The organism is Pseudomonas sp. efr-133-TYG-23, from assembly GCF_030209215.1.
Taxonomy (GTDB): Bacteria; Pseudomonadota; Gammaproteobacteria; order Pseudomonadales; family Pseudomonadaceae; genus Aquipseudomonas; species Aquipseudomonas rhodesiae.
In genome coordinates this window covers 171,957-229,627 of the sequence record NZ_JARVSL010000018.1, presented here as the reverse complement: position 1 = coordinate 229,627, position 57,671 = coordinate 171,957, and the positions used below count along the sequence as shown (strand labels likewise).

Genomic DNA, 57,671 nt, shown 5'->3' with positions numbered 1-57,671 from the left:
GGGGCGTGGGCTGGTTTGCGGTGCGTCGTTTTTCAGGCTGGTGGCGTAGAGCGCGTCAAACACCATGGCTTCGGTGGGGCACAGTTCTTCGGCGCCGCCGGCGAGCATCAACGGCAGGCGCCCGAACTTGATGGCCTCGTACGCGTAGCCGATGCCCTGGCTGCCGCTGGTGCAGGCGCTCGAAGTGGGAATCAAGCGCCCGGTCAGGCCAAAAAAGATGCTGATATTGGCCGCGGTGGTGTGCGGCATCATGCGCACGTAGGAGTTGGCGTTCAGCCCCTCGGCCACCGAGTTGAGCAGCATATTGCCAAAGGCTTTGATCTCATCGGTGCTGCCGGTGGACGAACCACAGGCCACGCCCATGCGCCCGTCCTTGATCGACTCATCCCCCAGTAAACCGGCGTCTTGCAACGCCTGCTCCGCCGCCCACACCGCCAGGCGCGAGACGCGGCCCATGCTGCGCAGTTGCTTGCGCGTCCAGTGGGAGGGCACCACGAAATCGTCGATGGGCCCGGCCAGACGCGTGTTCAGTTCGGTGAAACGGTCCCATTCGTCCATGCGCCGGATACCGCTACGGTTGGCGCGGAAGTTGGCCGAGATGGTCGGCCAGTCGCTGCCCAGGGAGGTCACGCCGGCCATGCCGGTGACGACGACGCGCTTCATTAGCACAGGCCCCCATTCACCGCCAGCACCTGGCGGGTGATGTAACCGGCCTCGGCGGACATGAGGAAGTTCACCGCCCCGGCGACTTCTTCCGGGGTGCCCATGCGCTGTGCCGGGATCATCTTCATCAGTTCCTCGACGGGTACGTTTTCGTCCAGCATGGCCGTGTCGATCAACCCCGGCGCGACGCAGTTGACCGTGATCTTGCGCTTGCCCAGCTCGATGGCCAGGGCCTTGGCCGCGCCGATCAGGCCGGCTTTCGAAGCGCTGTAGTTGACCTGCCCGCGGTTGCCGATCAGCCCCGATACCGAGGTAATGCACACGATGCGCCCGGCCGCGCGACGACGGATCATCGGCATCATCACCGGGTGCAGCACGTTGTAGAAACCGTCCAGATTGGTGCGCATCACCACATCCCAATCGTCCTCCGACAAGGCCGGGAACGCGCCGTCGCGGGTCAGGCCGGCGTTGAGCACCACGCCGTAATAGGCGCCGTGTTGCTCCACATCGGCTTCAAGGATGTGCTTGCAGCTGGCGCGATCCGCCACGTCGAATTGCAGCACCCGCGCCTGCCGGCCCAAGGCCTGGATTTCCACCTGCACCGCATCCGCCTCGGCGCGGCCGCTGCGGCAGTGCAGCACAATGTCGTGGCCCGCCTGGGCCAGGCGCAGGGCAATGGCGCGGCCGATGCCACGGCTGGAGCCGGTGACCAGTACGGATTCAGTCATGGCGTTTCGTCCTTCGATTCATCTAAATAGGCGGCCGCCTGGGGCGGTCGAAATACGTTCAAGCGCGCGCTGGCGTGGAACCCTTCGCCGCGCAGGTGGCATTCGAACACACCCATGCCATTGTCGTCTTCCAGGGAACGCAGGCCGTGGATGCTCAGCTCGGCACCGGCCGGAAAGTGTTCGACGTTGCACTCGAACTTACGCGTGCCCAGCAGGAAGCCCAACGCCACTGGCTCGCCTTTGCGGCGGGCATGGCAGCCGGCATAGGCGGCCACGCTCTGCGCCATCAGCTCGATACCGACCCAGGCCGGCAGGCTGCCGTCAGGGCGGTTGAACAGGCCGCCGGGCTTGACGGTGGCGCGGGTGTGAATCTGTTCTTCGTCGAACGACAGCACCTGGTCGATCAGGATCATGTCGCCCGCGTGGGGGATCAGTTCGGCGAGTGGCCAATCGATCATGGGGCCTCTCCGATAATCAGGCTGACGTTGTTACCGCCGAAGGCAAACGAGTTGCTCATCAGGCGCGTGTTTTTCAAGGGTTCGCCGGCGTGTGCCCACTGCAAGGCGGGGAGCGCAGGGTCGGCCTCGCCGTCCCACACATGGGGCGGCACCTGGCCGTGGCGCAGGCTCAGCCAGCAGAACGCCGCTTCCAGCGCGCCAGCGGCGCCCAGGGTATGGCCGCTCATGGGTTTGGTCGATGAGCAGCTCACGCCGCCGGGGAACAGGCTGGCGACCGCCAGGCTTTCCATGGCGTCGTTATGTTGGGTAGCCGTGCCGTGCAGGTTCAGATAGCCGATCTGCTCCGGCGCCAGTTTCGCGCAGGCCAGTGCCTTGCGCATCGCCTGGAGCGCGCCTTTGCCGCTCGGCTCCGGCGCGGAGATATGGTGCGCATCGCAACTGGCGCCGCTGCCCAACAGGGCGATGGGCGCCGGTTGCCTGCTCATCAGAAACAACACGGCGGCTTCGCCGATATTGATGCCGTCGCGGTTGCGCGAAAACGGGTTGCAGCGCGTGTCGGATACCGCCTCCAGCGCGCTGAAACCGTTGAGGGTCAGCTTGCACAGGCTGTCCACGCCGCCGCAGATCACCGCATCGCACAGGCCCAGGTCCAACAGGCGCCGGGCACTCATCAGCGCACGGGCGCTGGACGTACAAGCGGTGGAAATCACATAGGCCGGGCCGCTCAGTTGCAACCAGTCGGCAAGGAAATTGGCCGGGGCGCTGAGTTCCTGTTGCTGATAGTCATAGGTGCCGGGGAAGCGATTGTCGCGCAGGTACTCGGCAATGCCGCGACTGGCTTCGTCGATGCCCGAAGTGCTGGTGCCGAGCACCACGCCCACCCGCGATGCGCCGTAGGTGTGGATCGCCTGGCGAATCTCTTCTTCGATTTGCAGCGCCGCTTCCAGCAACAGTTGATTGTTGCGACTGCTTTGCTGGCCCAGCTCAGGCGGGATACTCGCCAGCTCGCCCTGCACGCCGCCCACTGGCAACACGCGTTCGGGCACCCAGCCGCTTTCGGCGCGCATGCCCGAGCAGTCACCGGCGAACAGACGGCGGCTGACCTCAGCCTGGCCACGGCCAAGGGCGCAGATCACGCCGAGGGCGTTCAAGTAGGCGCTCATCGTGCGGCACCCAGCGGCGTAATGCGGTAGCTCAAGGGCTGTCCGGCGATGTTCACGCTGAACACCTCTGAAGACTGGTAGATGATTTGCCAATGACCCGGCAGGGTGCGGGTCAGGTCGCGTGCCTGGGCGCTGGGGTACAGCGCGCGCACTTCATCGGCCGACGTCAGGGCAAACAACAGCGCGGCGAACAACTCGCGGGCCTGGGGGTTGGGCGGCAGCAAGCCATCGGCCTGCCACTGGCCATCGACCAGTTTCTGCCGGGCTTGGGGGATGCCCAGCGGATCCATCATCGACCAGCGAATCGCGCCGCCTTCGCGTTGCACCACCAGTAGCCAATCCTGGCTCTGGCCATCCGCCAAGCGCTGCACATGCAGTTGCAGCGGCAGCGGCAAGCTCGGGGTGGTGGCGGGCAGCGGTGGCTGGCTGGCGCAGGCGCTGAGCAGCAACAGGCAGCCGATCAACAGTGCGCGGATCATGGTACGACGCTCGCCAAGGGTTTGCGTGCCACGCAGTTGACCAGGGTTTCTTCGCGCTGCCCCACCGGTTTCGGTCGGCGCAGGCGCAGGCGTTCGAGCAGGCCGAAATCCTTCGAACGGCTCCACCACAGGTACGGGTACGAGACATTCTGCGGGCCGAACTCAAAGCCTTGCTCGCGCAGCATCGCCAGATACCCTTCGGCGCTTTTCTGCACGTGCATGGGGTGGCGGAACAGCCAGCGGATCACCCAGGTGTCGATATAGGCTTCGGTGGATTCGGCAAACAGCAGGTAGCCGCCGGGTTTGAGCACGCGATAGAACTCTTGCAGCGCACGGTGTTGTTCCACCAGATGGTGGAAGGTCTGGTGGCAGAACAGTAGGTCGACGCTGTTGTCCGCCACATCGAGGGTGGCGCAATCGCTGCCGATCAGCTCGACGCTCAAACCCTGGCGCTCGGCCTCGGCCTGGCTCATCTGCAAACTGTGAGGGTCGGCATCCAGGCCGATCAGGCGTGCCGGCGCGAATGCTTGTTGTAGCAGGGTGAACGACTTGCCCTGGCCGCAACCGGCGTCCAGCAGTACCGGCGCCTGGGGCAGCGGCTCGCTGAACAGGCCGCGCAGGTCGTTAATCGCCACGCGCAGCACGTGGTGCTGCCAGGTGTGGCTGCGCAGGAACCACAGGCCGAAGCGGGTTTCCTCGACGTAGTTTTTGCTCAGGTATTGCGTGCTCATACCGGCTCACTCGCACAGATTTCCGACAACATCCGCAAACGTCGCTTGGGCTCGCTGACGAACGGGTTGCGCTCGTCCCACGCATAGCCGGCGAGGATCGAGCTGATCATACGGCGAATCTCCGGGGCACTGCCCGGATGGAAAATAACGTCCTGGAACGTCCCGGCGTACCAGCCTTCGACGTAGCAGCGGAAGGTGTCGACACCGCGTTTGAGGGGCGCGGCGAATTCGGTCTGCCAATCCACCGCCTCGCCGCTCAACTGGCGGTGCAGCACGCCTGCGGCCATGCTGGCCGAGCGCATGGCGATGGTCACGCCGGAGGAGAACACCGGGTCGAGGAATTCCGCCGCATTGCCCAAGAGCGCGAAGCCTGGGCCGTGCAAGGTCGTGACGTTCGCCGAATAGCCGCCGATGGTGCGCGCCGGCGTGTCCCACACGGCGTTTTGCAGCACGCCGGCCAGGCTTGGGGTTTCGGCGATAAAACCGCGCAGGCAGGCGTCGAGGTCATTACCACGGCCGTCGAAGTGTTCCTTGGCCGCGACCACGCCCACCGAGCAACGGCCGTTGCTGAAGGGAATGGTCCAGAACCAGATATCGCGCTGGGTGGGATGGGTGGTGACGAGGATTTTGGTGCGGTCGAAGCCTGGGTGTTCGATGCGATCCTCGATGTGGGTAAACACCGCTTGGCGCACCGGGAAATTCGACGGCGCTTCCAGGTCCAGCAGGCGTGGCAGCACGCGGCCGTAGCCGCTGGCATCGAGCACGAACTTGGCCTTGAGGTGATACTCGCTGCCGTTCTCGCGGCGCACATGCAGGTAGCGGCATTCGCCTTTGAAATCCACGCCGACGATGGTTTCGCCGTAGCGGATGTCCACGCCTTGCAGCGCGGCCTGGTCGGCCAGCAATTTGTCGAACTCGCCGCGTTGCACCTGGAAGGTGGTGGGCTTGCCGTCGCTGAAGGTGTCACTGAAATCGAACGCGCTGTAGCGCTCGCCCCAGGCAAAGGCGGCGCCGGTTTTCAGTTGGAAACCGGCGGCCTGCACGGCGTCCAGCATGCCGGCTTCTTCGATGAAATCGATGCAGTGGGACAGCAGGCTTTCGCCGATCGAGAACCGTGGAAAATGCTGGCGCTCGATGATCAATACATCATGCCCTTTGCGCTTGAGCAGCGCGGCGGCGATGGCACCTGATGGGCCGGCACCGATCACCACGACCTGGCGGCGTTCCATTTCAACTGTGGGCACGAGGGCTCCTTGCCGCATTGGCGATAATCACATTCATAAGGCATGTTTCTGTTGGCCGGCCCAGGGCGCCAGCATAAAGCTGAACGCCAGGCCCAGGCTGACCGATAGACCGAAATTACTGACTGCGGGCGTACTCGACACCGCCAGCAGGCCGAACGACAACCATGTCGTCAGCGCCGCCAGCAGTGTTCCTAGCAGGCTGACCGCAGCGCCGCCGATCTGTTCGCGCATCAGGATCGCGTAGTCGACACTGATCGCCGTCACCAGCAGCAGGCCGAACAGGCTGAACAGCGTCAACGGCTGGCCCAGCCAACCGAGGCTGGCCAGGCTGCACAGCGCGGCGAGCAATGGCAGCGCGACGATACGCAACGCACCGCCGAGGCCAAACGGCACGATCAGCAGGATGACGATCAACCCGCACGACAGCAGTTTCAATTCAGCGGCGCTGATCTGCGTGGCGGCGAACACCCGATTCAAGTCGCCCAGGCGATCCACCAGTTGCACGCCTGGCAGGTCCGCCGCCTGCGCGTGCAGCAACGCTGGGTTGTTCAAGCCTTGCAGGCTGACCATCGTCGCCACACCGCCGTCCACCGGGCCCAGCCACAGGGTGCGCCAGGGTTCGGCCAGCGGGCCCGCTAAGGCGGCATCGATATCTTCGGTGGGCAGGGCCTGCAATTGCGCGATTTCGGCGTGCAGGGCACTGGCGGGAACGCCGAGGTCCAGCAGCGGCTGCCAATGCTGCGGCAGGCGGTTCAACGCGTCACGCACTTGCTGTTGCTCGGCGGGGCGACTGACCAATTGGTTGAGGGCCAGGTAGCCTTGCAGTTTGTTCATGTTCACCAGTTGATCCAGGCGCTGGCCCAGCGTGTCCAGGCGCTCCAGCAACTGGGGTTGATCCGGCGCGCGCACCAGAAAGAACTGGCTGGTGGGCTGGAACCCGGTGATGCGCGCCACGGCCTGGGCCTCCTGGAGCAACTGCGGCGGCGCGCCGATCCATTGGCGAATGTCGTTCTTGGTGTTCAGCTGCCACAGGCCGCCTGCGCAAAACAGCAGCACCAGTGCCAGCAATACGGCACTCGGGACGCGCTTGAGCAAGGCAACGCGCAGTTGCCACAGGCGTTCGGCGATGCGCAGCGGCCATTGCGCTGGGCGCAGTTCGACGCCGTTGAGCAGCGCCGGCAACAGGCACACCGCCGACAGGTAGGCACCCACCAGCCCGGCGGCGGAGAACACGGCGATCTGGGTCAGTGCCGGGAACGGTGTCCAGGCCAGCGCCAGGTAGCCGATGCAACTGGTCGCCAGGCTCAGGCTCAGCCCCGGCAGCGTCAGGCGCAGCGCCGGCCAACTGCGCCACGGTTGCAGGCTCCAGCTTTTGGACAGGTAGTGCAGCGGGTAATCCACGGCCACGCCGATCAGGCTGGAACCCAGCACCAACGTCATCACATGCATATGGTCGAACAGCGCCACACACGCCACCGCGCCGAACAACATCCCCACCAGTACCGGCACGAACGCCAGCAGCACGCGCCAGCGCCGGAACGCCAGCAACAGCAGCAACAGGATGCCCACGGTCGCACCGCCGCCGACCCAGGTGATTTCGCGAGTGGCCTGTTGCTGACCGTTGGCGGCGTACAACAGGCCGCTGGCGGCCAGCAATTGCGCGCCATGCTCGCCGGCCTCGGCGCGGCTGGCTTGGAGCAGGTCCGCCACGCGCAGTGGCAGGTGCATGTCGAAGGCGTTGCCGGTGGTGCGCGCGCGCAGCAGCACCCAGCTCTTGCCGTCGGCATCGGCAATCAGCGCGCCGCTGCCGATGTCCAGTTGCACCGAGCCACGTTGCGGCTGGCTGTTCTGGATGCGCCCGGTCAGGCCCAGCCAATCCTCCTGGCTGGGCACCAGGCTGAACCCGGTGAAGGGGTCGAACAGCGCCTGCACCCGCTGCTGAATGAAGGCGTCGGGGTGTTCGATCAACTGTTCGCGGTCTTTGCCCGACAGTATCGCCAGGCGCCCGCGCAGCAGTTGCTCGCGCAGCGCCGGCAGGTCGGCTTGCAGGTTCCACTGCACTGTTTCAAACAGGCCGCTGGCCTGCCAACGCTCACCCAACTGTTGGGCAACGGCCACTGCCTGCTGGCGATCGGTGTGGCCCACCAGCACCAGCATCTCGCGGTTCAGCGGCTCCTGCATGCGCTGCTCGGCTTGCAGTTCCAGGGCATCCGGCGTGCTGCCGGGCACCAGCTCCATCAGGTTGGCCGACAGCGGCGCGCCATGACGCCACTGCCAGCCGGCCAGGGCCAGTACGGCCACCAGCAGGATCAGGAACAGGCGCGGCAACTGGCGCTCACTGAGCAAAGTCATGCTGCTGCGCATCGCTGAGGGGAAGGTCGGCGCGGCAGTCCTGCATGCGCAGTACGGTGCTGTCGCCCTGGGTTTCCAGCAATTCGATGGTCTGCACCAGCGCGCCGCCATTGATGTTGATCTGGTTGAACACCTGCTTGAGCAGCAGCGAGCGTGGGATCAAGGTCAGCGTCCATTGCGTGGCCTCGCCTTGAAGGTGCAGCTCGAAGTCCCGTTGCAGGCCACTGCTGTCGCCTTGCAGCACGGCGAGGAACAAGCGATTCTGCTCGGCGCCGGCGCTCTTGTTCGGCAGCAGCTGCCAGCCATTGGCATCACGGCGGGCGATGCCTTGGGCGCTGATGCGGTAATCCTGTTGCAGCGGCGTCTTGAGCAGCCACAGCAGGCCGTGGTCCTTGGCCAGGACGAAGGTGCCTTTGCTGACCAATGGCTGCGGCAGGGCGCGCAGGTGTTTTTCCTGGATAAAGCTGCCGTGGATCACCGAGGGTTTGGCCAACTGATCGCTGAGTTGTTGCAGGTCGAAGGCGTGGGCTTGAAGCGACAGCAGCAACGCACCGAGGAAGGTGATCAGTTTCATGACAAGGCCCTGTCGACGGCGTCGATGAAGACTTTGGGGGACGCCAGCTGCATCTCGCGAGTGGCGATGTCTACCGCCACCTGCACGGTGCTGGCGCGGGTCAGGCGCTCGCCGCTGGCCCGGTCGGTAATCAGGTAATTGACCTTCAAGCGGTTCTCCCACTCCACCAGGCTGGCGCGCACGTTGAGGGTCTGGCCGAACACCGCCCCGCGCACATAGCGCAGCTGCATGTCGATGACCGGCCAGGCATAGCCCGAGTCGAGCATGTGCGTGTAGTTGTGGCCGATCTTGTCCAGCAACGCGCAGCGTGCCACTTCCAGGTATTTCACGTAGTGCCCGTGCCACACCACGTGCATGGTGTCGACATCGAAAAACGGCACGAGGATCTCGGTGTCGCAGTGCAACACGCCCTGACTACGCATGCAGCCTCCAGTGTTGTTCGGCGATGCGTTGCAGACACAGGCGCAGCTCGCCTTCCAGGGCGCGGTCTTCGATCACCGGCGGGAAGTCCTTGGCCAGTTCCGCGTGCATGGCCGCCAGGGCCGGTGGCAGCGGGCGGGCATCGTCAGCCTGGGCACGCAGCCACACGCCTTGATTGGCGGCCAGCAGGGTGGCGGCGGCAACCTGCTCGGTCAGCTCCAGCACGCGGATCGCATCGCGAGCGGCGATGGTGCCCATGCTGACTTTGTCTTGGTTGTGGCATTCGGTGGAACGTGAAAACACGCTGGCCGGCATGGTGTTTTTCAGCGCTTCGGCGGTCCAGGCGCTGGTGCCGATCTGCACCGCCTTGAAGCCGTGGTTGATCATGGCGCGATCCGCCGGCGCGCCGGACAGGTTGCTCGGTAGGCCGTGGTTGTAGCGCACGTCCACCAGCAGGGCCAGTTGTCGGTCGAGCAGGTCGGCGACGTTGGCCACCAGGGTCTTGAGGCTGTCCATGGCAAAAGCGATATGCCCGCCGTAGAAATGCCCGCCGTGCAGCACGCGTTCTTCTTCGGCGTCGATGATCGGGTTGTCGTTGGCGCTATTGAGCTCGGTCTCGATAAACCCGCGCAACCAGCCCAGGCTGTCGGCCAGCACCCCGAGCACGTGGGGCGCGCAGCGCAGCGAGTAGCGGTCCTGCAGGCGATGCAGCGGCGCGGTCGGTGCGTCGATGGCCAAGTCCTGGCGCAACCACGCGGCGACTTGCATCTGACCCGGGTGCGGCTTGGCGGCGAACAGTCGTTCGTCAAAGTGCTCGGGGTTACCTTGCAGCGCCACCACGTTCAGCGCGGTAATGCGCGTGGCCAGTTGCAGCAGATAGTCGGCGCGGGCAAACGCCAGGCACGCCAGGCCGGTCATCACGGCGGTGCCGTTCATCAAGGCCAGGGCTTCCTTGGGGCGCAGCACCAGCGGCTGCCAACCCAGTTCGCGATGCACATCGGCGGCCGCGCGGCGCTCGCCACGGAACAGCACTTCACGTTCGCCGGACAGGGTCGCGGCCACGTAGGACAGCGGCGTCAGGTCGCCGCTGGCGCCCACCGAGCCTTCTTCCGGGATCAGCGGCAGTACGTCGTGTTCAACAAACGCTTGCAGGCGCTCCAGCAGTTCAACGCGCACCCCGGACACGCCGTGGCACAGCGACTGCAAGCGCGCGGCCAGCACCGCACGGGTGGCCTGGGCGTCGAGCAATTTGCCCAAGCCGCAGCCGTGGAAGGTGTACAGGTGACGGGGCAGGGCTTCGACATGCTGCAACGGTACCGCCACCACGCAAGAGTCGCCGTAGCCGGTGGTCACGCCGTAGATCACGCCTTCCTTGTCCAGCAGCGAGTCGAGGAACTGCGCGCCCTTGGCGATGCGCTGGCGATAGGCCGCGTCGCCTTGCAACTGGGTAGGCACCTGACGGTTGGCCAGGGCCAGCACGTCTTCGATGCGCAGGGGGCGTTCGCCAAAGGTTACCGGCTCAAGATGCGTCGTCATCGGTCTTCCAGAAAGGGTAAAAGTTGAACCATTGTTGGGGCGCTTCCAGGCAGAAATCAGCCAGGCGCGCGGCGTAGCGTGAGGTCCACTGGGCGATGACCTGCTCGCGGGTGCTGCGTTTCCATTCGATCGATGGCGCGAACGGCTCGATGGTCAGGCGATAACGGCCATTGTGCTTGAGGCACATCAGCAGGTTCACCGGGCAGTTGAGCAGGCCGGCCAAGAGCCAAGGGCCCTGGGGAAATGCGGCGGCATGCCCGAGGAAATCCACGCGCACCGTGCGCCCGCCGTGCAGCGGCACGCGGTCGCCGGCAATCGCCAGCCATTCGCCTTCGTCCAGGCGCTGGCTGAGCAACAGCATGGTGGCCGGGTCCAGCTCGCTGACCTGGATCAGGCGCAAATGGGTCGCGCCGGCTTCGCCCAGCAAACGGTTGAAACGTTCGGCGTGCTTGGTGTGTACCAGCACGTTCATGGTCACTTGTTCGCCGATTTCCGCCAGGGCGCGGCACACTTCCAGATTGCCCAGGTGCGCCCCCACCAGCATCTGCCCGCGCTCGCCGCGCAATTGCGCGCGTAGTTTGGCCGGGTCGTTGATATCGATTTGTTCGATGCGCAGCTTGCCGTTCCACACATCGAGCTTGTCGAGCAGGGCGTCGGCGAAGGCCATGAACTGGCCGAAGACTTTTCTATGGGAGGGGCGCAGTTCATCGCGCCCGCTCCACTCGGCCAGGCGTTGCTGGTACTGCCAGGCGCTCTGGCGCGCGGTGCGGCCGAACACGAAGAAGTACAAAACGATGCCGTACAGCACCGGGCTCAGCAGGCGCCGGCCCAGCACTTTGGCGGCGAACGCGGTGAGTTTCATCAGCCAGTAGCTGCCGCGTTCTTCGCGGTCGGCCCAGTGCTTGGTGCTGTCGCTCATGCCTGCCACCGCCGCCACAGGATCATCGGCGCGCGCACCAGCATGCCGAAGAACAAACGCGTGTGCATGGCGCTGATGCGCACGTTGTCGTGGAACAGCCGGAAGTGCGACAGGCCATCGGCCGGGTAGTGGACTTGGGTGGGCAGCCAGCGCATTGGTTGGTTGCGCCAGGCCAGGCGCACCAGGATGTCCGAGTCGAAGTCCATGCGCGTGCCGATGTAGGCCGAGTTCATCAGTGCCAACACCGGGGCCAGCGGGTACACGCGAAAGCCGCACATAGAGTCGCGGATTTGCAGCGACAGGGTGTTGATCCACACCCACACATGGGTCAGGTAGCGAGCGTACAGGCGGCCTTTGGGCACGCTGTCGTCGTATTCGGGGTAGCCGCAGATCAGCGCGTCGGGCTGGCGGCGGGAGGCGTCGATAAAAGTCTCGACTTCGCGCAGGTCGTGTTGGCCGTCGGCATCGACCTGCAAGGCATGGGTAAAGCCCTGGCGTGCGGCCTCACGAAAACCGGCCATCACCGCGCCGCCCTTGCCCTGGTTGGTCGGCAGGGTCAGCAGGGTGACATTCTCCAGCCGCGCCAATTGCGCCAGCACCGCTGCGCAGGCCGGGCTGCTGCCATCGTCCACCAACAGGCACGGCAGGCCGCTTTTCAATAGGCTATGGACCACGGCGGGCACGGCGGCTTCGTGGTTATAGACCGGGATCAGGGCGCAGGGCTTATGCATGGGCGGCTTCCAATTGGATGCGGCCGCTGGAACAGGCCGCGATGCCGTTGCGGTAGGCGAAATACAGCTTGCCGCGCTCTGCGTCGAAGCGCAGGTGCAGTTCGATCCGGTCGCCCGGGCGTATCAGTTGCTGGAACTTGAGCACTTCCATACCGGCAAAGGTCGACGGCAAATCCAGCAGTTGTTGGCCGAGGTTGAATGCCCACTCCACCTGCACCACTCCCGGCAATACCGGAGTGACCGGGAAATGCCCGCTGAAATAGGCCAGGTCCGGCGGCACGCTCAGTTGCAGTGTCCACTCGCCGTTAGCTTCAACCTGTTCCAACACCTGCGGCGCCTTGGGCCGTGGCGCCATGAGCAGCGCCGCCACGTCGGCCTGGGGCAGTTTGCCTTGGGCGTTGAGTGGCAGTTGGCTCAGCAGGCGCCAGCGGCGTGGCAGGGCCAGGGCTTCGCAATGTTGGCTCAAGTGCCGGCGCAGGGTCTGGGTAACGCTGCGCCGGCCCTGATTGCGCAGTGCATGCAGGCCGGCGGCGCTCAGCACCACCAGCGCGCCGAGGGACGCGCGGCTTTCCTGAACCACGCCCAATCGCGTTTCGGCGACCCATGGATGGGTCATCAAGGCCTGTTCGAGCATGGGCAGGGAGATACGTTTTTCTTCCAGCTTGACGATGCGGTCCAGACGTCCCAGCAGCTCGAAGCGGCCATCGGCATGCAGGCGCGCGGCGTCGGCGGTCTGCTCGATATGCCCAGGGGGCAGGTACGGCGACGCGATGCGCAGGGCGCCGTCGGCATCCTGGCTCAGGTGCACATCGGCAAACGGCTGCCAAGGTCGGTTAGCCTGGCGCCAGGCGATGCCGCCGGTTTCCGAACTGCCGAGGATTTCCGTGGGCCATTGCCGCAAGCGCTCATACAGACTGCTGGCGGCTTCCATCGGCAGCGCACCGCCGGATGAGAACACCCGCGCCACTTGGCTCAATGCCGGCCAATCGAGGTTGTCGCCCATGCGCTTGAGCAGCGCCGGGCTGGCCACCCAGGCGAACCGGGCGTGTTCGCGGCTGGCGCGCTGCAAATCTTCGGGGAAGGCCAGTTGTTGACGTACAAATGTGCGACCGGCGCACAGCGGCCACAACACGCGGAACAGCAAGCCGTAGATATGCTGCGTGGCGACGCTGCCGATGATGCAGGCACCGTCGAGGTCGGCGCCCCACAAGGTTTCCAGGGCCTGCACTTCGTTGGCCAACTGGCGCAGGGTCTTGTCGATGCGCTTGGGTTCGCCGCTGGAGCCGGAGGTGCACAGGCTCAATTGGCAGGTGTCCAGGTCCAGCGCGGACGGGCTCAGGGCAGTCTGATACAAGGCGTCGAGGTCCGCGGCCTCGGTCAGCCAGGCGTCGACGGCGTCGGCCCAGCGTTGACGGGTTTGGGGCTGCAGGTCGGCGGGCAGCAACACGCTGACCCCGGCACGCCAGGCTCCCAGTAGGGCGATTGCCAGCAGGCCGGCATCTTCCAGATGCACGGCCACGCGTTGGATGCCACGGCGTTGCAGCCCGGCGCCCAGGCGCAAGGCCTGGTCCCACAGTTGGGCGTGATTCAGGTCTGCGCACACCGAACGCTGCGCCACCGGCTCAAGCAACAGATGCTCAAGGTTCAACCAATTCATACGCGGCCCCGCACCCTTTGTCGTACCAGCCATTCCACGGCAAACAGCAGCCCCATCAGCCCGTAGGCGATCAGGCCGTTGTACAACGTCCACCAGCTCAGCGGTGCCCACAAGGTGAGGGCGGCCGCGAGCAGGCCGTTAGCTAAGAAGAAAACACTCCAGACCACCGTGACCTGGCGCGTGTACACAATTGCCTCGGGCGGCAGCTGCGGTTCCGTCATCCGCGCCAGGCGCTCAACAATCGGTGGGCCGTATTTCAGGCTCAAGCCGAACAGCGTGAGCATGAACGCACTGACCAGGCTCGGGTACCAGCGCAACAGCAGCGGGTTGTCGAACCAGGCCAGCAACAGGCAGAACACGATCACCGCCACCGCCATCCAACGGCTGCCAGGGCGCCGCGTAGCGGTGAGCGCCCGCAACAGCCATAGGCTGCCCAGCAGCAGGCCGAATTGCCACGGCGCAAAATGCTCGGTGCCGTAATACACCGCGAAGGGGTACAGCAGCCCCGCCAGCAACAGGCCAAGGCCGATCAGCCGGCTCATGCGGCTGGTTGGACCAGACGGTACACCGCCTCAACCACATCGTTCACGGTGCGCACGGCCTTGAACTCCTCGGCAGCAATCTTCTTGCCGGTCTGGCGCTTGATATGGTCGATCAGGTCCACCGCATCGATGCTGTCGATTTCCAGGTCCTGGTACAGGTTGGCGTCGAGGGTCACGCGTTCAGGTTCCAGTTCGAACAGTTCCACCAAGGCATCGCGCAGGGTGTTGAAAATATCGTCACGAGTTTGCATGGTCCGGTCTCAAGCTGCCTGGCGGGCCGTGACGAACGCCGCAAGGCTGGCCACGTTGGTGAAGTGGTTGCGAGTGTCCTTGGCGTCGGCATCGATCTTGATGCCGTACTTTTTCTGGATGGCCAGGCCCAGTTCCAGGGCGTCCACCGAATCCAGGCCCAAGCCTTCGCCGAACAGGATCTGGTCGCTGGGGATATCTTCCGCGCCGATGTCTTCCAGGCCCAGGGCCTCGATGATCAGCGTCTTTATGTCGTGCTCAAGGCGTTGTTTGTCGCTCATCTTCGGCGAGCTCCTTAATGAAATAGTGGTGCAGGTAATCGTTGAGCTTGCGTGAAGCCTGGGGCGCGGGGCCCAGTGCAGCGAACGCCTGTGGTTCTATATCGGCGCCAACCCGCAAACTGAAGTGCACGCGGCGTTTAGGAATGCGATACCAGGGTTCGGCCTTGGTCAGGGTGGTGGGGCTGACCTTGATCACGACGGGGGTGATGATTGTCGCACCTCGCAATGCAATGGCGGCGCCCCCGCGATGAAAGGCCGGCGCGGCACCGGGAGTGGTGCGGGTGCCTTCGGGAAAGATGATCAGGGTTTGCCCGCTTTGCAGTGCAGCGGCGGCGGCATCGAGCATCTCGGCGCTGCCGTCGTTGCTGATATAGCCGGCGTCGCGCACCGGCCCGCGGGTGAAGGGGTCCTGCCACAGGCTCTGCTTGACCACGCAATTGGCCTGGCGCACCAGGCCGATCAGAAACACCACATCGATCAGCGACGGGTGGTTGGCAATGATCATCTGGCCGGGGCGTCCGAGTTTTTCCGCGCCTTCGACGCTATAAGTCAGCACGCCCGCGCGTTGCATCAGGCGGATAAAGAACCAGAACAGCCAACTGATGGTGTGCCGCGCGCGCCCTCGATGCCGGGCCGCACTGCCTGGCAGGCAACTGAGCAGGGGGAACACCAGCAGGCGCAAGCACAGCCCACCGAAACCGAACAGCACGAAGCTGGCAGCGGTGGCGAACAGGCGCCAGTAGTAGGCGTCCCGGGGCTTGTTGGTCATGGCTTGCGTTGCCAATTCCATACGCGGTTCTTCCAGGCATGTTGGCAGGCACCCTGGTCGGTGAGCAGGGCGCGCAGCAGGTTCAGGGCGTGGGGCCACTGGGTTTGAGTGGCTTGGACACTGCCGGTGGTGAGTTCCAGTTGCCACTCGTCGCCTGGGGTGAGCAACAGGCCGAGTGCATACGGAAACGGCACGTCATGGATCCAACTGGTATAGGCGGCGGGCGGCTGTTCTTCGGTGATCACCAGCAGCACCGCCGGCGCGCCTTCCTGGAGCAGCGCGGCGGCTTCGAGCAGACCGTGTTCCAGGCCGTCGCCGGCGGCAGCGAGGGCGGTCATCTCGCTGGTTTCATTACGCAGGATCGACCACAGGCCGATCACGGCGTTGTGCACCGATAGGCTGAACTGGGTCGGCGACAGCGGTTGTTCGTGGGCCAGGTCGCTGAGGATATCGAGGGTGCGCGGGGTTTCGCCGTGGCGCGAAATGAACACCAGCGGCAGGTCTTGAAGGCCCTCGGCCAGCGGCCAGCCCACACTGAACGCCATGCGCGCCAGACGGCTCAAGCGCCGACGTTGTATTGCCGGCAGAAATGACACATCGGGAGAAGCTTCGCTTTCAGGCAGCAACACCGGGGCCTGGCACCACGCGTGCCAGTCGTCCGCACTCTCCAGGCCAGGGGCCCAGGCGCGCCATTGGGCGATGTTGAAATTGATCACTGAGAAGTTATCCCGCCCCTGCGGGCTTCCATGTGCGGCATTTGGCCCCGAATACCGGGACAGGCAGCAAGCGCCGAATGGCGCGCATTATCCGGGTGCCGTGGGGTTCTAGCAAACATTGGTAAAAAAATGTTCAAGGCCGATTACAAAATCGTGGGAAAGATTTGCAGATTGTCCGTTACCCAGGCGCTAGTTGGGCTGTCGGACCCTTCCTAAACCTTCGTGTGTGACGTACTACGGCTTTCGGTCGATGCAGCAGTGCATGGATGAACGAGGTAGCTAACAGGCGCTTTTGCCCTCTACACTCGGACATTCATTGATACACGGAGGTTTTTCCATGCGGCGTGTGGTGTTCAATCAGAAAGGCGGCGTGGGCAAATCCAGCATCGCCTGCAACCTGGCGGCGGTCAGCGCCAGCGAAGGCTATCGAACCCTGTTGGTTGACCTGGATGCACAAGCCAACTCTACCCAGTACCTGACCGGCCTGACTGGGGACGATATCCCCATGGGGATCGCCGATTTTTTCAAGCAAACCCTGTCTTCCGGACCGTTTTCCAAGAAGAACAAGGTGGATATCTACGAAACGCCCTTCGATAACCTGCATGTGATCACCGCTACCGCCGAGTTGGCGGACCTGCAGCCCAAGCTCGAAGCCAAGCACAAGATCAACAAGTTGCGAAAACTGCTGGACGAGCTGGACGACGATTACGACCGCATTTACCTCGATACCCCGCCAGCCTTGAATTTCTATGCGGTTTCGGCGCTGATTGCCGCTGATCGCGTATTGATCCCCTTCGATTGCGACAGTTTCTCGCGCCAGGCGCTGTACGGTCTGTTGGCGGAAATCGAAGAGTTGAAAGAAGACCATAACGAAGGGCTGGAAGTAGAAGGCATTGTGGTCAACCAATTCCAGGCCCGCGCCAGCTTGCCGCAACAGATGCTCGACGAGTTGATCGCCGAAGGCCTGCCGGTGCTGCCGGTGTACCTGGCCAGTTCGGTGCGCATGCGCGAGTCGCACCAGGAAAGCCGCCCGCTGATCCACCTGGACCCACGGCATAAGCTGACTCAGCAATTTGTGGAACTGCATAACCTGCTGGAAAACGCCTGACCTTCAAGCACCACACAGATCCAAGGTGGGAGGGGGTTGCCCCCCACCCACGGCGTCCAGCATTGTCTCGGTGCGGTTATATCCCCTGGCTACGCAACCAGCTCATCAATTGCGGCAGCGGAAACGCGCCGCTCTGGCGCGCCACTTCGCGGCCGTTCTTGAACAGGATCAAGCTGGGGATCGAGCGAATCCCCAATTGCGCCGACAACTGCTGGTTGGCCTCGCTGTCGAGCTTGGCCAGGCGGCACTTGCCTTCCAGCTGACCGGCTGCTTGTTCAAACACCGGCGCAAACGACTTGCACGGCCCGCACCAGTCGGCCCACACGTCCACCAACAGCGGCAGATCGCCCTTGATCTGGCTGGCGTAGTCGCCTTGTTTCAACTCAAACGGCTTGTTCAGCAATACGGGTTGCTTGCAACGCCCGCATTTGGGCGCATCACCCAGGCGTTCGCCGGGGATGCGGTTGAGGCCGTTGCAATGGGGGCAAGGGATGACAAGAGGTTCGGACATGATGGGCTCCTGGGGATGGCCAATGGATTCTATTTGGCGCCGCCGCCGGTGTTTATCAAGGTAGCCAGCTGGGGTCGACCTCTCGATTTCACGACGAGCAACTGATTTCCAGGTGTTTGCCCCAATCCGGAGGCCGCTGCGCGTACTGTTCCATGCCGGGCTGTTCCTCGAACGGCTTGCTCAGCACCTCATGTAGCCGCCGCACTTCGCTGTAATCGCCTGACTCGGCGGCGGTAATGGCGTTTTGTGCGAGGTAGTTACGCAGGATGTACAGCGGGTTGACCGCGTGCATGCGTTCGCGGCGTTGTTCTTCGGTGTAGTCGCCGTTCCGTGTGATCCGCGCTGTGTACAGCTTGGCCCAGGCATCGAACCCGGCCAGGTCGACAAAGTCATCACGCAAGCGGCTCACGGCCAGCGCGGCCGGTTCATCCCCCAGGCGGCGGAAGAACAAGGTGTAGTCCACGCCACTGTTCTGCATCAGTTGCAGCAGGCGTTCCACCAATTTCTGGTCAGCCTCTTCGGCCGTGGTAAGGCCCAGGCGGCGGCGCATCAAGTCCAGGTAATGGGCTTGGTACAGCGGCAGGAATAAACCCAGCGTTTCCTTCAAGGCATCGACGCTGATAAACGGCGTGAGCGCCTGGGCCAGCGCGCTGAGGTTCCATTGGCCAATCGGCACCTGGTTGCTGAAGGAATAGCGCCCTTCATGGTCGGAGTGGTTGCAGATGAAGTGCGCGTCGAAATCATCCAGAAACGCAAACGGCCCGAAGTCGAAGGTAATGCCCAGGATCGACATATTGTCAGTGTTCATCACCCCGTGGCAGAAACCATAGGCCTGCCATTTAGCGATCAGTTCGGCGTTGCGCTCGACGATTTCGCGGAACATCGCCAGGTACGGCTCCGGCTGTTCGCGGCATTCGGGGTAGTGCAGGTTGAGTACGTGCTCGGCCAGTTGCGCCAACTGCTCGGACTTTTGGGTGTAATAGAAATATTCGAAATGCCCGAAGCGGATATGGCTCGGCGCCAAGCGCAGCAGCATGGCGCCGCGCTCCTGTTTCTCGCGCCATACGGGTGTGTCGGAGCCGATCACGCACAGCGCGCGGCTGCTGGGGATGCCCAGCGCGTGCAGCGCCTCGGATGCGAGAAACTCACGGATCGACGAGCGCAAAACCGCGCGGCCATCGCCCATGCGCGAGTAAGGCGTCATTCCCGCACCTTTGAGGTGCAGGTCCCAGTGCTCGCCGGCGGCGTTGTATGCCTCGCCCAGCAGCAAGCCGCGGCCATCGCCCAGTTGTGGGCTGTAGCCGCCGAACTGATGGCCGGAATACACCATCGCCCGGGGCTCTGCTTCGGCCCACAGTTTGTGGCCGCCAAACAGCTCGGCGAACAGCGGCGTGTCGGCCACCGATGGGTCGAGGTCGAGCAAGGCCATGGCCGCAGGACTGGCCACTACCAGGCGCGGCTTGTCGAGAGGTTCGGGCAGAACGTGGGTTGAAAACGCGTCGCCCAGGCGTGCGAAGCGGTTGTCGAAGGTCAGGTCGTCGAGGGCTTTCACCGGCCATCTCCAGCAGAATGTCCGAGCATTCTGCTGGGGATAGAGGGTTTAGTCGAGTTTGCTCGGCGGCGGTTCCGGTGCATCGACGACTTTGCCGGCGGGCGGCTCGGGGGCATCCGTGCTCGGTTGCGCGCCGACGATGGTCTTACGCTCGTCCTCCACCGGCACTAGTTTGTACTCCTGCCCGTGCATATTCTTGAGGTACACCTCCATCTGCCGGAACGAGATGTTGATGTGCTGTTTCTTGAATTCGCGGTTGATGTAGCGGTTGACCTCGTCCAGCACCGGGTTGCGGTCGCCCAGGTCACGCACATGCATGCGCAGTTCGTGGTCCAGGGTGCTTTCGCCGAAGTTGAGGAAGTACACGTGGGGTTCCGGATCTTTCAGAACCCGTGGGTTTTCCCTGGCGGCCTTGAGTAACAATTCCTTCACCAGGTCCAGGTCGGAGCCGTAGTCCACCCCCAGTTTCAAGGTCACGCGGGTGATGGTGTCGGTCAGCGACCAGTTGATCAGTTGCCCAGTGATGAAAGTTTTGTTCGGGACAATGATGTCCTTGCGGTCGAAGTCGGTAATCGTAGTGGCGCGGATGCGGATCTTGCTCACCGTGCCCGACAGGTTGCCGATGGTGATGGTGTCGCCGATACGCACCGGGCGTTCGAACAGAATCATGATGCCGGAGATAAAGTTGGCGAAGATCTCCTGCATACCGAAGCCCAACCCCACCGACAGCGCCGCCACCAGCCATTGCAACTTGTCCCAGCTCACGCCGAGGGTAGAGAGGGTTGAGACAAAGCCCACGCCGGCAATGATGTAGGACAGCAAGGTAGTGGTGGCGTAGGCGCTGCCCTGGGCCAGATCCAGTTTGGACAGCACCAACACTTCCAGCAGGCCGGGCAGGTTGCGCGCCAGGGCGAAGGTGATGCCGATGATGATCAGCGCGCCGAGCAAATCGCCGATGCTGATAGGCACCATGCTGATATTCGCGCCAGTGCCGCTGGTGTATTCGTACAGGGTGACGTTGTCCAGGTAGGAAAATACCGAGATCAGATCCGACCACACCCAGTACAACGCCGCAATAAAGCCGCCGAGCAGGGCCAGGCGGATCAGGCGCATGGACTGTTCGTTGACCTGTTCGATATCCAGTGTCGGCTCTTCGATCACCGCTTCGCCATCGCCGGCCTCCTTGGCCGCCTGACGTTTGGCCAGGGCGCGGGAGTAGGCCAGGCGACGGGCCGCCACGCCCAGGCCACGGACGAAGGTGGCTTCGATCACCAGCCAGAACATCAGCAGGTACAGGGTATTGATCAAGCGGTCGCTGAGTTTGAGGGCGGTGTAGTAGTAGCCGAAGCACACCGCGATAAACAGTGCGATAGGCAGTGCGGTAAACAACAGGCCCACGGCTTTGCGAAACAACGATGCTTTTTCGTGGGTGGGGCTGTGGAGCAGCAGGCGACCCAGCAGCCAGGCCATCAGCGCGTAGCAGGTCAGCACCACGCCGATGCCCAGCACGTCGTCGGCCAGCGCCGCCGGTTGGTGCTCGGCGATAGCGACCACGGCCACCAGGGCCAATACCACCAGGCCGAGCTTGCGCACCCAGCCCTGGAGGAATTCGACCTGGGGTTTTTCCCAGCGGAAGTGCAGTTCCGCCACGCCACCAGGCGCGAGAATCCGGTAAGCGGTGTAGAACACTAGCCACGCCTGGGCCAATTGCAACAGGGCCGAGCCCAGGTTGGCGTTCTGCCCGCGTGCGTCGATCTGCAGCGCGTAGCCGCATAGGGCCAGGCCCAGGGACACCGGCATTGCCAGCAAAATATTGATCAAAATGGCCTGCGGCGTATGCCACTGGCTGTCGCGCTTGAAGTGGCCGATGTCCAGATGGACCTTATTCAGGCGCTGATACAGGGCCTTGCGGCGCCACAGCAGCGCGCCGATCAACAGCAGCAGCGGCAGGAACAGCAGCGGGCGCTGGATCAGGCCGTCATACAACTCGCTGAGGCTGGAGGCCCACGGCAGGGTGGTGATTTGCTTGCTCAGGTGCGCCGGTACGGTTTCCAGCCACTCGGTGTCCAGCGGCTTATTGCTGGGAATCCAGAACATCTGCTCGTCCAGCGTCGCGCGCAGGGTGGTGGCGGTGCTGAGCAGTTGTTTCTGGTTCAGTTGCAGGGTGATGGATTCGTTCAGCAACGCGCTCAACTCGCGGCTCAGGCGTTCGAGCAAGTCGCTGCGGGTGATCGCCAGTTCCAGCAGGGTGCGCCGCAGTTGCGGGGTCACGTCGTCCGGGGGCTGGTTGGCCAGCAGGTTATCCACATAAGCGCTGGGGGAGCTGATCAGCTCGCGCTGCTGGTTGACCTCAAACTGATACAGCCGAATGTTGGCGATATCGTCCGCCAGGTCACGGTCCACCGTGAGACGCGGCAGGGCTTGTTTCTGTTTGTAGAGAATTTTGGACAGCAGCAGGCTGCCCTTGAGCACGTTGATCTGCTCGTCCAGCGCCGAATCGCTCTGAGTGACGGCGTCCAGCTGTTGTTTGGTTTGCAGGTTTTTCTGCGTCAGGTCGTTGAGGCGGTCGGTGCTTTTGAGCAGGTAGTCGGACAGCTTCAGGTTGGCTGCGCTTTCCGAGGCCAGCAGGCTGCTGCCGCCGGCTTTCTGCGCCTCGATGGACTGTTGGGTCACCGTCTGCTGGCTCTGGGCCAGACGCTTCTGATTGATCAGGGTTTGCAGATCCTGGATTTCCTGTTCCAGGCGCGCGGTCTTTTCCTGGATCAGGTCGTGCTGGCTGTTGCCCAGGTCTTGCAACTGACTGTTGCCCGCCAGTTCCTGACGCCGCAGCGGGATCAGCGCATTCAGGGCCGCCAATTCGGCGTTCAACTGATTGCGTTGGTCGCTGCTCAGGGCTTTGCCGTTGTCCTTGCCGGACTTGAGAGTAGCGTTGATCTGCTGGATGCGCGTCTGGCTGCTGCTGATTTCGGTCTGGGCGCGCTCTGGGCGGGTTTGGGCGGCGATGGTCAGGCTGTTGGCGTCGGCCAGTTCTTTTTGCAGGTCGCCTTGCTGGGTGCTGCGCTGCACCAGCAGCTGTTCCAACTGCGGGATCGGCAGGCTGGCATACCGCTGGGCCACTGGAATGATTTTGGTGGCCTTGAGCCGTGTCAGCTCGCGCTGGTTTTCGCTGGTCTGGCGCGGGGCGTCGTCCAGCTGTCGCTTGAGATCGACCAGGCGCTGCTCGTAATCCTGCTTGTTGCTCAGATACGTGAGAGTTTGCTGCAGGATGGTCTGCAGCGCCTTCATATCGGCATCGGGCAGTTTGCGGTCGGGCAGCTTGTCCAGGGATTGCTGGATGGCGTCGGCGCTGGGCGGGTCGGCAGCGTAGACGTTGCCGACGCAAAGGGTCAGACCCAGCAGGGCAGTGGCGAGAAAAGAGCGCAGGATTGGCATAGAGACCGGTCGAGCTAGTGAAGAATCGGGGGCGTTGTCGCCCCGCAGTTTAGAGGAAGAGTCCGGGCCCCGGGCGACTTCCTTCGGGGAATCTGACGCCCACTTTGCCGATCTTGTTCCCGTCCATGACCGCGACGGTCCAGATGGTGTTGTTCCACTCCACCTGGTCGCCCACCACCGGGGCGCCGCCGACTTTTTGGGTGATGAACTGGCTTAGCGGCGTATCCGGGTCGATACCTTCGAGCTTGAGGCCATACAGCGCCGACACCGCGCCCAGCTGGGCGTCGCCTTCCAGCACGAAATCGCCGAAGAAGCGCAGGTCCAGACCACGCTGCGGCGCCTGGCTGAACAGCTTGCCCAGGGCCGGCAGGTTGTGTTCGTGGCCGATTACGCAGAGCAGATCATCGACTTCCAGCACCGTACTACCCGACGGATGGAGCAGTTGCTGGCCACGAAAGAGGGCGGCGATGCGCGTGCCTTCGGGCATTTTCAACTCGCGCAGGGCCGCGCCGATGCACCATTTCTCCGCGCCCAGGCGGTAGACGAACAGTTCCCACTCGCTGGTGACGTGGACTTCCAGTGCCGCCCGTGAGATCGGCGCCGGGTCCGGTGGCACCGTGACTTTAAGCAGCTTGGCCACCCACGGCAGGCTCGTGCCCTGTACCAGCAGCGACACCAGCACGATAAAGAACGCCAGGTTGAAATACAGCTGGGCATGGGGCAGGCCAGCCATCAGCGGGAACACCGCCAGAATGATCGGCACCGCGCCGCGCAGGCCGACCCAGGCGATAAAGGCTTTTTCGCGGCCGTGGAAGGCCTTGAAGGGCAGCAGGCCGACCATCACCGACAACGGCCGCGCGAAGAGGATCATCCACAGCGCCAGGCCCAGGGCCGGCAGGGCGATGGGCAGCAGATCGTGGGGCGTGACCAGCAGGCCCAGCACCAGGAACATGCCGATCTGCGCCAGCCAGGCCATGCCATCGAGCATATGCAAGATGCCGTGACGGCTGCGCACCGGGCGGTTGCCGATCACCAGGCCGCACAGGTACACCGCGAGGAAGCCGCTGCCGTGGAAGGCGTTGGTCAGGGCAAAGACGAACAGGCCGCCAGCGATCACCAGAATCGGATAGAGGCCGGTGGCCAGGTTGATGCGATTGACCATCTGCAACATCAGCCAGCCGCCGCCCAATCCGACCAGGCCGCCGATGCCGAATTCGCGCACCAGATGGGTCAGTAGGCTCCAGTGCAGGCCAGTCTGGCCGCTGGCGAGCATGTCGATCAGGGTGACAGTGAGAAACACCGCCATCGGGTCGTTGCTGCCGGATTCGATTTCCAGGCTGGCGCTGACCCGCTCGTTCAAGCCCTTGCCGCCCAGCAGCGAGAACACCGCCGCGGCGTCCGTGGAGCCGACAATCGCGCCGATCAGTAAGCCTTGGATAATGTTGAGGTTGAACAGCCAGGCCGCTGCCATGCCGGTGAGGCCGGTGGTAATCAACACCCCCACCGTGGCCAGCGACAAGGCCGGCCAAAGCGCCACACGGAAACTCGCTACTCGGGTTCGCAAGCCGCCGTCGAGCAGGATCACGGCCAATGCGAGGTTGCCCACCAGGTAGGCGGTCGGATAGTTGTCGAAGATGATGCCGCCGCCGTCGACGCCGGCGACCATGCCCACGGCCAGGATAATCACCAGAATCGGGATGCCCAGGCGTGATGAAAGAGAACTCACCAGAATGCTCGCACTCACCAGCAACGCGCCGATCAAGAACAGGCTGTTGATGGTCGTCGCATTCAAAGGCAGTACTCCATGAGCTGATACAAAAGACGGGGCGCAAACTGACCATGCAGTCTGCGTGCCAGGGATTCTAACCTGTTGAATTGCTGCCCTGTCAAAAAGCTTTTCCTAATTCCATGGATCCAAATGTGGCAGGGGGCAAGCCCCCGATGGGGGTATGTCAGTCCGCTTATCTGTAACTGGCCCGCCACTATCGGGGGCAAGCCCCTCCCACATTTCAAGCCAGTGCAGGCAGTTAGAGGCGGAAGCGGCCTACCATGCCGTTGAGATCCACCGCCAGGCGCGACAGCTCACCGCTGGCCGCGCTGGTCTGGCTGGCCCCGGTGGCCGATTGCACCGACAAATCACGAATGTTCACCAGGTTGCGGTCCACTTCCCGCGCCACCTGCGCCTGCTCTTCCGCTGCGCTGGCGATCACGAGGTTGCGTTCGTTGATCTCGACGACCGCGCTGTTGATGGTTTCCAGGGACAGCCCTGCACCTTTGGCGATGTTCAGCGTCGATTCCGCGCGCTCGGTGCTGTTGCGCATCGAATCCACCGCGTGCTCGGTGCCGGCTTGGATGCTGCCGATCATCCGCTCGATCTCGCTGGTGGACTGTTGGGTGCGATGGGCCAGGGCACGGACCTCATCGGCGACCACCGCAAATCCACGCCCGGCTTCACCGGCACGGGCGGCCTCAATGGCGGCGTTCAGAGCCAGCAGGTTGGTTTGGTCGGCCAGGCCGCGAATCACGTCCAGCACTTTGCCGATGTCCCGCGACTCAGTGGCCAGGTCACCGATCAAGGTGGCGGTGGCCTGCACGTCGCCGCTCATACGCTCGATGGCGCTGACGGTTTCCTGCACCAGATCGCGGCCGTCGCCGGCGGAGGCGGTGGCGTTGCGTGAGGCTTCGGAGGTGCTCACGGCATTGCGCGCGACTTCCTCGACGGCGCTGGTCATTTCGTTGACCGCGGTGGCGGCCTGTTCAATTTCGTTGTTCTGTCGGGTCAGGCCGCGCGCGCTTTCGTCGGTGACCGCGTTCAGCTCTTCTGCCGCCGACGCCAACTGACTGGCCGAGCCGGCGATGCGTTGCAGGGTGTCGCGCAGTTTGGTCTGCATCTTGGCCATGGCGGCGAGCAGGCGGCCGGCTTCGTCGCTGCCGTCGACCTGGACCGGCTGCGTCAGGTTACCCTCGGCGATGGTCTCGGCGGCATTCAATGCCTGGGAAATCGGCACGGTGATGCTGCGGGTCAGTAGCCAAGCGAACAGCATTGTCAGCGCTGTGGCGATCACCAGCAAACCCACCACCAGGTCAACGGCCAGGTCGTATTGGTCTTTAGCTTCCTGGTTGGTTGCCAACGCCATGGTGTTGTTGATATCCAACAGACGCGTCAGCACCGCGTTGACTTGCTCCGAGTTGCTCAGCAACTCAGTGTTAAGCAGGTTGCGCAGCTCATCTATCTGATTGGCCTGGGACAGGCTCTTCATGCGGGCTTCGATCTGGTGGTACTGGCCAAGCAGTCGCACATATTCATCGTACGCAGCGCGCTCTTCGCGGCTTTCAATCAGCTTTTCGTAGGTAGCCTGTGCGGTGCGGATCTGCTGGTTGCGCAGTTCGAACGCTTCCAGGGTTTTTTGCTGCACGTCCGGTTCACGATTGGTCAACAGGCGGTATGACAGTACCCGCAGGCGCAGGGTCAGTTGGGTGAAGTCATCCAGTGCGCGAATGCTTGGCACGCTGGAGAGGGTGATGTCTTCGGTGGCGGCCCGGATCTTACTCATCTGGTTCAAGGCGAAAACACCGAGAAACAACATGAGGGCACCAATCAACGCAAACCCAAGGAAAGCCCTCGGAGCGATATTCATATTACGAAGCGACATGCTGGAATCCTGGAAGGAGCGCGATCCGTGCGGCCTTGAGACGGGGTGTGCATCGCTATCGGTCGTACGACTAAAGTCTAAAGGGTGCTGTGCGTTTTTGTCGCACCTGACGAGGGGTTGGACGGATTCAGGAACCAGATGGGGGAAATGCAGTCACTAAGGCTCGAAAGCGTGGCCCCACCCTGAAGAACCGGGCTGCGCGCCGGGGATAAGCCTGGCATCCGAGGTGAATTTTCTTTATCGTCACCGCCCTTTTAAAACGCTCGAGAAATCAAAATGTTAGAAGCATCCCTCAGCCAATTGGAACAACTGGTCAATGACCTGGTACAGCAAAACCAAGACCTGCTGGGCAGCAATGAATCCCTCAAGGCAGAACTTGCCCGCGCCAAGGATGAAAACGACAGCCTGCAACTGAACCTGATGGAGCAGGAAGAAAAACACGGCGCCACTGCCGCGCGTATCCAGGCATTGGTTGAGCGCGTGAGCGCAGGTCCCGTGGGCGCATGAACGAAGGGATAAAGGTCGTTTCGATTCTCGGAGAGGATTACTCGATCAAGGCGCCGCCCGGGGAGGACAAAACCCTGATGCACGCCGTGACCATGCTCAAGGCGTCCCTGGCCACTACCAAGAAAAAGTACCCGACCCTGATCGGTGACAAATTACTGGTGCTGGCGGCGCTGAACCTGTGCGCCGAGCAGATCGAAATGCAGCAGGCTCATCAGCAGGAACTCGACCGTTACCAAGAGCAAGTCAGCGCCACGGTCGAGGTGATTTCCAAGGCGATCCAGCCTTAGAACCATTCATCCTGCATCCCCAGGCACGTATCGTCCCGTGCTTCCAGAATCGCCAGTTCATGATGGCAGCTCGGTACTTCCCAGGTCAGGAAGTACCGGGCGGCCTGGAGCTTGCCTTTATAGAACCCTGCATCCGCCGCATTGCCCTTGGCCAGTCCTTCTTCGGCGCGAATCGCTTGTTCCAGCCAGCGCCAGCCAATTACCGTATGCCCGAACACCTTCAGGTACAGCGCCGAGTTCGCCAGGCTGCTGTTGACCTTGCCTTGGGCGAGGTCCGTCAACAGGCCGAGGGTGACGCTTTGCAGTCTGTTAAGCAGGTGTTCCAGCGGTTCACGCAACGCGGTGAGTGACGGGTACTGCTGGGCCCGCGCGCCGGTGTCGGCGATCAGGCGGATCAGTTGCTTGAGCCCCGCGCCGCCGTTCTGCGCCAGCTTGCGCCCCAGCAAGTCCAGGGATTGGATGCCATGGGTGCCCTCGTGGATCGGGTTCAAACGGTTGTCACGGTAGTACTGCTCCACCGGGTATTCACGGGTGTAGCCGTGGCCGCCGAGAATCTGGATCGCCAGCTCGTTGGCCTTGAGGCAGAACTCCGATGGCCAGGATTTGACGATAGGGGTGAGCAGGTCCAGCAATTCGTGGGCCTGTTTGCGTTCCGCTTCATCGGCCAGGGTGGTGGTGTCATCGAACAAGCGCGCCGCGTACAGGCCCAGATCGAAGGCACCTTCCACGTAGGACTTTTGCGTCAGCAGCATGCGCTTGATGTCCGCGTGCTGAATGATCGAGACCGGCGCAGTCGTAGGATCTTTACTGTCGGGCAGACGACCTTGCGGGCGTTCGCGGGCGTATTCCAGCGAGTACAGGTAGCCGGCGTAGCCGAGCATCACCGCGCCCATGCCCACGCCGATGCGCGCCTCGTTCATCATCTGGAACATGCAGCTCAGGCCCTGGTGTGGCTTGCCCACCAGATAGCCCACGCAGTTGCCGTTGTCGCCGAAATTCAGCGCCGTGGACGTGGTGCCGCGCCAGCCCATCTTGTGAAACAGCCCCGCCAGCAACACATCGTTACGCGCGCCCAGGCTACCGTCGTCGTTGACCAGGAATTTAGGCACGATAAACAGCGAAATGCCCTTCACCCCCGGCGGCGCATCCGGCAACTTGGCCAGCACCATGTGCACGATGTTTTCCGACAACGGATGATCGCCGCCGGAAATAAAGATCTTGTTGCCTTTGAGGCGATAGGTGCCGTCGGCCGCAGGTTCGGCGCGTGTACGAATATCCGACAGCGACGAGCCTGCATGGGGCTCGGTCAACGCCATGGTGCCGAAGAAGCGCCCCTCGATCATGGGCTGCAAGAAGCGCTGTTTCTGCTCTTCAGTACCGAAGCTTTCGATCAGGTTGGCCGCGCCCATGGTCAGGAACGGATACGACGTGGACGCCGCGTTGGCCGACTGAAAGTGCGCAAAACAGGCTTGGGACAGCAGGGTCGGCAATTGCATGCCGCCGGCCTCGAAGCTACGCGCCGCGTTGAGAAAACCGGCCTCCAGAAACGCATCCACGGCCGGTTTGACCTCCGGGATCAGGATGGCTTTGCCGTCCTCGTAGCGCGGTTCGTTTTCGTCGTTTTTACGGTTATGGGGCGCGAAGTACTTTTCGGCGATGCTGCGCGCGGTGCTGATGGCTGCATCGAAGGTTTCGCGATTGTGCTCGGCAAACCGCTCGCGCTGGGTCAGGCCCTCGGCATCGAGGACTTCGTACAGCTCGAAAGCCAGATTGCGGGAACTGAGCAGCGTCTCGGACATGGCGGATTACCTTTAGAGGAATTGGCCCGAGTCTAAGTGCGCGAATAAAAGGTGAACAGCAAGATTGATCTAAGTGATGGAGCGGCAGAATGTGGGAGGGGGCTTGCCCCCGATAGCAGTGTGTCAGTGCCCGAGGTACTGACTGATACTCCACTATCGGGGGCAAGCCCCCTCCCAGATTGTCTAGCGGTATTTCTTTCAGGGTTAGCCGATGGTCATCAGGCTGGCGTTACCACCCGCCGCAGCGGTGTTGACGCTCAACGCTCGCTCAATCACCAGGCGCTCCAACGCAATGGAAGTTTCGCCCTGGGACAAACCATGCACGCCGACAATCGCCCCACCACGCTGCGCCACTTGCTGGCACACCGCGCGCAATTGGTCGGAGTCGCCGTGGTGCAGAACGGCATCGAACACCACGTCGTCCTTGGTCCAATCGGCCACGCGCTTGATCTTCGCCTGAATGTCCTTCGGCAGGCGTGGGAACAAGGCCTTGGTCAGGTCGGTTTCCGGCCATACTGCCGAGCCACCCACCGCCAGTACCGCAGCCAACTGAGTCAGCAGGTCACCTTCCACGTCCGCCAGGCACAGCACATGCTCGCGGGGCAGGATGGCGTAGCTGTTGCGCTCGCCGGTGGGGCCTGTCAGTTGGCGGGTGATGCCGCTTTGCGATTGCGCGGCGAACTGGCTGCACAGCACGCTCAGCTCGCTGAACTTTTGGCTGTCGGCCCAGGCTTTAAGGGCTGTCAGCGGTTGGCTCATGGCATCGCGCAGACGTACGTCCGGCGCCGCCAACTTGTCGGCGCGCACGAAGGATTGTTCGATTGCATCGGTAGGACGAGTCGACAGCAAACGGTACAGGTACAGTGGGCCACCGGCTTTCGGGCCAGTCCCCGACAGGCCTTCGCCGCCGAACGGCTGCACGCCGACCACGGCACCCACGATGTTGCGGTTGACGTAGACGTTACCGGCGTGAACGTTGTCGATCACTTTGGCGATGGTCTCGTCGATGCGCGTGTGCACGCCAAGGGTCAGGCCGTAGCCGGACGCATTGATCTGGCCGATCAACTGGTCGATCTCTTTACGCTTGTAGCGGACTACGTGCAGTACCGGGCCGAAGATCTCGCGTTGCAGCTCGTCGAAGCTTTCCAGTTCGATCAGGGTGGGCATCACAAAGGTGCCGCGCTTGATTTCTTCGGCGTCGGCGATCGCCACCTGATACACGTTGCGGCCTTTGTCGCGCATGGCCTGGATGTGCTTCTCGATGCCGGCCTTGGCTTCGGCGTCGATCACCGGGCCGATGTCCACGGACAGGCGCTCCGGGTTGCCCAGGCGGCATTCAGCCATGGCGCCCTTGAGCATTTCGATGACGCGGTCTGCCGAATCTTCCTGCAGGCACAGCACGCGCAGGGCCGAGCAACGCTGGCCGGCGCTGTCGAAGGCCGACGACACCACGTCGATCACTACTTGTTCAGTGAGTGCGGAGGAGTCGACGATCATCGCGTTCTGGCCACCGGTTTCGGCGATCAGCGGGATCGGACGACCCTGGGCATCCAGGCGCCCGGCCACATTACGCTGCAGCAGGCGCGCCACTTCGGTGGAGCCGGTGAACATCACGCCTTTGACGCGATCATCACCCACCAGGCGGGCACCGACGGTTTCGCCCTGGCCCGGCAGCAGTTGCAGCACGCCTTCCGGAATACCGGCTTCCAGCAGGATGCGCACGGCCTGGGCTGCCACCAGCGGGGTTTGCTCGGCAGGTTTGGCCAGTACCGGGTTGCCGGCGGCCAGTGCCGCGGCGACTTGACCGCTGAAGATCGCCAGTGGGAAGTTCCACGGGCTGATGCACACCACCGGGCCCAGTGGGCGGTGGGCGTCGTTGGTGAAATCGTTGCGCGCCTGCACCGCGTAGTAGCGCAGGAAGTCCACGGCTTCACGCACTTCGGCGATGGCGTTGGCAAAGGTCTTGCCGGCTTCGCGGGCCAGCAGCCCCATCAATGGCTGGATCTCGCCTTCCATCAGGTCGGCGGCGCGCTCCAGAATCGCGGCGCGCTCGGCCGGCGGGGTGGCCTGCCAGATCGGGCCGGCGTTGATTGCGCACTGGATGGCGCTGTCGACGTCTTCGACGGTGGCTTCCTGAACCTGACCAACCACATCGCGCAGGTCGGATGGGTTCAATACCGCGGTCGACGTTTGCTCGCTGGACGCGCAACCAAGCATCGGCGCGGCTTTCCAGTTGTTGTGGGCCGTGGCCAGCAGGGCGCAGGACAACGATGCCAGGCGGTGTTCGTTGGCCAGGTCGATACCGGCCGAGTTGGCGCGGTCGCTGCCATACAGGTCGCGCGGCAGCGGAATGCGTGGGTGCGGCAAGCCGAAGCCGCCTTCCACCGTCGCCATTTGCTCGATGCTGGCCACTGGGTCGGCCACCAGTTCCTGGATCGAAATCGACTGGTCGGCGATGCGGTTGACGAAAGAGGTGTTCGCGCCGTTTTCCAACAGGCGACGTACCAGGTAGGCCAAGAGTGTTTCATGGGTGCCGACCGGGGCGTACACGCGGCACGGACGGTTCAGCTTGCCGTCGGCAACCTTGCCGACTACCTGCTCGTACAGCGGTTCGCCCATGCCGTGCAGGCACTGGAACTCGTACTGGCCGGGGTAATAGTTCTGACCGGCGATATGGTAAATGGCCGACAAGGTGTGGGCGTTATGCGTGGCGAACTGCGGGTAGATGACTTCCGGCACCGACAGCAGTTTGCGCGCGCAAGCGATGTAGGAAACGTCGGTGTACACCTTGCGGGTGTACACCGGGTAGCCTTCCAGGCCTTCGACCTGGGCGCGCTTGATTTCGCTGTCCCAGTACGCGCCTTTTACCAGGCGGATCATCAGGCGGTGGCGGCTGCGGCGGGCCAGGTCGATCACGTAATCGATCACGTACGGGCAACGCTTCTGGTAAGCCTGGATCACGAAGCCGATGCCATTCCAGCCGGTCAGTTGCGGCTCGAAGCACAGGCGTTCCAGCAGATCCAGGGACAGCTCCAGACGGTCGGCTTCTTCGGCATCGATGTTCAGGCCGATGTCGTATTGCTTGGCCAGCAGGGTCAGGGACAGTAGGCGCGGGTACAGCTCGTCCATCACGCGCTCGTACTGCGCACGGCTGTAACGCGGGTGCAGCGCCGACAGCTTGATGGAGATGCCCGGGCCTTCATAAATCCCACGGCCGTGGGAGGCTTTGCCGATGGAGTGAATAGCTTGTTCGTACGAGGCCAGGTATTTCTGGGCGTCGTGTTCGGTGAGTGCGGCTTCACCGAGCATGTCGTAGGAGTAACGGAAGCCCTTGGCTTCGAACTTGCTGGCGTTGGCTAACGCTTCGGCGATGGTCTCGCCGGTGACGAACTGTTCGCCCATCAAGCGCATGGCCATGTCGACGCCCTTGCGGATCATCGGTTCGCCGCTCTTGCCGATGATGCGGCTCAGGGAAGAGGTCAGGCCGGCTTCGTTATGGGTGGAGACCAGTTTGCCGGTCAGCAGCAGGCCCCAGGTCGCGGCGTTGACGAACAGCGACGGGCTGTTGCCCAGGTGCGGCTGCCAGTTGCCGGTGCTGATCTTGTCGCGGATCAGCGCGTCGCGGGTGCCCTTGTCCGGGATGCGCAGCAGCGCTTCGGCCAGGCACATCAGCGCCACGCCTTCCTGGGAGGACAGGGAAAATTCTTGCAGCAGGCCCTGAACAATCCCGGCACGGCCGCCGACACTTTTCTGATTGCGCAATTTCTCGGCAATGGTAGCGGCCAGTTTGTTGGTGGCTTCGGCCATTGGCGCTGGGAGGCGGGCCTGTTCGATCAGCATCGGCACCACTTCCGGCTCGGGGCGACGGTAAGCGGCGGTGATCGACGCGCGCAGTACGGACTGCGGCAGGATGCTTTCGGCGAACTCAAGGAAGCACTGGTGAGCGTGGTCGGTCTGGACCTCGCCTACGTCGTCTGCGTCTTTGCTGCTCAAACCATTGAGTTCGGTCAGGGTTGCACCACCCTCCAGTTTCTCCAGGTAATTGAAAATCGCCTGCTTGATCAGCCAGTGCGGCGTGCGATCAATGGAGGTCGCGGCAGCCTTCAGGCGTTCGCGGGTCGGGTCGTCGAGTTTGACCCCAAGGGTGGTCGTCGCCATTTTCTTATCCTCATGGGTGCCACTACCGAGTGGCATTAGCTGGCGGCAAGATTAGCTGTGCACATGCGTAGGTGCAACCGGGTGCAACCTATTTTGTTAATGAAATTTTCTATGGTTCGTCGGAAATAATTTAGCTCTCAGCGTGATGCGCTGCGTGTTGGTGCATTTGCTTCTGAGATCGGCTGTTTTTGCTCCGAAAAGGAGCAAAAACAGGGTGTTTTCCGCAAAATCACTCAAGGTGCAACTTATTCGCGAGAAACTGGTTGCACCTGATTTGCTTTGTTGAATAGCATTCGCGGCCAAGGTGCAACCAGCTTTCGGGTTTGGGGCATCGGCTGGCGGCTTTCCTGGGGAAACGCCAGTCATAAATGCGCGGCACGCGGGTTCGTTTACCCTTGCAAAAGGGTCGGCGCCTGACAGACCGCCGCTACATAAAAACAAAGCCAGGGCGTCACTTCTTATGAGCGTTAGCAATCCAACCCTGATCACGTTCGTGATCTATATCGCAGCAATGGTGCTGATCGGCTTCATGGCCTATCGCTCCACCAATAACCTTTCCGATTACATCCTCGGCGGTCGCAGCCTCGGTAGCGTGGTCACTGCCTTGTCGGCCGGCGCGTCCGATATGAGCGGCTGGTTGTTGATGGGCCTGCCGGGCGCTATCTACATGTCCGGTCTGTCGGAAAGCTGGATCGCCATCGGCCTGATCGTCGGTGCCTACCTCAACTGGCTGTTCGTGGCCGGTCGCCTGCGGGTACAGACCGAACACAACGGCGACGCCCTGACACTGCCCGACTACTTCTCCAGCCGTTTCGAAGATAAAAGCGGCCTGCTGCGGATCATCTCCGCAGTGGTGATCCTGGTGTTCTTCACCATCTATTGCGCCTCCGGCATCGTGGCCGGTGCCCGTCTGTTCGAAAGCACCTTTGGCATGTCCTACGAGACCGCGCTGTGGGCCGGTGCCGCAGCGACCATTGCCTACACCTTCGTTGGCGGTTTCCTGGCCGTGAGCTGGACGGACACCGTACAAGCCACGCTGATGATCTTCGCGCTGATCCTCACGCCGATCATCGTGCTGCTGGCCACCGGCGGCGTCGACACCACGTTCCTGGCCATCGAAGCCAAGAACCCCGACAACTTCAACATGCTCAAGAACACCACCTTCATCGGCATCATCTCGCTGATGGGCTGGGGCCTGGGCTACTTCGGCCAGCCGCACATCCTTGCGCGCTTCATGGCGGCGGATTCGGTGAAGTCGATCGCCAAAGCGCGTCGCATCTCCATGACCTGGATGATCCTGTGCCTGGGCGGCACCGTGGCCGTGGGTTTCTTCGGTATTGCTTACTTCTCGGCGCACCCGGAAGTGGCCGGCCCGGTCACCGAAAACCACGAGCGTGTGTTTATCGAGCTGGCCAAGCTGCTGTTCAACCCATGGATTGCGGGCGTGCTGTTGTCGGCCATCCTGGCGGCGGTCATGAGTACTTTGAGCTGCCAACTGCTGGTGTGCTCCAGTGCATTGACCGAAGACTTCTACAAAACCTTCCTGCGTAAAAACGCCTCCCAGGTTGAGCTGGTCTGGGTCGGTCGCTTGATGGTGCTGCTGGTGGCCTTGATCGCCATCGCCATGGCCGCCAACCCGGAAAACCGCGTACTAGGCCTGGTGAGTTACGCCTGGGCCGGTTTCGGCGCCGCCTTCGGCCCTGTGGTGCTGATCTCGGTGGTGTGGAAACACATGACCCGCAATGGCGCTCTGGCCGGCATCCTGGTCGGTGCGATCACCGTGATTGTGTGGAAACACTTCGCGCTGCTGGGGCTGTACGAAATCATCCCTGGCTTCATCTTTGCCAGCCTGGCGATCTACATCGTCAGCAAGCTGGGCGCGCCGACTGCGGGTATGGTCGAGCGTTTTGATGCGGCGGAAAAAGACTACAACCTCAACAAGTAATTCGCTGGGCGCGCTGCGCCTGATGAGTTAAACGAAAGGCCCGCATCCTACGGATAGCGGGCCTTTTTTTATGTGTGAATTGGGTCGGACAAACTGAAGACTCGCACGCTCGTTCGTAGGGTTTTACTGATTTATGCGCGCGCTGCTCGGCAAGCCTGGGCACTGGTGCAGAATCGGCCCCCCAGCCTTCGCAGAGAAACATCGGATGTTCGCGCCTGCCAACCAAAGTGCTTTCACCCTGACCCTGGACGGGGTGCCCAGCGATCTCAAGGTCTACCGCTTCAACGGTCAGGAAACACTCAGCCAACCCTATCGTTTTGACCTGGAACTGGTCGGCGAACAGCCGGACCTGGATCTGGGCAACTTGCTGCATCGCCAGGCTTTTCTGGGTTTCGATGATCAGGGCCACGGTGTGCATGGCCTGGTCGACCATGTGGCGCAGGGCGATTCCGGGCGGCGGCTGACGCGCTATAGCGTTCGTCTCGTCCCTCAGTTGGCTTATCTGGCCCACAGCAGCCATCCGCGTATTTTCCAGCACAAAAGCGTGCCGCAGATCGTTGCGCAGGTGCTCAAAGAGCAAGGCATCCAGGCGGACCGATTCGAATTTCATCTAAGCGGCACGTACCCGGAGCGTGAGTATTGCGTGCAGTTCGGCGAGACCGATCTGGCATTTATCCAGCGCCTGTGTGCCGAGCAGGGCATTCATTATCATTTTCGGCATTCGCCCGACGGCCATTTACTGGTATTTGGCGACGACCAGAGCGTGTTTGCCCAGGCCGAGCACGCAACGCCTTACGCTGCAGGCTCCGGGATGGTAGCGGACACTCCGGCCATCAAGCGCTTCACCGTACAACTGCAAACCCGCACCACGGCGCTGAGCCTGCGCGATTACGATTGGCGCAAGCCGCGCCTGACGCTGGAAAGCGCAGTGTCCGACCAGCAGACCCTGTGCCTTGAAGAGCAGGGTTACCCCGGCCATTTCACTGACCGCGTGGAGGGTAAGCACCTGGCACGGCGCGGTCTGGAGCGTCACCGCAGCGAGCATCGCCTCGCCGTGGGCAGCGGGGATGAGCCTGCGTTGGCCTGTGGACGCTTCCTGAAGCTGGCCGGGCATCCTCGCCAGGAATGGAACGACTTGTGGCTCGTGACCCAAGTCACTCACGAGGGCAGCCAACCCCAGGTACTCGAAGAGGCGGTGACCGAGGTGGCGGGCGGGGACATGCGCCAGGGTTACTCCAACCACTTCGTTGCGACGCCCTGGGATGTAGTTTTCCGCCCGCCCTTGGCGCCCCGCAGGCCGATGACGGGTTACCAGAACGCGGTGGTGACCGGGCCCGCCGACAGTGACATCCATTGCGACGAATACGGCCGTGTCAAAGTGCAATTGGCCTGGGATCGCCACGGCGAACATAACGAGCATTCCAGTTGCTGGCTGCGGGTCGCCAGCGGCTGGGCCCATGATCGCTACGGCGCGGTGCTGATCCCCCGGGTGGGCATGGAAGTGTTGGTCGGTTTTGTGAATGGCGACATGGACATGCCCGTGGTGGTCGGTTGCCTGGCCAATGCCGCGACGCCGGTGCCCCTGGACCTGCCGGCGGACAAGACCCGCAGCATCCTGCGCAGCCAAAGCAGCCCCGGTGGTGGCGGTTACAACGAACTGCGCATTGAGGATCGCAAGGGCGCCGAAGAGATCTACCTGCGCGCCCAGCGCGATTGGACCCAGCATGTGCTGCATGACCAGCAGGTGCAGGTGGATAACCGGCGTCGGATTACCGTGGGTGGCGAGTCGCACCATGAGCTGCAGGGCGAAGAGCAGCGCATCACCCACGGCAATCGCCTGACCGAACTCAAGCAGGACGACCACTTGGTGGTCGGCGGTTCGCAGCAGGTCCGCGCGGGGCGGGTGATTCAGATCGGCGCCGGCCAAAGCGTCGTTATCGATGCGGGGGCCAGCGTCACGATCCAGGCCGGTGGGCAGTCGATCACCCTGTCAGCCGCTGGCATCTTCAGCAGTGTGGCGATCCAGCTCGGCGGTGCTCCGGCCCCCGCTGCGGCACCGTTGTTGCCCGGGCTGCAGGACAAGGTGCTGGCGGTAATCCCGGCGCCTCTGAGCCGCGTGCAGATCGCCAGTTTGAAGCGTAGCGCGCCGTTCTGCGAAGAGTGTGAACGCTGCAAGAGCGGCCAGTGTGATGTCGCTCACCGACCCCATTGATCAGTGTTTTTCAACCCAAGGAGTTTCGCCCCAATGGATCAACCTCTATCGCCCAGTGCTTGGCTTGCACAGTGGCCTCTGCAACCCCATGAGCAACTGTTCGCGGTGCTGGGCAATGCCAGCGATGCCCAGCCGTTCGAGGCTTGGCAAGGTGTGGCGGCGGGTGCGCCACCGCGCTCGGTCTGGGCGGGCACGGCCTATGCGGATTGGACGCAGGTTATGCCTTATCTCGCACAGGTCGAGCCCGGCAGCGCCTTTCTCGATTGGGTAGCGAACACCCAGGTCGAGGATTGGGGTTGGCTGGCGGTGTCGTCCAGCCCGGCGGACGTGGTGCTCGCCCATCTGCAAGGCTTGACCCAAGTGAAACTGCCCGAGGGGCCGCCGGTGTTCCTGCGCTTTTGGGACGGCACGCAGTTCCTGCCGCTGTTGCGGCAATTGGGCGGTGAGGCGGAGCAGGTGCTGCCGGTGTTTCAGCGCTATCTGATCAATGGGCAGCCCCACGCCGTTGCGACTGGGCCGGTTACTACCGCCAAGGCCAGCCCCTGGTGGCAGGTGCCAGCATCGTTACTGGAGCATCTGGCCGAACAATCGCCGCAAACCCTGATCGACAACCTGCTGCAATGGCTTGAGGAGCAGCGCCCGGACCTTTACACCGCCTTCACGCCTGCGACCTTGCAGCACAAGGTCGCTTACTTCGCTCGTGGTTCGACGGTGACTTATGCAGCGCTGACGGACTACCTCGCCTCAGAGGCGAGTTGAAGCCAGTGCCTGCTGCAAGTCGTCGATCAGGTCTTCAATGGCTTCGATACCGACCGACAGGCGAATCATCTCCGGTTTCACGCCAGCCTTGGCTTGCTCCTGCTCATTCATCTGCCGATGGGTGGTGGAGGCAGGGTGGCAGGCCAGGGATTTGGCGTCGCCGATATTCACCAAACGTTTGAAAATCTGCAGCGCGTCGTAGAAGCGCACACCCGCGTCATAGCCACCCTTCAGGCCGAAAGACAGGATCGCCGAGGGTTTGCCCTGCATGTATTTTTGCGCCAGCCCATGGTGCGGATGTTCTGGCAGGCCCGCGTAGCTGACCCATTCCACCTCGGCATGCTCCTGTAGAAACTGCGCAACCTTGAGCGCGTTTTCGGTATGGCGTTCCATGCGCAGGGCCAGGGTTTCCAAACCTTGCAGCAACAGGAAGGCATTCATCGGCGCCAGGGCCGCACCGGTATTGCGTAATGGCACGGTACGCGCGCGGGCGATGAACGCGGCGGGGCCGAATTTTTCGGTGTAGACCACGCCGTGATAAGCCGGCTCGGGCTGGTTGAGACCGGGGAATTTTTCCGGGTATTGGGTCCAGGGGAAGGTGCCACTGTCGACGATCACACCGCCGAGGGAGTTGCCATGTCCGCCGATGTACTTGGTCACCGAGTGCACCACGATATCGGCGCCGAACTGGATGGGTTTGCACAGGATCGGGGTGGCAACGGTATTGTCGACCATCAGCGGCACGCCTCGGGCGTGGGCCACCTTGGCCAGGGCTTCCAGATCGATAATATTGCCCGCCGGATTGCCGATGCTTTCGCAGTACACCACTTTGGTCTGGTCGTCGATCAGCTCGGCAATGGCCTCGGCGGAGTCGTCCCGGGCGAACCGCACGTCGACACCGAAGCTGGGCAATAGGTGGGCGAACAAGGTGTAGGTGCCGCCGTAGAGCTGCGGCGTGGTGACGATGTTGTCGCCGGCGCGGGTCAGGGTCTGGATTGCGTAGTGAATCGCCGCGCTGCCCGCCGACACCGCCAGGCCCGCGATGCCACCTTCGAGGGCGGCGATACGTTGCTCCAGTACGTCATTGGTAGGGTTCATGATGCGCGTGTAAATGTTGCCGGGCACATCCAGGTTGAACAGGTCGGCCCCGTGCTGGGCGTTATCGAATTCGAAAGCAACGTTTTGGTAGATCGGCACGGCCACGGCCTTGGTGGTCGGGTCCGACTTGAAGCCGTGATGCAGGGCGAGGGTGGCGTCTTTCATGATGGCAATTGACCTCCTTGGATTGGGTGCTCGCCACAATAAATCCGCGCTCATGGAGGCATTTAGATTTTTTTCAGTTCGCTCCCTGCTTTTAGGGCATAAGCACCGCCCGGCATGCCGCCCTGCACCTTTGCCCGTGTAGAAGGTAAACTTCGCCCCCTGCGCAGGAGCAACCATGAATTATCGTCACGCCTTTCACGCCGGCAACCACGCCGATGTCTTCAAACACCTGACCTTGACCCGCCTCATCGCCCTGATGTCGCGCAAGGAGCAGCCGTTTGCCTACCTCGATACCCACGCGGGCATCGGCCTGTACGACCTGCAGGGCGATCAGGCCAACCGCACCGGCGAATACCTCGAAGGCATCGCGCGCCTATGGGGCCGGAACGATCTGCCGCCGCTGACCGCCGACTACATGCGCGTGCTGCACGAGATGAACCCGGACGGCCAGTTGCGCTACTACCCCGGTTCGCCGGAGCTGGCCCGACGCCTCACGCGCGCGCAGGACCGTGTGCTGCTCAATGAAAAACACCCCGAAGACGGTGTGTTGCTCAAGGACAACATGAAGGGCGACCGTCGGGTCAAAGTGCATTTGGGCGAAGGCTGGCATGTGCCGCGAGCGTTGCTGCCAGTGCCGGAAAAACGCGCGTTGATGCTGATCGACCCGCCGTTCGAAAAGCTCGACGAGATGCAACGCTGCGCGGCATCCCTCAAGGAGGCGGTCGGCCGCATGCGCCAGACCGTGGCGGCGATCTGGTACCCGGTCAAGGACCAGCGCATGTTGCGTCGCTTCTATCAGGACCTGGCCGGCACGGGGGCGCCGAAACTGCTGCGCGTGGAACTGCTGGTGCATCCCTTGGACACGCCCAACACCCTGACCGGCTCGGGCCTGGCGATTGCCAACCCGCCATGGGGCTTGGAGGAAGAACTGCGTGAGCTGTTGCCGTGGCTGTCCAAGCAGCTGGGCCAGACCCAGGGCGGGTGGCAGATGGATTGGCTTATAGCTGAGTAGCTGTGAGTTGCAAGCTTGAAGCTGCAAGCTGCAAGTGAGAGCAGAAAACACCACTTGCAGCTTGCCGCTTCTAGCTTGCAGCTCCGAACGTCAGATCGGGCAAACCACGCCTGTTCCGCCAATGCCGCAATAGCCCTGGGGGTTTTTCGCCAGGTACTGCTGGTGATACGCCTCGGCGAAATACACCGTCGGCGCCTGGTCGATTTCGGTGGTGATCTGGCCCAGGCCGGCCTTGTTCAGTTCGGCCTGATACGCCTCGGCACTGGCCTTTGCAGCCTCCAGCTGTTCCGGTGTGGTCGCGTAGATCACCGAACGGTATTGGCTGCCGATGTCGTTGCCCTGGCGCATGCCCTGGGTGGGGTTGTGCAATTCCCAGAACATCTTCAGCAGGTCTTCGTACTTGACCTTGGCTTGGTCATAGACCACCAGCACCACTTCGCTGTGGCCGGTCAGGCCGGAGCACACTTCTTCGTAGGTCGGGTTGGGCGTGAAGCCGCCGGCATAACCCACCACGGTGCTGACCACGCCGTCGCGCTGCCAGAATTTGCGTTCCGCGCCCCAGAAGCAACCCAGGCCGAAGATCGCAAAGCCTACGTCATCGAGGAATGGGCCCAGCAGCGGGTTGCCATTGACGAAGTGCGTCTCTGGCAGGCTCATCGGGGTGTCACGACCAGGCAATGCTTGTTCTTGAGTAGGCAGCACGTTTTTGTTCACCAGAATTTCCGAGCGCAAGACCATGATCAGTCCTCTCGTCAGGTTGAGTGATGGTAAAAATTCAGACAGTCAGTGTGCCCGAGTGTTACAGCGATGTCAGGCGATTGGGCCGCGCGGGTAGCGTTTAAGCATCGCCGGCAGCTCTGCCCCGGGGATCGGCCGATCGAACAGGTACCCCTGGCCCACATCGCAGCGGTGCCGCCGCAGAAAGGCCAGTTGCTCGGCGGTCTCGATGCCTTCGGCGACCACCTTGAGCTTGAGGTTGTGCGCCATGGCGATCACGGCGGAGGTGATTTCCATGTCGTCCTGGTTGTCCGGGATCTCATGGATAAAGCTGCGATCGATCTTGATGATGTCGATGGGGAATTTTTTCAGGTAACTGAGGGACGAGTAACCAGTGCCGAAGTCGTCCATGGCCAGGGTCAGGCCAAGACTCTTCAACTGGTCCAGTTGCAGGCGCGTGTCTTCGGTGGCTTCCAGCAGCAGGCCTTCGGTCAGTTCCAGCTCCAACAGGTTGGCCGGCAACGCTTCTTCCTTGAGGATCGTGGCGATCGAGGCCACCAGGTCCGGGTCGGAGAACTGCTTGGGCGACAAGTTGATCGCCACCTGCAAATTGCCCAGGCCGGCAGCGCTCAACTGCTTGCTCATGCGGCAGGCCTGACGGGCGATCCATTTGCCGATGGGGATGATCAGGCCGGTCTCTTCGGCCACGCTGATGAACTGGTCCGGACGGATCATGCCCTTTTCCGGATGGTTCCAGCGCAGCAACGCCTCCATGCCCAGCAAGCGACCGCTGCGCAGGCACAGCTTGGGCTGATAGAACACGTCCAGCTCGTTCTGCGTCAGGGCGCGGCGCAGGTTGTTTTCGACGAACAGTTTGTAACTGGCTTCGGCATTGAGGGCCTCGGTGAACACCTGCACCTGATGCTTGCCGTTGGCTTTGGCCTTGTGCAAAGCCAAGCCGGCGTTACGCATAAGGGTCTGCGGGTCGCGGCCATGCAGCGGCGCGCAAGCCAGGCCCACGGAGCCGGTGACACTGATCAACTGGTTGTCGACGAACATCGGTTTGTCGAGGGTCGCCAGTAACTGGCTGGCCACTTGTTGTCCGGTTTCCAGGTCGGTTTCATCCAGCAGCACCGCGAACTCGTTACTGGCAAAGCGTGCCAGGCTGCCACTGCTGCTCAGACTGTTGCGCAGGCGCCGGGCCAGGCTGATCAGCAACTTGTCGCCGGTCTGGTGGCCGAGGCTGTCATTGATGCGCTTGAAGTTGTCGATGTCCACCAGCAGCAGGCAGATCGGGCTGTCGCTGTCGCGGGCGAAACGTTCATCGAGGTTGCGGATGAACGCCGGACGGTTGCCCAGGTTGGTCAGGTTATCGGTGTACGCCAGACGCTCAATGCGCTGCTGGGCCAACTTGGTCTGGGTGATGTCTTCGTAGATACCGATGTAGTGCGTCAGCTCACGGTTGTCGCCATACACCTTGGAGATCGACAACTGCCCCCAGTAGGGCTCCAGGTTCTTGCGACGGCTCTTGAACTCGCCCTGCCAACTGTTGCTCTTGGCCAGACTCGATGGTGCATCGAACAGCAATTCGCTGAGGTTCTCCAGTGCGGGTAACTGCGCCAGGCGGTGGCCGTGGACTTCTTCGGCGCTGTATTGGGTGATCGCGGTGAAGCTGGGGTTGACGTACTCCACTACGCCGTCGCAATTGACCAGCAGGAAGGCGTTGGCGCTTTGCTCCACTGCGCGCTGGAACAGGTGCAGGGCGCTGGTGGCGGTACGGCGGTTATGGTTGTTGATCACTTGTGCAAACTGGTCTGCCAGCTCGCCGGCAAACGCGATTTCGTCGGCCTGCCAGGCGCGGGAACTGCCGCCCTGTTCGAGGCACAGTACGCCGACCACCTGGCCATCGACGCGGATACTGGCGTCGAGCATGGCGTGTATATCTTTGGCGCGCAGGTTTTCGGCCATTTCACGGGTGCGCGGGTCGCGCATGGCGTTGGTGGCATCGATGGCGCGGCTGGTGTGCAAGGCTTCCAGATAATCCGGGAAGCAACTGGCGTCGATAGGGTCGGGCAAATGGTGCTGCTGGTCGGCGCGGTGATAGGCCGAAATCGGCACCAGGCGCTGGCCTTCAAGGTTCCAGATACTGGCGCAGTCGAGCTGATAGATTTCGCAGGCGCTGCGGGTGATCAGCTCGGCGGCTTCCTGCAGCGAATTGTTAGCGGTGTAGCGTTGGCGGGCCAGCAGCAGGATCAGCTCCTGCTGGGCGCGCACCCGTTCCAGGTGCTGCAATTGTTCCTGCTGGGCCCGCTGGTTGAGTTCCAGGGCGATCTGCAGGCGGCTGTTCTGGCTCTCCAGGTCATCCGAGGAGGGCAGCGGCGAAGGCACTTCACTGAACAGACCGTCGACCACCATCAGGTAGCCGCGCAACAAGTGACGATTGTGTTGTTTGTAGGCTTCGCCCATTTCCAGCAGGCTTAGAGGGCCGTCGTTGGTGTGCAGGGTGTAGCGCACCAGATAGTGAGGGCTCAGGGTCAACTGCTGCTGGATGTTGTCGTGCAATTGATAGCGGGCCTGGGGCTCCATCAGGCTGGCGTAGGGGGTGCCGATCAGGGCACACAATTCGACCGCCGGCAGACCGAATTGGCGCTCGCAGTTGGGGTCGAGGTAGAGCAGGGCCCAGCTTGCCTCATTAAGCCGCTCGAAACGCAGCATACCGAGGCGCGAAGGCACCGGTAATTGCGTGACTACCTCGGCCGCCGTACGGGCGACATCGGGTTGGCTTTTCATGGGGGAAACTCACTTGAAATAACGCGCACGGCGCCGGGCTCACGCCCTCTTTTCTGTTGCCTGCGGCAAGGTTGCATCATGCGGCGCGGGCTGACAAGAGAGGATGAAGGCTAAGTGCTATATGGGTGTTATCGGCCGCGTGGGCGATTTCTACAGTCGCGCTGACAGAAGGTGTACAAACCTGTTCTCTCTGTCCAATTTTTGCCGTTGGCCGCGCAAAAAAAGCCCCGCCAAGTGGCGGGGTTGAGGTACGAGCGTGGCGCTCGGAAATCGATGCAAACGGGCCTTCCGAGTAAAAGAAGGCCCGTTGCGGCTTACAGCAGAATGGTGCGGATGTCGTTCAGCAATTGGCTCAGACGCTGCGTGAAACGTGCAGCGGCGGCGCCGTTGATCACACGGTGATCGTAGGACAGCGACAATGGCAGCATCAGCTTCGGCTGGAACGCTTTACCGTCCCAGACCGGCTGGATAGTGGCCTTGGATACACCCAGGATCGCCACTTCCGGCGCGTTGACGATTGGCGTGAAGCCAGTACCGCCAATGTGCCCGAGGCTGGAGATGGTGAAGCAGGCGCCCTGCATATCGTCCGGGGTGAGCTTCTTGTCGCGGGCCTTGGCGGCCAGGGCAGCCGCTTCGGCAGCCAGTTGCAGCAGGCTCTTTTGGTCGACGTTCTTGATGACCGGCACCAGCAGGCCATCAGGCGTGTCGACGGCAAAGCCGATGTGCACGTACTTCTTGCGAATGATCGCCTTGCCGCTTGGTGCCAACGAACTGTTGAAGTCCGGCAGCTCCTTGAGCAAGTGTGCACAGGCTTTGAGCAGCAGCGGCAGTACGGTCAGCTTGACGCCAGCCTTTTCGGCCACGGCTTTCTGCGCAACGCGGAATGCTTCCAGGTCGGTGATGTCGGCCTGGTCGAACTGAGTGACGTGAGGGATGTTCAGCCAGCTGGCGTGCAGACCTGCCGCACCGATTTGCATCAGGCGGGTCATCGGCACTTCTTCGGTTTCGCCGAAGCGGCTGAAGTCCACGGTACGGATCGGCGGGATGCCCGAACCACCGGTCGCGCCGCCGGCAGCTGGCGCTTCCTTGGCCTTTTGCATCATGGCTTTGACGTAAGCCTGCACGTCTTCCTTCAGCACGCGACCGTGAGGGCCGGTGGCCGCGACGGCACTCAGCTCAACGCCGAATTCACGGGCCAGCTGACGCACGGCTGGGCCGGCGTGAACCTTGGCACCACTTGGCGCAGGCGCGGCGGCTGGGGCTGGGGCGGCCTCGGCTTTGGCAGCCGGTGCGGGTGCAGCAGCCGGAGCCGGCGCGGCTTCAGCTTTGGCGGCCGGAGCGGCGGCCGGTGCAGCAGCAGCGGCAGGCGCGGCGCCTTGTACCTTGAGCTTGAGGATGAAGTCACCGGTGCCGACTTCGTCTTCCAACTTGACCGCGATGCTTTCCACCACGCCGGCAGCCGGCGATGGGATCTCCATGGAGGCCTTGTCGGACTCCAGGGTGATCAGCGACTGATCGGCTTCGACGGTGTCGCCGACCTTGACCAGCAGCTCGATGATCTTGGCTTTGCCCGACGAGCCGATGTCCGGAACGTGAATGTCCTGAACGCTGGCGGCAGCCGGTGCAGCGGCCGGGGCCGGTGCTGCTGGGGCCTCGGCGGCAGCGGCAGGCTTTTCGGCCGGCGCGGGTGCGGCAGCGGCAGGGGCCGCCGCAGGCGCCGCATCGGCGGCACCTTCGATTTCCAGCTCCAGCAATTCGTCGCCTTCTTTCAGGCGGTCGCCCAGCTTGACCTTCAGGCTCTTGACCACACCGGCCTTGGGAGCAGGAATTTCCATGCTCGCCTTGTCCGATTCCAGGGTCAGGATGCTCTGGTCGGCTTCGACGGTGTCGCCGACCTTCACAAACAGCTCGATTACTTCACCTTCACCGCTGCCGATGTCAGGTACGCGAATGAGTTCGCTCACAAAAAGTCTCCTCAGCAGTCCAGTGGGTTGCGTTTTTCCGGGTTGATCCCGAACTTGACGATGGCGTCAGCCACCACCTTGGGTTCGATCTCACCGCGGTCAGCCAAGGCTTCCAGGGCTGCCAACACCACGAAGTGACGGTCGACTTCGAAGAAGTGACGCAGCTTCTTACGGCTGTCACTGCGGCCGAAACCGTCGGTGCCCAGGACTTTGAATTCCTTGGAAGGGACCCACTGGCGAATTTGTTCGGCAAACAGCTTCATGTAGTCGGTAGAGGCGATGACCGGGCCCTTGCGGCCGGCCAGGCATTCTTCGACGTAGCTCTTCGCTGGTTTCTGACCCGGATGCAGGCGGTTGCTGCGCTCTACGGCCAGGCCGTCGCGGCGCAGTTCGTTGAAGCTGGTAACGCTCCACACGTCGGCGCCGACGTTGAATTCGTCACGCAGGATCTTCGCCGCTTCACGCACTTCGCGCAGGATGGTGCCGGAGCCCATCAGTTGCACGTGGTGCGCCGCTTCCTTGGTGTCTTCTTCGAGCAGGTACATGCCCTTGATGATGCCGTCCTCGACACCGGCCGGCATGGCTGGCTGCTGGTAGGACTCGTTCATCACGGTGATGTAGTAGAAAACGTCCTGCTGCTCTTCGGTCATCTTCTTCATGCCGTCCTGGATGATCACCGCCAGCTCGTAGCCGTAGGTTGGATCAAAGGTGCGGCAGTTCGGGATGGTGGCAGCCAGGATGTGGCTGTGACCGTCTTCGTGTTGCAGGCCTTCGCCGTTGAGCGTGGTACGGCCGGCGGTGCCGCCGATCAGGAAACCACGGGTACGGCTGTCGCCCGCTGCCCAGGCCAGGTCGCCAATGCGCTGGAAGCCGAACATCGAGTAGAAGATGTAGAACGGCAGCATCGGTTGGTTATGGCTGGAGTACGAAGTACCGGCCGCAATGAAGGAGCTCATGGCGCCCGCTTCGTTGATGCCTTCTTCGAGGATCTGGCCCTTCTTGTCTTCCTTGTAGAACATCACCTGGTCTTTATCGACTGGCTCGTAGAGCTGGCCGACGGAGGAGTAGATGCCCAGTTGACGGAACATGCCTTCCATACCGAAGGTACGGGCTTCGTCCGGGATGATCGGGACGATGCGCGGGCCGATGTCCTTGTCCTTGACCAGCTGCGCAAGAATCCGCACGAAGGCCATGGTAGTGGAGATTTCACGGTCGCCCGAACCGTCAAGGATGGCCTTGAGGGTGCTGAGGTCCGGCGTTGGCACGCTGAAGCTGTTGGCGCGGCGCTGTGGCACGAAACCGCCCAGTGCGGAGCGGCGCTCGCTCAGGTAGCGGGCTTCGGCGCTGTTCGGCTCCGGCTTGAAGAACGGCAGGTTCTCCAGTTCTTCATCCTTGACCGGGATGTCGAAACGGTCGCGGAACAACTTCAGGCTGTCGACATCGACTTTCTTGGTGTTGTGCGCGGTGTTTTTCGCTTCGCCGGCACCGGTGCCATAACCCTTGATGGTCTTGGCCAGGATGACGGTCGGTTGTTCTTTGTGGTTGACCGCTTCGTGGTATGCCGCATAGACCTTGTACGGGTCGTGGCCGCCACGGTTGAGCTTCCAGATCTCGTCGTCGGACAGGTCGGCAACCATCGCCTTGAGTTCAGGCGTGTTGAAGAAGTGTTCACGCACGAACGCGCCGTCTTTGGCTTTGTAGTTCTGGTACTCGCCGTCGATGACTTCGTCCATGCGACGTTGCAGGATGCCGTCGACGTCCTTGGCCAGCAGTGGGTCCCAGAAACGGCCCCAGATGACTTTGGTCACGTTCCACTGCGCACCGCGGAACACGCCTTCGAGTTCCTGGATGATCTTGCCGTTGCCGCGAACCGGGCCGTCGAGGCGCTGCAAGTTGCAGTTGATGACGAAGATCAGGTTGTCCAGTTTTTCGCGGCCGGCCAGGGAGATGGCGCCCAGGGATTCCGGCTCGTCACACTCGCCGTCGCCCAGGAAACACCAGACCTTCTGCTTGCCTTCAGGGATGAAACCGCGGGCTTCCAGATACTTCATGAAGCGCGCCTGGTAGATCGCCTGGATCGGGCCCAGACCCATGGATACGGTCGGGAACTGCCAGAAGTCCGGCATCAGCCAAGGGTGCGGGTAGGACGACAGGCCCTGACCGTCGACTTCCTGGCGGAAGTTGTTCATTTGTTCTTCGCTGATGCGGCCTTCCATGAACGCACGGGCGTAAACGCCTGGGGAGGTGTGGCCCTGGAAGTAGATCAGGTCGCCGCCATGTTCGTCGGTCGGGGCCTGGAAGAAGTAGTTGAAGCCGATGTCATACAGGGTTGCGCTGGAAGCGAAGCTGGAGATGTGACCGCCCAGGTCCGAATCTTTCAAGTTCGTGCGCATTACCATCGCCATGGCGTTCCAACGTACCAGCGAGCGAATGCGGCGTTCCATGAACAGGTCGCCAGGCATGCGTGCTTCGTGGGTAACGGGGATGGTGTTGCGGTATGGCGTGGTGATGGCGTAAGGCAGTTGCGAGCCGCTGCGGGTCGCGAGTTCGCCCATACGGGTCATCAGGTAGTGAGCACGGTCTTCGCCTTCTTTGTCGAGAACCGATTCCAGGGCGTCCAGCCATTCCTGGGTTTCGACGGGATCGAGGTCTTGCATGGCTTGCTCCAGGGCGGAAAGGCTACCAGAATCGGTTGCCTGAAGTTTGCGACTGGCCTTGTGGGCAGACGACATAAATTCTTGGATGGCCGAAGGTTGCTTCGGCGTCCTGTAGTTTTACTACAAATCGTCGGCCATTTCAGCCTTTCGAATGTATATACGAGTAGTAAAACTACACAAGACTGAGCGTATGGCTCGGTCTGGCTGGTGAGCATAATCGTTATTGTTGATCTTTTGCGAACAAGAAAAGGTAGAAGTTTAATGTTGCCTGCCAAAATTAAAGTGTTTTCAGCTATTTCTAACTTTTGTTCGACAGTCCTTCATTCAGCGTGGTGCCTGCACGTCTCGCTACAAGCCTTTTACGCGCCGACCAAGGATAGACCATGAGCCTTCCAACGCTGGCCGAATTGCCGGCCATTCTGCTCCCAGCTGCCCAGCGGGCCGAGCAGTCATTTCGTGACGCAGTGGCCGCGCTGGATGACGATCATGGCCTTTCTGAATGGACGCCGCAACGCTGGGCCGACTTCGCCCGGGTGTGCGCCGCCAGTGATTTCGTTATTGAACAGAGCCTTCGTGACCCTTTGATGTTGCTCGAACTGGCCGCCTGGGGCGAGCTGGACCGTGGTTTCGCACCTGGCGAGCTATGCGGGCAAATTGCTGGCGCGGTGCAACAAGCCGAAACAGAAGATGAGCTGGGCCGTGTGCTGCGTCGCCAGCGTACCCGCCAGCAAGTGCGCATTATCTGGCGTGACCTGACGCGCCAGGCCGATCTGGTGCAAACCTGCCGCGACCTGTCCGATATGGCCGACGCCAGCATCGACCAGGCCTACCAGTGGCTGTACCAGCGCCACTGTGTGCAATTCGGCACGCCCACCGGGCGCCGCAGCGGCGAGGCCCAGCACATGGTGATCCTCGGCATGGGCAAGCTCGGTGCGGTTGAGCTGAACCTCTCGTCGGACATCGACCTGATCTTCGCCTACCCCGAAGGCGGCGAAACCGTGGGGGTGAAGCGTGCGCTGGATAATCAGGAATTTTTCATCCGTCTTGGTCAAAAATTGATCAAGGCGCTCGACCCGATGACGGTCGACGGCTTTGTCTTCCGCGTGGATATGCGCTTGCGCCCATACGGTTCGGCCGGTGCGCTGGTGCTGAGCTTCAATGCGCTGGAACAGTATTACCAGGACCAGGGCCGCGACTGGGAGCGCTACGCCATGATCAAGGCGCGGGTGGTGGCTGGCGATCAGGTGGCGGGCGCGCAATTGCTCGACATGCTGCGGCCGTTCGTCTACCGGCGTTACCTGGATTTTTCCGCCATCGAAGCACTGCGCACGATGAAGCAACTGATCCAGCAGGAAGTGCGGCGCAAAGGCATGGCCGACAACATCAAGCTGGGCTCGGGCGGCATTCGCGAAGTGGAGTTTATCGCCCAGGCGTTCCAGCTGATCCACGGCGGCCGCGACTTGAGCTTGCAGCAGCGCCCATTGCTTAAAGTGCTCGGCACTCTGGAGGGCCAGGGCTACCTGCCGCCGGCGGTGATCGCCGAGTTGCGCAACGGTTATGAGTTCCTGCGTTACACCGAGCATGCGATCCAAGCGATTGCCGATCGCCAGACCCAGATGCTCCCCGACAGTCCGCAGGATCAGGCGCGCATTGCCTTTATGTTGGGTTTTGCCGACTGGGCCGCGTTCCATGAACGCCTGATGTACTGGCGTGGCCGGATTGACTGGCACTTCCGCCAAGTCATCGCCGATCCGGATGAGGATGAAGGCGAAGAAAGCGAGCTGGTGGTAGGCGGTGAGTGGTTGCCGCTGTGGGAAGAGTCCCAGGACGAAGACGCCGCCTGCCGGCAGTTGGCCGAAGGCGGTTTCACCGATGCACCCAAGGCACTCAAAGCCCTGGCCAGCCTGCGCGGCAGCCCGCAACTGCGCGCCATGCAGCGCCTGGGCCGTGAACGGTTGGATGCGTTTATTCCGCGCCTGCTGGCCCAGGCCGTCGAGCATGCCAACCCGGACCTGGTGCTGGAACGCGTGTTGCCGCTGGTCGAAGCCGTCGCGCGGCGTTCGGCATATCTGGTGCTGCTCACCGAAAACCCTGACGCCCTGCGTCGCCTGTTGACCCTGTGCGCCGCCAGCCCCTGGATCGCCGAGCAGATCACGCGTTTCCCGCTGTTGCTGGATGAATTGCTCAATGAAGGGCGCCTGTTCAAGCCGCCGTTGGCGCCGGAACTGGCCGCCGAACTGCGCGAACGCCTTACACGCATTCCCGAAGATGACCTTGAACAGCAGATGGAAGCCCTGCGCCATTTCAAGTTGGCGCATCGCCTGCGTGTGGCCGCCTCGGAAATCGCCGGCAGCCTGCCGTTGATGAAAGTCAGCGATTACCTGACCTGGCTCGCCGAGGCGATCCTCGAACAGGTCCTCGCCCTGGCTTGGCGCCAGACCGTGGCGCGCCACGGCTCGCCGCAACGGCTGGACGGCACCTTGTGCGATCCTGGATTCATCATTGTCGGCTACGGGAAAGTCGGCGGCATCGAGCTGGGGCATGGTTCCGACTTGGACCTGGTGTTTATCCACGACGGCGACCCGCATGCCGAAACCGATGGCGCCAAGCCGATCGACGGTGCGCAGTTCTTTACGCGCCTGGGTCAGCGCATCATTCATTTGCTGACGACCCAGACCAACTCCGGCCAATTATATGAAGTGGACATGCGCCTGCGCCCGTCTGGCGCATCCGGGCTGTTGGTGAGTTCGTTGGGGGCGTTCGACCGCTATCAACAAAATGAAGCCTGGACCTGGGAACATCAGGCGTTGGTCCGCGCCCGCGTGCTGGTCGGTAGCCAGGACGTTGGCCAGGCGTTCGAGCAAGTGCGTGCCAGGGTGCTGGGGCGCGAGCGTGACCTGGCGACGCTGCGCCAGGAGGTCAGCGAGATGCGCGCCAAGATGCGCGACAACCTGGGCACCAAGAGCACTGCGGCCGGCAAGGGCGCCAATGCCTTCGAAGCCTCGGCGTTGTTCGACCTCAAGCAGGACGCCGGAGGTATCGTCGATATTGAATTTATGGTGCAATACGCGGCTTTGGCGTGGTCTGCGCAACATCCATCGTTGCTGCGCTACACCGACAATATCCGCATTCTGGAAGGCCTGGAGCAGGTGGGGTTGATGCCCGCCGCCGATGCCCATCTGCTGCGTGAGGTGTATAAAGCCTACCGTTCCGCCGCGCATCGTCAGGCCTTGCAGAACGAGGCCGGTACGGTGGCCGGGGATCAGTTCGTCGAGGAGCGGCGCCAGGTGATGCGAATCTGGCAGGAACTGGGATTGAGCTGAAGACACTATTAGGGCGGGGAGGCATAAGCCTCCCCGCATCGTTTGTGGAAACTACATGAATATTCTGATCGTTGGGCCCAGTTGGGTCGGTGACATGGTGATGGCACAGACACTGTTCCAGTGCCTGCGCGCTCGCCATCCAGATTGCCAGATCGACGTGCTCGCCCCTGAGTGGAGCCGGCCGATCCTTGAGCGCATGCCCGAAGTGCGCAAGGCTTTGAGCTTTCCGCTCGGCCACGGCGCCCTGGAACTGGCGACCCGTCGTCGCATCGGCAAATCCATGGCCGGCGAGTACGACCAGGCGATCCTGCTGCCCAATTCGCTCAAGTCGGCGCTGGTGCCGTACTTTGCCGGCATCCCCAAGCGCACCGGCTGGCGCGGCGAATTTCGCTATGTGCTGCTCAACGACGTGCGCACGTTGGACAAAACCCGCTATCCGCTGATGATCGAACGCTTTATGGCCCTGGCCTACGCGCCGGGTGCCGAGTTGCCCAAACCCTATCCGCGCCCGAGCCTGCGGATCGACCCGGTCACCCGCGACGCGGCGCTGGCCAAGTTCGGCCTCAGCCTGGATCGCCCGGTGCTGGCGCTGTGCCCCGGCGCCGAGTTCGGCGAGTCCAAGCGCTGGCCTTCGGAGCATTACGCCAAGGTCGCTGAGATGAAGATCCGCGAAGGCTGGCAAGTATGGTTGTTCGGCTCGAAGAACGACCACTCGGTGGGCGAAGACATCCGCCAGCGTCTGATCCCGGGCCTGCGCGAAGAAGCGGTAAATCTGAGCGGCGACACCTCGCTGGCCGAAGCGATCGACCTGCTGTCCTGCGCCGATGCGGTGGTGTCCAACGATTCCGGCCTGATGCACGTGGCCGCGGCGCTGAACCGCCCGTTGGTGGCGGTGTATGGGTCCACCTCGCCGGGCTTCACCCCGCCGTTGGCCGACAAAGTGGAAGTGGTGCGCCTGGGGCTTGATTGCAGCCCGTGTTTCGAACGCACCTGCCGTTTCGGCCACTACAATTGCCTGCGCCAGTTGCTGCCGCAGTCGGTCAGCGAAGCCTTGCAGCGGTTGCAGGGCGACGTGGTTGAGGTTCACTGAGTTGCGGGTACTGGTAGTCAAGACCTCATCCCTGGGCGACGTGATCCACGCCTTGCCGGCACTGACCGACGCGGCGCGGGCGATCCCCGGCATTCAATTCGACTGGGTCGTGGAAGAGGGCTTTGCCGAAATCCCCACCTGGCACCCAGCGGTAGACAAGGTGATCCCGGTGGCGATCCGCCGCTGGCGCAAGAACCTCTGGCAAACCTTCAAGAGCGGTGAATGGCGGCGCTTCAAGCAGCGCATCCAGGCGACCAAGTATGACTTGGTGATTGACGCTCAGGGCCTGTTCAAAAGCGCCTGGCTGACCCGTTACGTACGGGCGCCGGTGGCCGGCTTTGATAAAAACTCCGCCCGTGAGCCCATCGCGGCGCGTTTTTACTCCCGACGTCTGGCCGTGGCTCGTGGGCAGCACGCGGTGGAACGCTTGCGTCAGTTGTTCGCCGTAGCCCTGGGTTATGACTTGCCCAAAGGCTTGGGCGACTACGGCCTGAGCGTCGACAAGTTGCTCGGCCTGCCACCGAAAAAGCCCTTCGTGCTACTGCTGCATGGCACCACTTGGGACACCAAGCACTGGCCGGAAGCCTACTGGCGCGAGCTGGCCGAACGCATGGGGCGCCTGGGCGTGGACGTGAAGCTGCCCTGGGGCAACGCCACGGAAAAAGCCCGCGCCGAACGCCTGGCTCAAGGGCTGGCGAACGCCGAAGTATTGCCCAAGTTGAACCTGGCCGGCGTGGCTCGGGTATTGGCCGGCGCCCGCGCTTGCGTGGCGGTGGATACCGGCCTGGGGCACTTGGCGGCGGCGCTGGATGTGCCGACCATCTCCCTGTTCGGCCCCACCAATCCGGGCCTGACCGGCGCCTACGGCAAGGCGCAGATTCACCTGGCCAGCGATTGGTCCTGCGCGCCGTGCCTGCAAAAACACTGTACCTATCAACCGACGGCCGACGACCTGCGTCGGTTCGACATCGCGCGCGAATCGCCCCTGTGCTTCACGCGCCTGAACCCTGAGCGTGTGGCAAGCCGACTGAGCACGTTGTTACTGGCTGAGGAACTGCACTGATGCAACTGGCTTTTGTTCTGTACAAATACTTCCCCTTCGGCGGCCTGCAGCGTGACTTCATGCGCATCGCCCTGGAGTGCCAGCGGCGCGGCCATCAGATTCGCGTCTACACGCTGATCTGGGAGGGCGATATTCCGCCCGGCTTTGAAGTGCTGGTGGCGCCGGTCAAAGCGTTCTTCAACCATCGGCGCAACGAAAAACTCAGTGCCTGGATGGAGGCCGACCTGGCCAAGCGCCCGGTGGACCGTTTGATCGGGTTCAACAAGATGCCAGGCCTGGACGTGTACTACGCTGCCGACGGTTGTTTTGAAGACAAAGCACAGAACCTGCGCCATTCGCTGTACCGCAGTTTTGGTCGTTACCGCCACTTCGCCGAATACGAACGTGCAGTGTTCGCCAAGGACGCCAAGACCGAAATCCTGATGATTTCCGAAGTGCAGCAGCCGCTGTTCATCAAGCACTACGACACCCCGGTGGAGCGCTTTCACCTGCTGCCGCCGGGCATCGCCCAGGACCGTCGCGCACCGCCGGACGCCGCCGCAATCCGCGCAGGGTTCCGCAAGGAATTCAACCTGGGCGAGGATGACCTGCTGTTGGTGCAGATCGGCTCCGGCTTCAAAACCAAGGGCGTCGACCGCAGCCTCAAGGCGCTGGCCGCGTTGCCCTCGGAGCTGAAAAAACGCACGCGTCTGTTTGTAATCGGCCAGGACGACCCCAAAGTATTCCAATTGCAAAGCGCCACATTGGGGCTGGGCGATAACGTGCAGTTTCTTAAAGGGCGCAGCGATATCCCGCGTTTCCTGCTGGGCGCCGACCTGTTGATCCACCCGGCGTATAACGAAAACACCGGCACCGTGCTGCTTGAGGCGCTGGTGGCCGGGTTGCCGGTACTGGTCTCGGCGGTGTGTGGTTATGCCCATTACATCGCCGAGGCCGACAGCGGTCTGGTGCTGAATGAGCCGTTCGAACAGGCTCAGTTGAACGAGTACCTGGCGCGCATGTTGACCGATTCTGCACAGCGCGCGGCCTGGAGCCGCAACGGGTTGGCTTTCGCTGAGACGGCCGACCTCTACAGCATGCCGCAGCGCGCTGCGGATGTGATTCTGGCGGAGCCAAAGCCATGAAGTTGATGCTTGCCGAACCCTTCAAGAGCCTCTGGGCCGGACGCGATGCGTTCGCCGAAGTAGAGCGGCTGGAAGGCGAGGTGTACCGCGAACTGGAAGCCCGACGCACCTTGCGCACCGAGGTGGACGGCCGTGGCTACTTTGTGAAGATCCACCGGGGCATCGGCTGGGGTGAGATCGTCAAGAACCTGGTCACCGCCAAGCTGCCGGTACTCGGCGCCGGGCAGGAATGGCTGGCGATCCAGCGCCTGCAGGAAATCGGTGTGCCGACCATGACTGCCGTGGCCTACGGCGAGCGCGGCAGCAACCCGGCGGACCAGCATTCGTTCATCATCACCGAAGAGCTGGCGCCCACGGTCAGCCTGGAAGACTTCAGCATTGATTGGGTCAAGCAGCCACCGCAGCCGCGCCTCAAGCGCGCGCTGATCGCCGAAGTGGCGCGCATGACCGGCATGATGCATCGCGGCGGGGTCAACCATCGTGACTGCTACATCTGCCACTTCCTGCTGCACACCGACACGCCGGTCACGCCTGATCGCTTCAAGTTGTCGGTAATCGACCTGCACCGTGCCCAGACCCGGCCGAAAATCAGCCTGCGCTGGCGCAACAAAGACCTGGCCGCGCTGTACTTCTCGGCGCTGGACATCGGCCTGACCCGTCGCGACAAGCTGCGGTTCCTCAAGGGTTACTTCCAGCAGCCACTGCGCCAGATCCTGGCCGAAGAAAGCGCTTTGTTGCAGTGGCTGCAAGGCAAGGCCGACAAGCTCTACGCGCGTAAACAGCGATACGGGGATGCGCTCTGATGGCGGGCTGGAACCTGGAACCGGCCTACGCCGGCCTGGCGGAAGACTTTGGCAGCCTCGACGCGGTGTTCGCCCTGCAAGGAGAGCGGCTGACCCGCGATCCGTTGTCCGAAGTGATCCGAGTGGAGCGCGCGGGGGTCAATTATTACGTCAAGCGCTACGTTGGCGCCGGCAAGGGCTTGCGTCGCTACCTGGGCAAGCCGCGGGTCAAGTCCGAATGGCAGAACCTCAAGCGCTTTGCCAAATGGGGCATTCCCACCGCCGATGTGGTGGCCTGGGGCTTGGAGCGTAAAGGCCTGGCCTATGATCGCGGCGCGATGATCACCCGTGAATTGCCCAAGACCGAAGACCTGTCGGCGCTGGCCGATCGCAACGACCCCCGTCTGCGCGATCCGCGCTGGGTCGATGGGGTCAGCCGCCAGCTCGCCGAATACACCCGCACCATGCACGATCACCGCTTTACTCATAACGATTTGAAGTGGCGCAACCTGCTGATCGACGACCAGCAGACCCTGTATCTGATCGATTGCCCCAACGGCGATTTCTGGCGCGGGTTCTGGCTCAAGTACCGCATTACCAAAGACCTGGCCTGCCTGGACAAGGTGGCCAAGTATCACCTGTCGGCCACCCAGCGCCTGCGCTTCTATCTGCAATACCGTCAGCGCCAGCACCTGAGTGCATCGGACAAACAGCGTATTCGCCATGTGGTGAAGTTTTTTGAGGGGCGCGAATGAGTGATTTTGTGGCGGCTGAAGACCGGGCTTTGTTGGAGCGCAACGGTCTGGCTACGTTCGACGCCTTGTGGGCCAAACAGCTCGACGCAGTGGACGAACCGAATACCAGTCGCGGTGGCTGGAGTAGCGTGTTTCGCCTGGAGCTGGAGGGGCAGGGGTATTACCTCAAGCGTCAGAGCAACTACCTGACCCGCAGCCTTCATCGCCCATGGGGCGAGCCGAGCTTCTCCCGCGAGTTTCGTAATATCAGCCGTTATCGCACGCTGGGTATCCCGGCCTTGCAGGCGGCGTTCTACGGTGAACGCAAGGTGGCCGGCGAGTACCGCGCGATGCTGCTGACCCGTGCCCTCGACGGCTGGAACGACTTGGATTCGCTGCTGGAGGAGTGGCCTTCGCTCAGCGATGCCCAGCACCGCGCCATCCTGCGGGCATGCGGCGAACTGGCGCGCCGGCTGCATGGCGTCGGCCAGGTGCATGGCTGTTTCTACCCCAAGCATATTTTCCTGCAGGCCACCGGCGAAGGTTATGCCGCGCAGTTGATCGACCTGGAGAAAACCCGCCCGTTGTTGTTTGGCTGGCGGGATCGGGTCAAGGACCTGGAGCCGTTGCTGCGCCGTTCCCCGCAATGGTCCGACGCACAGGTGCGCCAGTTGCTGGCGGCCTACCTGGACCAACCTGAAGACAGCGCAGAGGTCGCCACTTGGCTGCAACGCCTGACGACCCGGCGCGGCCACAAGGAGAAGCGCTGATGCGCCTGTCGGAGCTGAAAAACGCCGGCCGCACCCCAAGCCTGCCCCTGACCTTGGACCTGGCGGACGCCGCCGGCCCCGGTCAACTGCAGCTGTTGAGCCTGTTGCGCGTGTTGCCGGGCGAGCGCTATGTCGGCGCGGCCGTCTGGCGCGGGCGCGTAGTGCTGGCCAAGTTGCTGGTAGGCAGTAAGGCGGCGCGGCATTTTCAGCGTGAGCTCAGCGGTGTTCGCCTGTTGGCCGAACAGGG

Annotated in this window: 46 protein-coding genes and 1 pseudogene (2 of these 47 cut by a window edge); 15 read left to right on the top strand and 32 right to left on the bottom strand. The window is 62.5% G+C overall.

The genetic code is table 11. The features are described 5' to 3' along the window. The 19 genes in view from QRN41_RS12630 to QRN41_RS12540 are tightly spaced (at most 33 nt apart) and all read right to left on the bottom strand, a layout consistent with a single transcriptional unit that may run on beyond the window. Positions 1-663 carry the 5' portion of a beta-ketoacyl-ACP synthase gene (locus QRN41_RS12630; protein WP_034095712.1) on the bottom strand. It extends 564 nt beyond the left edge of the window, so only the first 663 of its 1,227 coding nucleotides appear in the window; it begins with the start codon at positions 661-663; its stop codon lies off the left edge, out of view. After that, a complete protein-coding gene (gene fabG / locus QRN41_RS12625) occupies positions 663-1,391 on the bottom strand; it encodes a 3-oxoacyl-ACP reductase FabG (protein WP_034095520.1) in 729 nt (242 codons plus the stop codon). Before fabG ends, QRN41_RS12630 begins: the two co-directional genes overlap by 1 nt. Beyond that, complete coding sequence (locus QRN41_RS12620) at positions 1,388-1,849, bottom strand: hotdog family protein (RefSeq protein WP_167416753.1); 462 nt, start codon at positions 1,847-1,849, stop codon at positions 1,388-1,390. The genes fabG and QRN41_RS12620 overlap by 4 nt, the downstream gene beginning before the upstream one ends. Next, positions 1,846-3,012 carry a beta-ketoacyl-[acyl-carrier-protein] synthase family protein gene (locus tag QRN41_RS12615; protein WP_167416754.1) on the bottom strand — a complete coding sequence of 389 codons (1,167 nt, stop codon included), beginning with the start codon at positions 3,010-3,012 and terminating at the stop codon, positions 1,846-1,848. Before QRN41_RS12615 ends, QRN41_RS12620 begins: the two co-directional genes overlap by 4 nt. After that, positions 3,009-3,491 carry a hypothetical protein gene (locus QRN41_RS12610; RefSeq protein WP_123479590.1) on the bottom strand — a complete coding sequence of 161 codons (483 nt, stop codon included), beginning with the start codon at positions 3,489-3,491 and terminating at the stop codon, positions 3,009-3,011. Before QRN41_RS12610 ends, QRN41_RS12615 begins: the two co-directional genes overlap by 4 nt. Beyond that, a complete protein-coding gene (locus tag QRN41_RS12605) occupies positions 3,488-4,222 on the bottom strand; it encodes a class I SAM-dependent methyltransferase (protein ID WP_123479589.1) in 735 nt (244 codons plus the stop codon). Before QRN41_RS12605 ends, QRN41_RS12610 begins: the two co-directional genes overlap by 4 nt. Beyond that, a complete protein-coding gene (locus QRN41_RS12600) occupies positions 4,219-5,466 on the bottom strand; it encodes an NAD(P)/FAD-dependent oxidoreductase (RefSeq protein WP_167416755.1) in 1,248 nt (415 codons plus the stop codon). The genes QRN41_RS12605 and QRN41_RS12600 overlap by 4 nt, the downstream gene beginning before the upstream one ends. 33 nt (positions 5,467-5,499) lie before the next feature. Beyond that, positions 5,500-7,818: an MMPL family transporter gene (locus tag QRN41_RS12595; protein ID WP_167416756.1), complete on the bottom strand. Its 2,319-nt coding sequence runs from the start codon at positions 7,816-7,818 to the stop codon at positions 5,500-5,502. Then, complete coding sequence (locus tag QRN41_RS12590) at positions 7,802-8,392, bottom strand: outer membrane lipoprotein carrier protein LolA (RefSeq protein WP_167416757.1); 591 nt, start codon at positions 8,390-8,392, stop codon at positions 7,802-7,804. The genes QRN41_RS12595 and QRN41_RS12590 overlap by 17 nt, the downstream gene beginning before the upstream one ends. Beyond that, a complete protein-coding gene (locus QRN41_RS12585) occupies positions 8,389-8,814 on the bottom strand; it encodes an acyl-CoA thioesterase (RefSeq protein ID WP_167416758.1) in 426 nt (141 codons plus the stop codon). The genes QRN41_RS12590 and QRN41_RS12585 overlap by 4 nt, the downstream gene beginning before the upstream one ends. Continuing rightward, complete coding sequence (locus QRN41_RS12580) at positions 8,807-10,348, bottom strand: HAL/PAL/TAL family ammonia-lyase (RefSeq protein WP_167416759.1); 1,542 nt, start codon at positions 10,346-10,348, stop codon at positions 8,807-8,809. The genes QRN41_RS12585 and QRN41_RS12580 overlap by 8 nt, the downstream gene beginning before the upstream one ends. After that, entirely contained in the window at positions 10,332-11,267 is a 936-nt protein-coding gene (locus tag QRN41_RS12575; protein WP_167416760.1) for a lysophospholipid acyltransferase family protein, read from the bottom strand. The genes QRN41_RS12580 and QRN41_RS12575 overlap by 17 nt, the downstream gene beginning before the upstream one ends. Then, positions 11,264-11,998: a glycosyltransferase family 2 protein gene (locus tag QRN41_RS12570; RefSeq protein WP_167416761.1), complete on the bottom strand. Its 735-nt coding sequence runs from the start codon at positions 11,996-11,998 to the stop codon at positions 11,264-11,266. Before QRN41_RS12570 ends, QRN41_RS12575 begins: the two co-directional genes overlap by 4 nt. Next, entirely contained in the window at positions 11,991-13,655 is a 1,665-nt protein-coding gene (locus QRN41_RS12565; RefSeq protein WP_167416762.1) for an acyl-CoA synthetase family protein, read from the bottom strand. The genes QRN41_RS12570 and QRN41_RS12565 overlap by 8 nt, the downstream gene beginning before the upstream one ends. Further along, a complete protein-coding gene (locus QRN41_RS12560) occupies positions 13,652-14,197 on the bottom strand; it encodes a COG4648 family protein (protein WP_167416763.1) in 546 nt (181 codons plus the stop codon). The genes QRN41_RS12565 and QRN41_RS12560 overlap by 4 nt, the downstream gene beginning before the upstream one ends. Then, a complete protein-coding gene (locus QRN41_RS12555; RefSeq protein ID WP_003209389.1) occupies positions 14,194-14,448 on the bottom strand; it encodes an acyl carrier protein in 255 nt (84 codons plus the stop codon). Before QRN41_RS12555 ends, QRN41_RS12560 begins: the two co-directional genes overlap by 4 nt. Positions 14,449-14,457: 9 nt before the next feature. Further along, positions 14,458-14,727 carry a phosphopantetheine-binding protein gene (locus QRN41_RS12550; protein ID WP_167416764.1) on the bottom strand — a complete coding sequence of 90 codons (270 nt, stop codon included), beginning with the start codon at positions 14,725-14,727 and terminating at the stop codon, positions 14,458-14,460. Continuing rightward, complete coding sequence (locus tag QRN41_RS12545; protein ID WP_167416765.1) at positions 14,705-15,517, bottom strand: lysophospholipid acyltransferase family protein; 813 nt, start codon at positions 15,515-15,517, stop codon at positions 14,705-14,707. Before QRN41_RS12545 ends, QRN41_RS12550 begins: the two co-directional genes overlap by 23 nt. After that, complete coding sequence (locus QRN41_RS12540; RefSeq protein WP_167416766.1) at positions 15,493-16,212, bottom strand: beta-ketoacyl synthase chain length factor; 720 nt, start codon at positions 16,210-16,212, stop codon at positions 15,493-15,495. Before QRN41_RS12540 ends, QRN41_RS12545 begins: the two co-directional genes overlap by 25 nt. A 337-nt stretch (positions 16,213-16,549) precedes the next feature. Here QRN41_RS12540 and QRN41_RS12535 point away from each other — a divergent pair, with 337 nt between their 5' ends. Further along, positions 16,550-17,320, top strand: coding sequence for a ParA family protein (locus QRN41_RS12535; RefSeq protein WP_040265801.1), 771 nt, complete (start codon positions 16,550-16,552; stop codon positions 17,318-17,320). A gap of 76 nt (positions 17,321-17,396) precedes the next feature. On the opposite strand, the gene trxC is transcribed toward QRN41_RS12535, so the two are convergent. The 6 genes and pseudogenes from trxC to QRN41_RS26320 all read right to left on the bottom strand — a co-directional run. Then, the gene (trxC, locus tag QRN41_RS12530; protein WP_034095537.1) at positions 17,397-17,831 is read right to left on the bottom strand and encodes a thioredoxin TrxC; all 435 of its coding nucleotides are present in this window, start codon (positions 17,829-17,831) and stop codon (positions 17,397-17,399) included. Between the two features lie 88 nt (positions 17,832-17,919). Further along, positions 17,920-19,383, bottom strand: a complete 1,464-nt coding sequence (selO, locus tag QRN41_RS12525) for a protein adenylyltransferase SelO (RefSeq protein ID WP_167416767.1) — start codon at positions 19,381-19,383, stop codon at positions 17,920-17,922. Positions 19,384-19,431: 48 nt separating this feature from the next. Further along, positions 19,432-22,815: a mechanosensitive channel MscK gene (mscK, locus tag QRN41_RS12520; RefSeq protein ID WP_167416768.1), complete on the bottom strand. Its 3,384-nt coding sequence runs from the start codon at positions 22,813-22,815 to the stop codon at positions 19,432-19,434. Positions 22,816-22,864: 49 nt separating this feature from the next. Continuing rightward, on the bottom strand, positions 22,865-24,607 hold the full coding sequence (locus tag QRN41_RS12515; protein WP_034095540.1) for a potassium/proton antiporter: 1,743 nt from the start codon (positions 24,605-24,607) through the stop codon (positions 22,865-22,867). Between the two features lie 235 nt (positions 24,608-24,842). Then, positions 24,843-25,706, bottom strand: a complete 864-nt coding sequence (locus QRN41_RS26325; protein WP_431607606.1) for a methyl-accepting chemotaxis protein — start codon at positions 25,704-25,706, stop codon at positions 24,843-24,845. After that, positions 25,698-26,453, bottom strand: a pseudogene (locus QRN41_RS26320) (MCP four helix bundle domain-containing protein); the annotation flags it as partial. The gene QRN41_RS26325 and the pseudogene QRN41_RS26320, both read right to left, overlap by 9 nt. 291 nt (positions 26,454-26,744) lie before the next feature. Between QRN41_RS26320 and QRN41_RS12505 the strand changes: the two are divergent. Together QRN41_RS12505 and QRN41_RS12500 are read left to right on the top strand one after the other, a co-directional pair. After that, positions 26,745-26,975, top strand: a complete 231-nt coding sequence (locus tag QRN41_RS12505) for a hypothetical protein (RefSeq protein ID WP_034095541.1) — start codon at positions 26,745-26,747, stop codon at positions 26,973-26,975. Next, positions 26,972-27,262, top strand: coding sequence for a cell division protein ZapA (locus QRN41_RS12500; protein ID WP_034111467.1), 291 nt, complete (start codon positions 26,972-26,974; stop codon positions 27,260-27,262). The genes QRN41_RS12505 and QRN41_RS12500 overlap by 4 nt, the downstream gene beginning before the upstream one ends. On the opposite strand, the gene QRN41_RS12495 is transcribed toward QRN41_RS12500, so the two are convergent. Together QRN41_RS12495 and putA are read right to left on the bottom strand one after the other, a co-directional pair. Beyond that, on the bottom strand, positions 27,259-29,061 hold the full coding sequence (locus tag QRN41_RS12495) for an acyl-CoA dehydrogenase (protein WP_034095543.1): 1,803 nt from the start codon (positions 29,059-29,061) through the stop codon (positions 27,259-27,261). The two genes, QRN41_RS12500 and QRN41_RS12495, sit on opposite strands and share 4 nt — an antisense overlap. A gap of 204 nt (positions 29,062-29,265) precedes the next feature. Next, positions 29,266-33,219 carry a trifunctional transcriptional regulator/proline dehydrogenase/L-glutamate gamma-semialdehyde dehydrogenase gene (gene putA / locus QRN41_RS12490; protein ID WP_167416770.1) on the bottom strand — a complete coding sequence of 1,318 codons (3,954 nt, stop codon included), beginning with the start codon at positions 33,217-33,219 and terminating at the stop codon, positions 29,266-29,268. Positions 33,220-33,679: 460 nt separating this feature from the next. Here putA and putP point away from each other — a divergent pair, with 460 nt between their 5' ends. The 3 genes from putP (at position 33,680) to QRN41_RS12475 (ending at position 38,135) form a co-directional block, all read left to right on the top strand. Then, on the top strand, positions 33,680-35,164 hold the full coding sequence (gene putP, locus QRN41_RS12485) for a sodium/proline symporter PutP (protein ID WP_167416771.1): 1,485 nt from the start codon (positions 33,680-33,682) through the stop codon (positions 35,162-35,164). Positions 35,165-35,369: 205 nt separating this feature from the next. Continuing rightward, complete coding sequence (locus QRN41_RS12480; RefSeq protein ID WP_167416772.1) at positions 35,370-37,376, top strand: type VI secretion system Vgr family protein; 2,007 nt, start codon at positions 35,370-35,372, stop codon at positions 37,374-37,376. Positions 37,377-37,409: 33 nt separating this feature from the next. Continuing rightward, positions 37,410-38,135: a DUF4123 domain-containing protein gene (locus QRN41_RS12475; RefSeq protein ID WP_167416773.1), complete on the top strand. Its 726-nt coding sequence runs from the start codon at positions 37,410-37,412 to the stop codon at positions 38,133-38,135. Here the strand turns inward: QRN41_RS12475 and QRN41_RS12470 are convergent. Continuing rightward, positions 38,121-39,398 (bottom strand): O-acetylhomoserine aminocarboxypropyltransferase/cysteine synthase family protein, encoded by a 1,278-nt coding sequence (locus QRN41_RS12470; RefSeq protein ID WP_034095548.1) that lies wholly within the window; start codon positions 39,396-39,398, stop codon positions 38,121-38,123. The two genes, QRN41_RS12475 and QRN41_RS12470, sit on opposite strands and share 15 nt — an antisense overlap. Before the next feature lie 175 nt (positions 39,399-39,573). Here QRN41_RS12470 and QRN41_RS12465 point away from each other — a divergent pair, with 175 nt between their 5' ends. Further along, positions 39,574-40,410, top strand: coding sequence for a 23S rRNA (adenine(2030)-N(6))-methyltransferase RlmJ (locus QRN41_RS12465; protein WP_034095549.1), 837 nt, complete (start codon positions 39,574-39,576; stop codon positions 40,408-40,410). A 90-nt stretch (positions 40,411-40,500) separates the two neighbouring features. Here QRN41_RS12465 and msrA read toward each other — a convergent pair whose 3' ends face one another. From msrA to aceE, 4 genes are all read right to left on the bottom strand, one after another. Then, on the bottom strand, positions 40,501-41,148 hold the full coding sequence (gene msrA / locus QRN41_RS12460) for a peptide-methionine (S)-S-oxide reductase MsrA (protein WP_034095550.1): 648 nt from the start codon (positions 41,146-41,148) through the stop codon (positions 40,501-40,503). Positions 41,149-41,220: 72 nt separating this feature from the next. Next, complete coding sequence (locus QRN41_RS12455) at positions 41,221-43,917, bottom strand: putative bifunctional diguanylate cyclase/phosphodiesterase (protein ID WP_034136612.1); 2,697 nt, start codon at positions 43,915-43,917, stop codon at positions 41,221-41,223. A gap of 314 nt (positions 43,918-44,231) precedes the next feature. After that, complete coding sequence (aceF, locus tag QRN41_RS12450; RefSeq protein ID WP_167416774.1) at positions 44,232-45,881, bottom strand: dihydrolipoyllysine-residue acetyltransferase; 1,650 nt, start codon at positions 45,879-45,881, stop codon at positions 44,232-44,234. A gap of 11 nt (positions 45,882-45,892) precedes the next feature. Beyond that, positions 45,893-48,538 carry a pyruvate dehydrogenase (acetyl-transferring), homodimeric type gene (gene aceE / locus QRN41_RS12445; RefSeq protein ID WP_167416775.1) on the bottom strand — a complete coding sequence of 882 codons (2,646 nt, stop codon included), beginning with the start codon at positions 48,536-48,538 and terminating at the stop codon, positions 45,893-45,895. A gap of 383 nt (positions 48,539-48,921) precedes the next feature. On the opposite strand from aceE, the gene glnE reads away from it, so the two are divergent. The 8 genes in view from glnE to QRN41_RS12405 are tightly spaced (at most 55 nt apart) and all read left to right on the top strand, a layout consistent with a single transcriptional unit that may run on beyond the window. Further along, positions 48,922-51,861: a bifunctional [glutamate--ammonia ligase]-adenylyl-L-tyrosine phosphorylase/[glutamate--ammonia-ligase] adenylyltransferase gene (gene glnE, locus QRN41_RS12440; RefSeq protein WP_167416776.1), complete on the top strand. Its 2,940-nt coding sequence runs from the start codon at positions 48,922-48,924 to the stop codon at positions 51,859-51,861. A 55-nt stretch (positions 51,862-51,916) separates the two neighbouring features. Beyond that, entirely contained in the window at positions 51,917-52,951 is a 1,035-nt protein-coding gene (gene waaF, locus QRN41_RS12435; RefSeq protein WP_034095554.1) for a lipopolysaccharide heptosyltransferase II, read from the top strand. 1 nt (position 52,952) lies between these two features. After that, the gene (waaC, locus tag QRN41_RS12430) at positions 52,953-54,014 is read left to right on the top strand and encodes a lipopolysaccharide heptosyltransferase I (protein WP_034095555.1); all 1,062 of its coding nucleotides are present in this window, start codon (positions 52,953-52,955) and stop codon (positions 54,012-54,014) included. Next, positions 54,014-55,138, top strand: a complete 1,125-nt coding sequence (locus QRN41_RS12425; RefSeq protein ID WP_167416777.1) for a glycosyltransferase family 4 protein — start codon at positions 54,014-54,016, stop codon at positions 55,136-55,138. Before waaC ends, QRN41_RS12425 begins: the two co-directional genes overlap by 1 nt. After that, entirely contained in the window at positions 55,135-55,941 is an 807-nt protein-coding gene (gene rfaP / locus QRN41_RS12420) for a lipopolysaccharide core heptose(I) kinase RfaP (RefSeq protein WP_167416778.1), read from the top strand. The genes QRN41_RS12425 and rfaP overlap by 4 nt, the downstream gene beginning before the upstream one ends. Continuing rightward, the gene (locus QRN41_RS12415) at positions 55,941-56,675 is read left to right on the top strand and encodes a lipopolysaccharide kinase InaA family protein (protein WP_034136618.1); all 735 of its coding nucleotides are present in this window, start codon (positions 55,941-55,943) and stop codon (positions 56,673-56,675) included. Before rfaP ends, QRN41_RS12415 begins: the two co-directional genes overlap by 1 nt. Then, positions 56,672-57,424 (top strand): lipopolysaccharide kinase InaA family protein, encoded by a 753-nt coding sequence (locus QRN41_RS12410; RefSeq protein ID WP_167416779.1) that lies wholly within the window; start codon positions 56,672-56,674, stop codon positions 57,422-57,424. Before QRN41_RS12415 ends, QRN41_RS12410 begins: the two co-directional genes overlap by 4 nt. Then, on the top strand, positions 57,424-57,671 hold the beginning of the coding sequence (locus QRN41_RS12405; protein WP_167416780.1) for a lipopolysaccharide kinase InaA family protein. 1,195 nt of this gene lie beyond the right edge of the window; only the first 248 of its 1,443 coding nucleotides appear in the window; it begins with the start codon at positions 57,424-57,426; its stop codon lies beyond the right edge, outside the window. The genes QRN41_RS12410 and QRN41_RS12405 overlap by 1 nt, the downstream gene beginning before the upstream one ends.

What these genes read in the sequence shown, in the direction of transcription:
- QRN41_RS12575 (WP_167416760.1), bottom strand. Translation starts at nt 11,267, where the DNA reads ATGAGCGACAGCACCAAGCACTGGGCCGACCGCGAAGAACGCGGCAGC.
- msrA (WP_034095550.1), bottom strand. Translation starts at nt 41,148, where the DNA reads ATGGTCTTGCGCTCGGAAATTCTGGTGAACAAAAACGTGCTGCCTACT.
- QRN41_RS12475 (WP_167416773.1), top strand. Translation starts at nt 37,410, where the DNA reads ATGGATCAACCTCTATCGCCCAGTGCTTGGCTTGCACAGTGGCCTCTG.
- trxC (WP_034095537.1), bottom strand. Translation starts at nt 17,831, where the DNA reads ATGTCCGAACCTCTTGTCATCCCTTGCCCCCATTGCAACGGCCTCAAC.
- mscK (WP_167416768.1), bottom strand. Translation starts at nt 22,815, where the DNA reads ATGCCAATCCTGCGCTCTTTTCTCGCCACTGCCCTGCTGGGTCTGACC.
- QRN41_RS12455 (WP_034136612.1), bottom strand. Translation starts at nt 43,917, where the DNA reads ATGAAAAGCCAACCCGATGTCGCCCGTACGGCGGCCGAGGTAGTCACG.
- QRN41_RS12545 (WP_167416765.1), bottom strand. Translation starts at nt 15,517, where the DNA reads ATGGAATTGGCAACGCAAGCCATGACCAACAAGCCCCGGGACGCCTAC.
- QRN41_RS12595 (WP_167416756.1), bottom strand. Translation starts at nt 7,818, where the DNA reads ATGACTTTGCTCAGTGAGCGCCAGTTGCCGCGCCTGTTCCTGATCCTG.
- waaF (WP_034095554.1), top strand. Translation starts at nt 51,917, where the DNA reads ATGAATATTCTGATCGTTGGGCCCAGTTGGGTCGGTGACATGGTGATG.
- rfaP (WP_167416778.1), top strand. Translation starts at nt 55,135, where the DNA reads ATGAAGTTGATGCTTGCCGAACCCTTCAAGAGCCTCTGGGCCGGACGC.
- QRN41_RS12590 (WP_167416757.1), bottom strand. Translation starts at nt 8,392, where the DNA reads ATGAAACTGATCACCTTCCTCGGTGCGTTGCTGCTGTCGCTTCAAGCC.
- QRN41_RS12470 (WP_034095548.1), bottom strand. Translation starts at nt 39,398, where the DNA reads ATGAAAGACGCCACCCTCGCCCTGCATCACGGCTTCAAGTCGGACCCG.
- QRN41_RS12565 (WP_167416762.1), bottom strand. Translation starts at nt 13,655, where the DNA reads ATGAATTGGTTGAACCTTGAGCATCTGTTGCTTGAGCCGGTGGCGCAG.
- QRN41_RS12535 (WP_040265801.1), top strand. Translation starts at nt 16,550, where the DNA reads ATGCGGCGTGTGGTGTTCAATCAGAAAGGCGGCGTGGGCAAATCCAGC.
- QRN41_RS12580 (WP_167416759.1), bottom strand. Translation starts at nt 10,348, where the DNA reads ATGACGACGCATCTTGAGCCGGTAACCTTTGGCGAACGCCCCCTGCGC.
- QRN41_RS12620 (WP_167416753.1), bottom strand. Translation starts at nt 1,849, where the DNA reads ATGATCGATTGGCCACTCGCCGAACTGATCCCCCACGCGGGCGACATG.
- QRN41_RS12425 (WP_167416777.1), top strand. Translation starts at nt 54,014, where the DNA reads ATGCAACTGGCTTTTGTTCTGTACAAATACTTCCCCTTCGGCGGCCTG.
- QRN41_RS12560 (WP_167416763.1), bottom strand. Translation starts at nt 14,197, where the DNA reads ATGAGCCGGCTGATCGGCCTTGGCCTGTTGCTGGCGGGGCTGCTGTAC.
- glnE (WP_167416776.1), top strand. Translation starts at nt 48,922, where the DNA reads ATGAGCCTTCCAACGCTGGCCGAATTGCCGGCCATTCTGCTCCCAGCT.
- aceE (WP_167416775.1), bottom strand. Translation starts at nt 48,538, where the DNA reads ATGCAAGACCTCGATCCCGTCGAAACCCAGGAATGGCTGGACGCCCTG.
- QRN41_RS12500 (WP_034111467.1), top strand. Translation starts at nt 26,972, where the DNA reads ATGAACGAAGGGATAAAGGTCGTTTCGATTCTCGGAGAGGATTACTCG.
- QRN41_RS12550 (WP_167416764.1), bottom strand. Translation starts at nt 14,727, where the DNA reads ATGAGCGACAAACAACGCCTTGAGCACGACATAAAGACGCTGATCATC.
- QRN41_RS26325 (WP_431607606.1), bottom strand. Translation starts at nt 25,706, where the DNA reads ATGCAGACCAAACTGCGCGACACCCTGCAACGCATCGCCGGCTCGGCC.
- QRN41_RS12480 (WP_167416772.1), top strand. Translation starts at nt 35,370, where the DNA reads ATGTTCGCGCCTGCCAACCAAAGTGCTTTCACCCTGACCCTGGACGGG.
- QRN41_RS12415 (WP_034136618.1), top strand. Translation starts at nt 55,941, where the DNA reads ATGGCGGGCTGGAACCTGGAACCGGCCTACGCCGGCCTGGCGGAAGAC.
- QRN41_RS12615 (WP_167416754.1), bottom strand. Translation starts at nt 3,012, where the DNA reads ATGAGCGCCTACTTGAACGCCCTCGGCGTGATCTGCGCCCTTGGCCGT.
- QRN41_RS12495 (WP_034095543.1), bottom strand. Translation starts at nt 29,061, where the DNA reads ATGTCCGAGACGCTGCTCAGTTCCCGCAATCTGGCTTTCGAGCTGTAC.
- fabG (WP_034095520.1), bottom strand. Translation starts at nt 1,391, where the DNA reads ATGACTGAATCCGTACTGGTCACCGGCTCCAGCCGTGGCATCGGCCGC.
- QRN41_RS12570 (WP_167416761.1), bottom strand. Translation starts at nt 11,998, where the DNA reads ATGCATAAGCCCTGCGCCCTGATCCCGGTCTATAACCACGAAGCCGCC.
- QRN41_RS12505 (WP_034095541.1), top strand. Translation starts at nt 26,745, where the DNA reads ATGTTAGAAGCATCCCTCAGCCAATTGGAACAACTGGTCAATGACCTG.
- putA (WP_167416770.1), bottom strand. Translation starts at nt 33,219, where the DNA reads ATGGCGACGACCACCCTTGGGGTCAAACTCGACGACCCGACCCGCGAA.
- QRN41_RS12555 (WP_003209389.1), bottom strand. Translation starts at nt 14,448, where the DNA reads ATGCAAACTCGTGACGATATTTTCAACACCCTGCGCGATGCCTTGGTG.
- QRN41_RS12465 (WP_034095549.1), top strand. Translation starts at nt 39,574, where the DNA reads ATGAATTATCGTCACGCCTTTCACGCCGGCAACCACGCCGATGTCTTC.
- QRN41_RS12410 (WP_167416779.1), top strand. Translation starts at nt 56,672, where the DNA reads ATGAGTGATTTTGTGGCGGCTGAAGACCGGGCTTTGTTGGAGCGCAAC.
- putP (WP_167416771.1), top strand. Translation starts at nt 33,680, where the DNA reads ATGAGCGTTAGCAATCCAACCCTGATCACGTTCGTGATCTATATCGCA.
- QRN41_RS12585 (WP_167416758.1), bottom strand. Translation starts at nt 8,814, where the DNA reads ATGCGTAGTCAGGGCGTGTTGCACTGCGACACCGAGATCCTCGTGCCG.
- QRN41_RS12610 (WP_123479590.1), bottom strand. Translation starts at nt 3,491, where the DNA reads ATGATCCGCGCACTGTTGATCGGCTGCCTGTTGCTGCTCAGCGCCTGC.
- QRN41_RS12605 (WP_123479589.1), bottom strand. Translation starts at nt 4,222, where the DNA reads ATGAGCACGCAATACCTGAGCAAAAACTACGTCGAGGAAACCCGCTTC.